This is a genomic window from Mesorhizobium sp. B2-4-17 (assembly GCF_006441275.1).
Lineage (GTDB): Bacteria > Pseudomonadota > Alphaproteobacteria > Rhizobiales > Rhizobiaceae > Mesorhizobium.
On the sequence record NZ_VFUX01000044.1, the window covers coordinates 1 to 48,754 of the forward strand.

The 48,754-nt window shown below is 59.4% G+C and carries 37 protein-coding genes and 3 pseudogenes; 21 read left to right on the plus strand and 19 right to left on the minus strand.

Annotated features, from left to right (window positions below; all coding sequences use genetic code 11):
* The 4 genes and pseudogenes from FJ548_RS26800 to FJ548_RS26815 form a co-directional block, all read left to right on the plus strand.
* Nucleotides 1–648 (plus strand): annotated as a pseudogene (locus tag FJ548_RS26800) (hypothetical protein); the annotation flags it as partial.
* Between the two features lie 230 nt (nt 649–878).
* Nucleotides 879–3,170, plus strand: a complete 2,292-nt coding sequence (locus FJ548_RS26805) for a peptidase domain-containing ABC transporter (protein ID WP_140779448.1) — start codon at nt 879–881, stop codon at nt 3,168–3,170.
* Nucleotides 3,171–3,254: 84 nt separating this feature from the next.
* Entirely contained in the window at nt 3,255–4,616 is a 1,362-nt protein-coding gene (locus tag FJ548_RS26810; protein WP_246671660.1) for an HlyD family type I secretion periplasmic adaptor subunit, read from the plus strand.
* A 158-nt stretch (nt 4,617–4,774) separates the two neighbouring features.
* The gene (locus FJ548_RS26815) at nt 4,775–6,379 is read left to right on the plus strand and encodes a tetratricopeptide repeat protein (protein ID WP_246678778.1); all 1,605 of its coding nucleotides are present in this window, start codon (nt 4,775–4,777) and stop codon (nt 6,377–6,379) included.
* A 223-nt stretch (nt 6,380–6,602) separates the two neighbouring features.
* On the opposite strand, the gene FJ548_RS26820 is transcribed toward FJ548_RS26815, so the two are convergent.
* Together FJ548_RS26820 and FJ548_RS26825 are read right to left on the minus strand one after the other, a co-directional pair.
* On the minus strand, nt 6,603–6,923 hold the full coding sequence (locus FJ548_RS26820) for a DUF982 domain-containing protein (RefSeq protein ID WP_140613509.1): 321 nt from the start codon (nt 6,921–6,923) through the stop codon (nt 6,603–6,605).
* An 893-nt stretch (nt 6,924–7,816) separates the two neighbouring features.
* Nucleotides 7,817–9,325 carry a phosphomannomutase/phosphoglucomutase gene (locus FJ548_RS26825; protein WP_140779450.1) on the minus strand — a complete coding sequence of 503 codons (1,509 nt, stop codon included), beginning with the start codon at nt 9,323–9,325 and terminating at the stop codon, nt 7,817–7,819.
* A gap of 386 nt (nt 9,326–9,711) precedes the next feature.
* Between FJ548_RS26825 and FJ548_RS26830 the strand changes: the two genes are divergently transcribed.
* Nucleotides 9,712–9,945, plus strand: a complete 234-nt coding sequence (locus FJ548_RS26830; protein WP_140779451.1) for a hypothetical protein — start codon at nt 9,712–9,714, stop codon at nt 9,943–9,945.
* A 216-nt stretch (nt 9,946–10,161) separates the two neighbouring features.
* Here the strand turns inward: FJ548_RS26830 and FJ548_RS26835 are convergent, their stop codons facing one another.
* On the minus strand, nt 10,162–11,619 hold the full coding sequence (locus FJ548_RS26835; RefSeq protein WP_246678779.1) for a hypothetical protein: 1,458 nt from the start codon (nt 11,617–11,619) through the stop codon (nt 10,162–10,164).
* A 558-nt stretch (nt 11,620–12,177) separates the two neighbouring features.
* Here FJ548_RS26835 and FJ548_RS26840 point away from each other — a divergent pair.
* From FJ548_RS26840 to FJ548_RS26850, 3 genes are all read left to right on the plus strand, one after another.
* Entirely contained in the window at nt 12,178–12,402 is a 225-nt protein-coding gene (locus FJ548_RS26840) for a hypothetical protein (protein ID WP_023774751.1), read from the plus strand.
* A 765-nt stretch (nt 12,403–13,167) separates the two neighbouring features.
* The gene (locus FJ548_RS26845) at nt 13,168–13,842 is read left to right on the plus strand and encodes a response regulator transcription factor (protein WP_023774752.1); all 675 of its coding nucleotides are present in this window, start codon (nt 13,168–13,170) and stop codon (nt 13,840–13,842) included.
* Between the two features lie 559 nt (nt 13,843–14,401).
* A complete protein-coding gene (locus FJ548_RS26850) occupies nt 14,402–15,829 on the plus strand; it encodes a glutamate-1-semialdehyde 2,1-aminomutase (RefSeq protein ID WP_140779452.1) in 1,428 nt (475 codons plus the stop codon).
* A gap of 168 nt (nt 15,830–15,997) precedes the next feature.
* On the opposite strand, the gene FJ548_RS26855 is transcribed toward FJ548_RS26850, so the two are convergent.
* The 3 genes from FJ548_RS26855 to FJ548_RS26865 are packed head-to-tail and all read right to left on the minus strand — an operon-like array spanning nt 15,998 to nt 18,755.
* Nucleotides 15,998–16,651, minus strand: coding sequence for a PIG-L deacetylase family protein (locus FJ548_RS26855; RefSeq protein WP_140779453.1), 654 nt, complete (start codon nt 16,649–16,651; stop codon nt 15,998–16,000).
* Complete coding sequence (locus FJ548_RS26860) at nt 16,648–17,463, minus strand: sugar phosphate nucleotidyltransferase (RefSeq protein WP_140612764.1); 816 nt, start codon at nt 17,461–17,463, stop codon at nt 16,648–16,650. The genes FJ548_RS26855 and FJ548_RS26860 overlap by 4 nt, the downstream gene beginning before the upstream one ends.
* On the minus strand, nt 17,460–18,755 hold the full coding sequence (locus tag FJ548_RS26865; RefSeq protein WP_140779454.1) for a class I SAM-dependent methyltransferase: 1,296 nt from the start codon (nt 18,753–18,755) through the stop codon (nt 17,460–17,462). Before FJ548_RS26865 ends, FJ548_RS26860 begins: the two co-directional genes overlap by 4 nt.
* Nucleotides 18,756–19,070: 315 nt before the next feature.
* Here FJ548_RS26865 and rfbC point away from each other — a divergent pair, with 315 nt between their 5' ends.
* Nucleotides 19,071–19,619, plus strand: a complete 549-nt coding sequence (rfbC, locus tag FJ548_RS26870; protein ID WP_140612766.1) for a dTDP-4-dehydrorhamnose 3,5-epimerase — start codon at nt 19,071–19,073, stop codon at nt 19,617–19,619.
* On the opposite strand, the gene FJ548_RS26875 is transcribed toward rfbC, so the two are convergent.
* The 4 genes from FJ548_RS26875 to FJ548_RS26890 all read right to left on the minus strand — a co-directional run bounded on the left by FJ548_RS26875 (nt 19,614) and on the right by FJ548_RS26890 (nt 25,018).
* Nucleotides 19,614–20,927, minus strand: coding sequence for a DUF4910 domain-containing protein (locus FJ548_RS26875; protein WP_140779455.1), 1,314 nt, complete (start codon nt 20,925–20,927; stop codon nt 19,614–19,616). The two genes, rfbC and FJ548_RS26875, sit on opposite strands and share 6 nt — an antisense overlap.
* A 4-nt stretch (nt 20,928–20,931) precedes the next feature.
* Entirely contained in the window at nt 20,932–21,993 is a 1,062-nt protein-coding gene (locus tag FJ548_RS26880; protein ID WP_140779456.1) for an NAD(P)-dependent oxidoreductase, read from the minus strand.
* Nucleotides 21,994–22,199: 206 nt separating this feature from the next.
* Nucleotides 22,200–23,552: a DUF4038 domain-containing protein gene (locus FJ548_RS26885; RefSeq protein WP_140779457.1), complete on the minus strand. Its 1,353-nt coding sequence runs from the start codon at nt 23,550–23,552 to the stop codon at nt 22,200–22,202.
* Between the two features lie 32 nt (nt 23,553–23,584).
* Nucleotides 23,585–25,018, minus strand: a complete 1,434-nt coding sequence (locus FJ548_RS26890; RefSeq protein WP_140779458.1) for a DUF4214 domain-containing protein — start codon at nt 25,016–25,018, stop codon at nt 23,585–23,587.
* 358 nt (nt 25,019–25,376) lie between these two features.
* On the opposite strand from FJ548_RS26890, the gene FJ548_RS26895 reads away from it, so the two are divergent.
* Nucleotides 25,377–26,810, plus strand: coding sequence for an oligosaccharide flippase family protein (locus tag FJ548_RS26895; RefSeq protein WP_246678780.1), 1,434 nt, complete (start codon nt 25,377–25,379; stop codon nt 26,808–26,810).
* Between the two features lie 277 nt (nt 26,811–27,087).
* The gene (locus tag FJ548_RS26900; protein WP_140779460.1) at nt 27,088–28,362 is read left to right on the plus strand and encodes a polysaccharide pyruvyl transferase family protein; all 1,275 of its coding nucleotides are present in this window, start codon (nt 27,088–27,090) and stop codon (nt 28,360–28,362) included.
* A gap of 112 nt (nt 28,363–28,474) precedes the next feature.
* Here the strand turns inward: FJ548_RS26900 and FJ548_RS26905 are convergent, their stop codons facing one another.
* From FJ548_RS26905 to FJ548_RS26915, 3 genes are all read right to left on the minus strand, one after another.
* Complete coding sequence (locus FJ548_RS26905) at nt 28,475–29,485, minus strand: glycosyltransferase family A protein (RefSeq protein WP_140779461.1); 1,011 nt, start codon at nt 29,483–29,485, stop codon at nt 28,475–28,477.
* 119 nt (nt 29,486–29,604) lie between these two features.
* Nucleotides 29,605–30,909 (minus strand): acyltransferase, encoded by a 1,305-nt coding sequence (locus FJ548_RS26910; RefSeq protein WP_140779462.1) that lies wholly within the window; start codon nt 30,907–30,909, stop codon nt 29,605–29,607.
* Between the two features lie 88 nt (nt 30,910–30,997).
* Entirely contained in the window at nt 30,998–32,329 is a 1,332-nt protein-coding gene (locus FJ548_RS26915; RefSeq protein WP_140779463.1) for a glycosyltransferase family 1 protein, read from the minus strand.
* Between the two features lie 191 nt (nt 32,330–32,520).
* Here FJ548_RS26915 and FJ548_RS26920 point away from each other — a divergent pair, with 191 nt between their 5' ends.
* A complete protein-coding gene (locus tag FJ548_RS26920; RefSeq protein ID WP_140779464.1) occupies nt 32,521–33,666 on the plus strand; it encodes a glycosyltransferase family 1 protein in 1,146 nt (381 codons plus the stop codon).
* On the opposite strand, the gene FJ548_RS26925 is transcribed toward FJ548_RS26920, so the two are convergent.
* Nucleotides 33,646–34,875 (minus strand): glycosyltransferase, encoded by a 1,230-nt coding sequence (locus tag FJ548_RS26925; RefSeq protein ID WP_140779465.1) that lies wholly within the window; start codon nt 34,873–34,875, stop codon nt 33,646–33,648. The genes FJ548_RS26920 and FJ548_RS26925 overlap by 21 nt on opposite strands.
* Before the next feature lie 258 nt (nt 34,876–35,133).
* Here FJ548_RS26925 and FJ548_RS26930 point away from each other — a divergent pair, with 258 nt between their 5' ends.
* From FJ548_RS26930 to FJ548_RS26940, 3 genes are all read left to right on the plus strand, one after another.
* Nucleotides 35,134–36,006, plus strand: a complete 873-nt coding sequence (locus FJ548_RS26930; protein ID WP_140779466.1) for a glycosyltransferase — start codon at nt 35,134–35,136, stop codon at nt 36,004–36,006.
* A 14-nt stretch (nt 36,007–36,020) separates the two neighbouring features.
* The gene (locus tag FJ548_RS26935) at nt 36,021–37,331 is read left to right on the plus strand and encodes a polysaccharide biosynthesis/export family protein (RefSeq protein ID WP_140779467.1); all 1,311 of its coding nucleotides are present in this window, start codon (nt 36,021–36,023) and stop codon (nt 37,329–37,331) included.
* A 305-nt stretch (nt 37,332–37,636) separates the two neighbouring features.
* Nucleotides 37,637–37,879 (plus strand): hypothetical protein, encoded by a 243-nt coding sequence (locus FJ548_RS26940; protein WP_181168920.1) that lies wholly within the window; start codon nt 37,637–37,639, stop codon nt 37,877–37,879.
* 12 nt (nt 37,880–37,891) lie between these two features.
* On the opposite strand, the gene FJ548_RS26945 is transcribed toward FJ548_RS26940, so the two are convergent.
* The 3 genes from FJ548_RS26945 to FJ548_RS26955 all read right to left on the minus strand — a co-directional run bounded on the left by FJ548_RS26945 (nt 37,892) and on the right by FJ548_RS26955 (nt 41,214).
* On the minus strand, nt 37,892–38,515 hold the full coding sequence (locus FJ548_RS26945) for a sugar transferase (protein WP_140612791.1): 624 nt from the start codon (nt 38,513–38,515) through the stop codon (nt 37,892–37,894).
* Between the two features lie 332 nt (nt 38,516–38,847).
* Nucleotides 38,848–40,704, minus strand: a complete 1,857-nt coding sequence (locus FJ548_RS26950; RefSeq protein ID WP_140779468.1) for a GNVR domain-containing protein — start codon at nt 40,702–40,704, stop codon at nt 38,848–38,850.
* A gap of 174 nt (nt 40,705–40,878) precedes the next feature.
* The gene (locus FJ548_RS26955; RefSeq protein WP_140779469.1) at nt 40,879–41,214 is read right to left on the minus strand and encodes a hypothetical protein; all 336 of its coding nucleotides are present in this window, start codon (nt 41,212–41,214) and stop codon (nt 40,879–40,881) included.
* A gap of 586 nt (nt 41,215–41,800) precedes the next feature.
* Between FJ548_RS26955 and FJ548_RS26960 the strand changes: the two genes are divergently transcribed.
* The 6 genes and pseudogenes from FJ548_RS26960 (at nt 41,801) to FJ548_RS26980 (ending at nt 47,017) form a co-directional block, all read left to right on the plus strand.
* The gene (locus FJ548_RS26960; protein ID WP_140779470.1) at nt 41,801–44,101 is read left to right on the plus strand and encodes a mannose-1-phosphate guanylyltransferase/mannose-6-phosphate isomerase; all 2,301 of its coding nucleotides are present in this window, start codon (nt 41,801–41,803) and stop codon (nt 44,099–44,101) included.
* 438 nt (nt 44,102–44,539) lie between these two features.
* Nucleotides 44,540–44,821 (plus strand): hypothetical protein, encoded by a 282-nt coding sequence (locus tag FJ548_RS26965; RefSeq protein ID WP_023781606.1) that lies wholly within the window; start codon nt 44,540–44,542, stop codon nt 44,819–44,821.
* 215 nt (nt 44,822–45,036) lie between these two features.
* Nucleotides 45,037–45,672: a Crp/Fnr family transcriptional regulator gene (locus FJ548_RS26970; RefSeq protein WP_246678782.1), complete on the plus strand. Its 636-nt coding sequence runs from the start codon at nt 45,037–45,039 to the stop codon at nt 45,670–45,672.
* Between the two features lie 82 nt (nt 45,673–45,754).
* Nucleotides 45,755–45,880, plus strand: a pseudogene (locus FJ548_RS30595) (IS630 family transposase); the annotation flags it as partial.
* Between the two features lie 646 nt (nt 45,881–46,526).
* Nucleotides 46,527–46,649, plus strand: a pseudogene (locus tag FJ548_RS26975) (DUF779 domain-containing protein); the annotation flags it as partial.
* Nucleotides 46,650–46,801: 152 nt separating this feature from the next.
* Nucleotides 46,802–47,017 (plus strand): DUF1858 domain-containing protein, encoded by a 216-nt coding sequence (locus tag FJ548_RS26980; RefSeq protein ID WP_140779472.1) that lies wholly within the window; start codon nt 46,802–46,804, stop codon nt 47,015–47,017.
* Here FJ548_RS26980 and FJ548_RS26985 read toward each other — a convergent pair.
* The gene (locus tag FJ548_RS26985) at nt 47,014–47,718 is read right to left on the minus strand and encodes a Crp/Fnr family transcriptional regulator (RefSeq protein ID WP_140779473.1); all 705 of its coding nucleotides are present in this window, start codon (nt 47,716–47,718) and stop codon (nt 47,014–47,016) included. The genes FJ548_RS26980 and FJ548_RS26985 overlap by 4 nt on opposite strands.
* A 53-nt stretch (nt 47,719–47,771) precedes the next feature.
* Entirely contained in the window at nt 47,772–48,329 is a 558-nt protein-coding gene (locus tag FJ548_RS26990; protein WP_140779474.1) for a DUF3644 domain-containing protein, read from the minus strand.
* Nucleotides 48,330–48,754: the final 425 nt, after the last annotated feature.

The window sequence follows — 48,754 nt, forward strand, 5'->3', positions numbered from 1 at the left end:
GGAGCAACCGGCTCGACCGGTGCAACTGGGGCCACAGGTGCAACAGGCTCAACCGGTGCCACAGGCTCGACCGGTGCAACCGGTTCGACCGGAGCTACCGGGTCGACCGGTGCCACCGGTTCGACTGGCTCGACCGGAGCAACCGGTCCGACCGGCTCGCCTGGTCCGACAGGACCGACTGGCCCGACCGGTTCGGGTGGTGGTGAGACTGGTAGTCATGGCAACAACGGCCACGGCAACGGAGAACAGCCCGCGCCGGGCAATTCCGGGGACCACAACAATGCCGACAACAGCTCACACCAGGGACAGGGCAACTCCGGCAACGGAAACGGCGGCCCCAAAGCCAACGTCACGCCCAGCACGCTGGGCCTCAAGGACACGACGCAATTCCTGCCGTCGAGCTCGGCCGGCAGTGACCCCGGCGGCCAAGCGTCGTTCCGCAACCTGATCGGCCTTGCCGCGACGTCGGTAACGACAGACCTGTTGAATGTCCTCAAGACGATCAGCGGATCTGGTCACAACCAGAACAAGCCGTCCGGGGCGAGCACGGATCTCACGTCGGACCAGACCAAGCCTGGCGCTGGCTACGCCAGCAACGACCACACCGTCAAGACGTCCCTGAAGGATCTCTTAAAGCCGCATGAGTGAGCAGGACTGTTGAACGGACGAACGGGAACTCGTCCAAGTTTGAAAAAAAGGACGCGCGGGCTAACCTGGAAATCGGCACCCGCGCGTTCATCATCTCGAGAGAGGAAATGCCATGAGAGGCGCGCTCCCGATCAGTTCGGAGTACAGTGCGGCATTGCCAGGAACCTCGGCAGAAACGCCTCGGCCTGGGCATTGTGGATCGTTGGCGCTGCGTACCGGATGAGAAGCCTGTGGTAAACGTTCCCGTAAATGCCGAGAATCAGCCGCTCCGGATCCGCGCCGCCACCGAAGTCGAGGCTGCGGCGGACCAGACCGACGGCCAGAATGCGCCCGGCGGTCCCGCCGAGCTCGACCAGCTCGGGGCGCGCCTCAAGGCCGTACTGCGGGCCGCCCGCTATCACGGCGTCGAACTCGACCCCTCGGAATTCAGGACGGCGAACCCGGTCCCGAGCGCCGCCGATCTCTCCGAGTGGGCGCAGAACGCCGGCATGTGGTCGCGCGCCATACGCATCCGCTGGGCCCACCTCTTGCGCTTCCAGGACACCGGACCGGTCGTCCTGTTGTTCAACGATGGCGGCGCGGGTCTCCTTACCGGCGCGAGTGCCGAGCGCAAAGTCGTCTTCCTCAAAAGTGCTGACGCGCCAGACGACGGCGAGGTCACCGCCGTCGACGAGCTGCGGCTGTCCCAGGTGTGGACGGGCGAGGCCGTGCTGCTGCGCCCTACACGGTCGCAGGTGGCGGCGGACGCGCCTTTCACCCTGCACTGGCTGGCCGAACTGGTGCGGCTGGAAAGCCGCTCCCTGCGCGACATCGCCATTGCCTCGTTCACGCTCAGTGTCCTTACCATCTTGCCGCCGCTGATGGTCATGACGTTGGTCAACAAGGTGCTGCAGTTCAACAGCCTGTCCACTCTGGTGCTCTTGTCCGCGGTGATTGCCGTGGTTTTCGTCTACGAGACCCTGCTTGGCCATGCGCGGCGAATGATCATCAACGTTGTCGGCGCCCGTCTCGACACCAAGCTGCATCTGCACGTCTTTAGCCGGCTCCTGCGCCTGCCGCTCGACTATTTCGAGCGCCATCCAGCCGGCGAGACGATGTATCATCTCGCCCAGGTCTATCGTATCCGCGAATTCCTGACCGGAAAGCTCCTCAGCACGTTCCTGGATCTGATCACGCTGTGCGTGCTGGTGCCCGTAATGTTCTATATCAACGCCACGCTGGCCTGGATCGTGGTGGCCTGCGCGGTCGTGATCATGTTGATCATCCTTGCCTATCTCAAGCCGCTGCGCCGCAGGTACCAACGGGTGGTCGAAGCCGAGACCTGGAAGTCGGCGGCGCTCGGCGAAACTGTCGTCGGCATCAAGACGGTGAAGGCGCTCGGCCTTGAGCCGCAGCGCAAGGCGCTCTGGGATGAACGGGTGGCTGAAGCGGGAAAGGCCCGTCTCTCCTTCGGCCAGCTCGCCAGTTGGCCGCAGACCTTGGTCACGCCGATCGAACGCGTGATGGTGCTCGGCACCATGCTGATCGGCGCCTACCTCGCCATGAACGACCGCTCCGGCTACATGGTCGGCAGCCTGTTCGCCTTCATGATGATCTCCCAGCGCGTGGCGCAGCCGCTGGTCGGCCTGGCGCGACTGGTTGAAGACTATGAGGAGGTCGGTGCGGCGATCGGCGAGGCAGCGTCGGTTCTCAACCGGCCCCTGGAGAGCAGCTCGAATTCCACCGGCCTGAGACCCAAGCTCGTCGGCGAGGTCGCGTTCAGCGACCTGACCTTCAGCTATATCGCTACAAAGACGCCCGCGCTCGACCGGGTCAGCTTCCACATCCCTGCCGGCACCATGTTCGGCATTGTCGGGCGCAGTGGGTCGGGAAAATCGACCATCGCGCGCCTCCTGCAGGGGATCAACCGTGACTACAGCGGCTTCCTCAAGCTTGACGGCGTTGACCTCAAGGAGATCAACCTGCGCCATCTTCGCCAAGGGCTCGGCGTGGTGCTCCAGGACAATTTTCTGTTCCGCGGCTCGATCCGTGACAACATCATCGCCGGGCGCCCAGGGCTGACGCTTTCGGACGCCATGCGTGCCGCTCATCTCGCCGGCGCCCAGGAATTCATCGAGCGGATGCCCAATGGTTACGACACCTACATCGAGGAAGGTTCGCCCAATCTTTCAGGCGGTCAAAAGCAGCGGCTGGCGATCGCGCGCGCCCTCATCCACGATCCGACAATCCTCATCCTCGACGAAGCGACCAGCGCGCTCGACCCCGAGAGCGAGGCAGTGGTCAGCGCCAACCTCATGCGCATCGCCAGCGGGCGCACCATGATCATCGTTTCGCACCGGCTGTCCTCGCTGACAGAATGCGACAACATCCTGGTCATGGATCAGGGTAAGGTGCTCGACGTCGCGCCGCACGCGACGCTGCTCGAGCGATGCACGCTCTATCGCCAGCTGTGGTCGCAGCAAAACCGGCACCTCGATGGCCGCCAAGGCCGTCCGGTCGCCATACCGCCGCGGTTGGTTTGACGATGCCAAGACAATCTACGCTTTCAGGTCCGGTAACCCATGAGTAGCACCTCGCTCATCGCCCTCCCCGCCCGGCGGCAGCGGATGGAAACGAGGGATCCGACAACCCCGGCCATACTGGAGTTCCAGTGGCCGTCGAGCGCCGTCACCAATGCACCCATTCCGCGCACGGCGCGCGGCATCGTCTGGATCATTGCGAGCCTCGTCATGGCGCTGATCGCCCTGGCAGGACTAATACCGGTCGATCAGGTTGTGACGGCAAGGGGGCTGGTGGTGTCAAACGCGCCCAACATCCTCGTGCAGCCGCTGGAGACGGCGATCGTGCGTTCGATCGACGTTCGTGAGGGACAGCACGTTCAGGCCGGTCAAGTGCTTGCTCGCCTCGATGCGACCTTTGCTTCAGCCGACCTGGCGGCGCTTGCGATGCAGGTTTCGACGCTTGAAGCCGAAGTGGCGCGCCTGAAGGCGGAAGCAGACGGCAAGGTCTTCAACTATGACGGTCTGGACCCAAGCTGGACCCTGCAGGCATCGATCTTTGAGCGCCGCAAGGCGGTTTACGACGCCAAGGTCGAAAACTTCGACCGCCAGCGCGACGAACTCGGTTCCGTGATCTCGCGTTCGCTGTCGGATGCCGACGGCTACCGCCAGCGGCTCGCTGTGGCGGCGTCGATCGAACAGATGCGCAAGCAGCTCGAAGCACGGCAGGTGGGCAGCCGCCTCAACACACTGCTGGCCGAAGACAATCGCGCCGAAATGTCCCGGTCGCTTGGTAATGCCGAGCAGACGGCCCAAGCCGCAAGGCTCAAGCAGCAGGCCGTGGCCGCCGAGCGCGACGGCTACATTCAGGGATGGCGAGCCGATGTCTCGCAAAGTCTCTCGGAGGCGAGTTCGCGGATATCCGACGCGCGCGAACTTCTCAACAAGGCAAAGCTGCGCAAGCAGTTGGTTGAATTGAAGAGTGAAGCCGACGCCACCGTCCAATCGGTGGCCAAGGTCTCGGTCGGTTCGGTACTGCAGTCCGGAGAGCGCTTGATCACCCTCGTACCGGCTAACGCGCCGCTCGAGATCGAGACAAACATCGTCGGCCGCAGCAGCGGCTTCGTCCATGTCGGCGACCAGGTGGTCATCAAGTTCGACACTTTCCCCTATTCGCAATACGGGCTCGCGCATGGCACCGTGCGGACGCTCAGCCCGGATTCCTTTTCTGCCCAGGAGCAAGCGCGCGATCCGAACAGCTCGCTGGCTATGCTGCCTTCCGACGCCGAGCCGTTCTATCGCGTGCGCATTTCCATCGATCAGGTCGCTCTTCACGGCGTGCCTGCCGGTTTCACCGTCAGCCCCGGAATGCCGGTGACCGCCGACGTCAAGGTCGGTCGGCGTACGGTGCTCAAGTACATTCTCGCAGTGATGCTCCCGGTCAGCCAAGAAGCGATGCGGGAGCCATAGAGTATTGGAGCAATCTGAGGTTCGGATCGATGACAATTCTGGATCGGCTGGCTGGTCTCGTCTCCCCGGCGGCAGCGTTGCGCCGGTCTATCCAGCTTTTCGACGCCGGCAAACCAGCTGAAGCCTTTCCGCTGATGGCGGTAGCGGCGCGCGCGGGAATGGTCGATGCCGAATACCGGGTCGCGCGTTGCTATCTCGAGGGATCGGGTGTGCCGCCCAGCCGTGTGGAAGGCACGCGTTGGCTGCTGCGGGCAGTCAATCAAGGCAGCGTCGATGCGCAGGCGCTCCTTGCCGCTCTCTACGTCGCCGGGCTGGTCCCGGCGGAAGCCGGCGGCAAAGGCGCCGGATCGGAGCAATTGTTCAAACGGGACCGGCCAGGCGAACCGGACTTCACGGCAGCGTTCGAACTGGCCACCAAGGCGGCCGAGGCGGGCTCGGCAACCGGACAGGCGATCCTTGGCTATATCCTCACCAGCGGCCCCAAGCCGATGCGCAATGCAGATGCGGCGCATCACTGGTACGAGAAGTCAGCTTCCGCCGGCTGTGCCGAAGGATGTCTTGGCCTTGCCCTGTCGCTCGCCCGGCGTGGCAATCGCGAAAACAGGGTCCGGATTGCGGAAGAGGTAAGGCGTGCGGCCGACGCCGACCTGCCGACCGCGACCTATCTACTTGCGGTCCTTACCGAGCACGGGCTCGGCGTGCCAAGCGACATGGCTGCAGCCGCCCAACTGTATCAGGCTGCTGCAGACAAGGGCCTGCCCTCTGCCCAGTTCCGGTTGGGACTGGCACTGATTGACGGTGCACTCGCCGGCCAAGATGTCGCTGCCGGGGAGGCATGGATGCGGCGTGCTGCCTTGGCCGGAAATGTCGAGGCAGCCTATCTCCTGGGCGATCGCTATGTGAAGACACAGCGGCCCGATTTTGCAGAAGCCGCAAACTGGTATCGGCGGGCAGCCGAAGCGGGTCACCAGGCCGCCGCCCGCGCCCTGGCCTCTCTCTACCTAACGGGGAACGGCGTGGCTGAGGATGTCGAAGAGGGAGCACGCTGGCTGCGCGCCTCCGCCAATGCCGGCAATCAGGACGCACAGATCGACCTCGCCAATCTCGTCCTCGGAGGAGCCGGCGAGCCAGACGATCGTGCAAGTGTTGCCGGTTGGTTCGAGGCCGCCGCATCATCGGGCGACCTGATTGCGGCATTCAATCTCGGGCTCTGCTTCGCCAACGGCGTTGGCGTGCGCCAGGACGAGGGACAAGCGGCGCAGTGGCTGAGGCGGGCCGCCGAAGGTGTCGGGGAGGCGCAATATATGTATGCCCGCCTCCTCCAGGATGGACGTGGCGTGGCGACGGACCCAAGGCAGGCCCGCCTCTGGTTTGCCCGGGCGGGCAAAGCCGGCGTCCTCGATGCACAGGTCGCGCTTGCCGAGATGCTGCTCAACGGGCGCGGTGGCGCCCGCGAGCCAGAGGTCGCCACGCAGTTGTTCAAGCAGGCCGCTCTCGACGGCCACGCTGGGGCGATGTTTGCGCTAGGTGCGCTGTACGGTGCTGGCCAGGCCCTGCCGGTGGACCACAAGGCGGCGCAGAAATGGTTCGCCGCCGCTGCCGGGCGTGGTCATGGCCAAGCCCAACTCATGCTCGGGCGTTACCTCGTCAATGGCCTGGCCGGGGAGTGCGACCCTGAGGCCGGCCGGGTCTGGCTCGAGCGCGCGGCTGCCTGCGGCGTCAGTGAAGCGGCCGACGAACTCGCGGAGCCCATATCTGGTTGAGCTTTGCCGATTTTGCAAAGAAACCGTCAGGCTCGTGGCGCGATCGCCCGCTGAGGTGGCTTCATGCGGACACGTCCAGAGCTTTGCAAGCCACCGGGGTGACCGCTGCGGTCATCACCTAAAGCGCTTCGCGTCGAGACGGATTTCAGGCGACGCGCCTTAGGCCGTTGGTTCTACGCAAGTCGTCTTCCCCAAAACCGAGGTCACTGTTGGGCAACGTGCATTAGCCATCAACCACGACTTCTGACCGTCTGTCATAGGCTGTCATCCACTCTTCTGCAGCACCACCAGAGGACTCGATTTCCTCCGCGGCTAGAATTCCCCGAGATCGAGCAAATGCCTCAAAGGCAAGGCGAGCCGTTTCAGCGTTTTTGTCGTCTGCAAGGGCAGACCGGAAAAGCGCAAGTGTGGCCGCATGTGTTGGGCTGCGGAACCCGACCCATTCGTCGAGAAGCTGATAGGCGTCCATGACAGATGACACCTCATGCGCAAAGCCAAGTCCCACAATTACCTGAACCGGGCGGGTGAAGCGCTTGGGCGTCATTGTTGAGCTCCGTTAACGGCGACCGGTAGTCCGAGTGCCACTAGCTAAGCACTGAGGTGGCCGGGCCAAGGACCATCTGTGACCTCAAGGATGCATCATGGTCTAGCAAATATTCAAGTAGGCCTTATGGACTAAGACCCTCCGACGAATTCTGAAGCCGCGCGTACTTCCGGCAGCTGCCATTGATCGCGGTGCGGGCCGTTACCTTCATTGCTCTGTACAGATGGCTCCCATACCGCTTGCATACTGCCCGCAAATCGTTCCCATAAAGAACGGTCTGGCAGACAATTGACGTTCGAGGAGTACAGGTTGCCATTACGGCTCCCGACCAGGTCACCAGAAGCACCTGATCATGGCGTTTGCTGTCGGCGTGGCAAGGGCCGACCGCCGGCGCGATGCTACTGCCGGTCTTTGACGTCGGCACGCACGAGCCGCCCTGCCCCAAACAGAAGCGCGAAACGGTACACTTTTGGCCGACCCGTTCTTACCCCCCGCATTTCTGGGCGGCAAAGGGCGCGCGAAAGTGCCTCGGCTCGCCTTTCGTCAATCTCAAGCATCACATTCTCGCACGTGTCTGAAGCCCCACACCCAGGGCATCTCAGGACATTCGATGGTCGTGTCTCATCGCCGACAAGAGCAAGTTTGCACCTGTTGCAGCCGACCCGCGGTGTGTTTGCGATCATGATGGTTATCCCAGCGCTCGCCAAAGGTTCACCCCTGACGCCGGATGGGAGATGCAATTGAGGGACCATTTGCGGGTGACCCATTACGGCACACCTTTGACGCTGCGAACCCCGGCAGAGCCTGCCCTGGAGCGTGACGATGCAAGAGCCCGTCGTCCCACTTTGCAATAATCAGTTGCACCAAGCCGCCATTCTCGCCGCTTGGCCCTGTCAAAAAGTCTGGTTGTAGGCGCCGACTTCCGGACTGCGGCGCAGCACGGCATCGACGGCATCAAACATCTGGCGGCGACGCTCGGACGAGACCGGACTTTCGACGACCACGACCAGTTCCGGCTTGTTCGACGAGGCGCGCACCAGACCCCAGGTGCCGTCCTCGGCAACGACGCGCACGCCATTGACTGTGACAAGGTCGACGATCTTCTGGCCGGCAAAACTGGAGCCGTCACGCTTCATAGCCTGAAAATCGGAGACCACCCGCTCGACCACGCCGTACTTCACATCGTCCTCGCAGTGCGGGGACATGGTGGGCGTGCCGAAGGTCAGCGGCAGTGCCCCGTAGAGATCGGCCATCGAACTGGCCGGGTTACGGTCCAGCATCTGACAGATGGCGATTGCCGTGACCAGTCCGTCGTCATAGCCGCGCCCGATCGGGGGGTTGAAGAAGAAGTGGCCTGATTTTTCGAAACCGGCGACCGCGCCGAGTTCGGCAACCCGGCGCTTGATGTAGGAATGGCCGGTCTTCCAATAGTCGGTGACGGCGCCATTGGCGCGCAGCACCGCGTCGGTGTTGAACAGTCCGGTCGACTTGACGTCGACGACGAAGGTCGAACCCGGATGGAGCCGCGAAATATCCCGCGCAAGCATGACGCCGACCTTGTCGGCGAAGATCTCGTTGCCTTCATTGTCGACGACACCGCAGCGGTCGCCGTCGCCATCGAAGCCCAGACCGACATCGGCGCCGGTCTTAAGCACCTTGTCTCGGATCGCATGCAGCATCTGCATGTCTTCCGGATTGGGATTGTAGTTTGGAAACGTATGATCAAGCTCGACATCAAGCGGGATCACCTCGCAGCCAATGCGTTCCAGCGCTTCCGGTGCGAAGGCACCAGCAGTGCCGTTGCCGCAGGCGGCGACCACTTTGAGCTTTCGTGTGATGCGCTTGTCTCGGGTCAGATCGTCGAGATAGGTCTCTCGAAAGTCGGAAACGAAATCATAAGAGCCGCCGCCAACAAGGTCGAAATCGCCGGCCAGCACGATCGCCTTGAGCGCGCTCATCTCCTCGGGCCCGAATGTCAGCGGCCGCGCCGCTCCCATCTTGACGCCGGTCCAGCCATTCTCGTTGTGCGATGCGGTGACCATGGCCACCGACGGCGTATCGAGCGCGAACTGCGCGAAATAGGCCATCGGCGACAGCGCCAGACCGATATCCTTCACCCGTGCGCCGGCCGCCATCAGTCCGGAAACCAATGCCAGCTTGATGCCGAGCGAATAGGAACGGAAATCATGTCCGGTGACGATGTCGGGCCCAACGCCGAGACGGCGGATCATCGTACCGAGCCCCATACCCAACGCCTGGACGCCGATCAGGTTGAGTTCGGGCGCGACCTGGCCAAACCACCAGCGCGCGTCATATTCCCTAAAGCCGCACGCCTTGATCAGCGCAGAGGTTTCAAACGCGAAGGTGTTGGGCCGGGCTTCGGCAATGAAATCCAGAGGCACGAAAGGAACTCCGCACGATGAAAACGACACGAATGCGCTTGTCGAGGCGGTAGCTTACCGGAACCATTCCTCAGGCCTATCTATCAGTTTGGTTGAGCCTACTCAGGCTCGACGCCTGCTGCGCCCTTAGCGGGCCGACACTGCCTTTGAAATGGCGATGGCTGTCGCCTTCCCGATAGTGCAGAAGGCGAAGTCTCGGGAACGGTTTTGTCGGCCAATCGAACCTTTTTAATATTTTGTGATCAACCGAATTTGAGTTCTCCACAACCGTCTCCGGTTGACCATCTGCGGTTGCTAGAATCTTGTGGGCGAATGCCCTAAGCAGCCGTGAGCAAGATGCCAAACCCCGCTTTGACGAGCGGTTTGTTGTTAAGCGCGGATGCAAAATGCCACTGTTTTTTTTCGATGTCCGGGACGGCAAATCCCATTTTCCCGACACCGAGGGCACCCATTACGTCGGTGCGCTTGAGGCCCGAGTAGACGCAGTCAGAATGCTGGTCGCCATGGCACAGGACGAAATTCAGGGCGAGTTGCAAAGCAAGCTTTCGGTAATTGTATCCGACGAAAGCCGTAGGCCCGTGATGGAAGCAAATATTGATTGCAATATAAAAGTCTTCTGAAAATCCGCAAAACCGGCATCAGCTTCGCACGGATGAGTTGCCCCGCAACGATATAGCCGTCGGATGCGCAGGTGAGGTCAGGCAGGCTTGTGGCGCCAGCGTGTTGCACTTGTTCGGCACAGCCTGCAGGCTGCGACCAGCTTTTGGCGGCAACCTTCCTTTCCTTGCCAGACGACCGGCGCCCCAGCCAAGGGCGTTCGAGCCCAGGGTCGACGGTTAGTCAACATCCCCGTCCATTTTGAACATGACCGGGCCCTGACACATTGCCAGCAACCTTTGCCGTCGCAAAGCCAACTCGGCGGAACCGGAGTACACGCCGTTGGCCGCGCCGTCGCCGGACGCCGGGCTAGATCGCTCGAATGCGGCAACGCCGCGCCGAGCACTGACTCTCGTGGCGCAAACGACTGCAAGTGCAATGAAAAAGAGGATGCCTGGATCAGCGCTGCCGCCCGACACCGACATGGCAATTATGCTTGCAAGGGCAGCATTCCTGACGCTAGCCACGACGGCGTCTGTTTCTGGATCCACCCATTGCCGAACCGCCCCCAGCCCCCTAGCCAGGACACACAGCAGGCCCCCCATCATCAGCGACCCGAACAAGCCCAACTGGGACAGGACAGCAATGGGCCAACTCGATGCTCTTGAGCTGCCGAACCCCACACCCAGTCCGCTGGTATCGAGAAAAGACTGCAGGCTCTTTACATTCCAATAGGTGCGTTCATGGGCTGAGCCGGAATCCGCTTTGTTGATGATAGTGCTGTTGATCAGCTTGACGAACGGGTCAAACGCCTCGGCCTTGTAAAGACTTATGCCCAATATGGCAGTCCCGCCCAACACCATGAGTGCCATTATGAGGATCTCTTCGCCCTCGACTTTTCCCCTCAGGACCGAGGCCAGCATCGACAAAGCAACCGGGATGCATAGCAGTATCAGCCCGACATAGGCGGTCGATGAAGTCGACAGAATGGACAGGAAGAGCAGGATGGCAGACAGCCATTTGGCCAGCGGTGATTTCGTCTTTCTCCAGTAGCTGTAGCAGAATGCCAGGCAGGCGAGGGAAACGCTGGCGAATGAAGATGCCTCCGAAAAAGGTCCGGTGATCCGCACGAATCCGGCCTCCGTCGCGTTCGATATGATCGCGTAGTTGGCGGTTCTGATGGGGGCCAGCAGGTCTCCCGCGCCCACGTTCTTGCTGATGAAATCGAAGACTCCCATCCCCGTGTGGAGGCCGCACCACAAGAAGAAGCCGCGCCGGACCTGGTCGATCCGGTCGGAGTGCAGCAGCAGGGCGCAAAGCGCTATAGCGGCGAGTCCACCAAGGACGAAATAGCCGGTCTGAGAAATGTTGCCGGAAACCGGCGCCAAGGAATCTTCTATGACTATGCCGCGGGTCTTGGACTGCACGAATACGGCGGTCTGTCCCGCAAAGAATCTCGGAAACAACCATGATCCGATGATTGCGTACAGCATGAGGCTTGTCAGGATCCAGACCGGCCGGATGCTTCCGAACACGAGTCCAAGATCAAGCCATATACGGCGTCTTGCAGCGACGGTCGTGACAAGCAAGGCCGCGAACATGGTATAGATCAACGGAGATGACCCCCCCAGAAAGGTCAGTGTCATGACGGCCGTCGCGCCGAAAGCCTGGGAAGCGATCAAGCCGATGATCAGCATTCCCCTTGAATAGTAGGACGTGACCAAAATAGCCGCGCATATTAGCAGTCCCGGCAGAGACACCTGCATGCCGACGAGTTCCCGCTTGGTTTGGCGCTGTGACGCGGATACAGCGAGCTGTCCGATCGCTAATCTTTCGACAGCTGGATGTCCTGAGCAAGTGAGTCAAAGGGGGTAGCCTTCCACCGGCGATGGTAGAGCGCGCCAATGCTCGTCCCCACGCCACTTCCGTGGCCTTGATAATCAAGGTGATGGTGCGCTCAAAAGCGCTTGGGGTTGAGTGATCGAATGTCCCCATCAAAGTCGCGCCAAAACATGCACCTGAGCACAATTTCGAGAACAAACAGGTCTACGAACGAGGCGCGAAGCGGGTCGTACCCTCCCGCGAATGGCTAAGCCCTGGTTCCGGCGGGCCCCCTAAAGAACGCCTCGACCCGGGAAGCCGACGATCTTACTAAAGTCGCACGCAGTTTTTGGTTCAGCCAGGAAACCCTCTGTCAATGCAGACGCATAGTAGGCCGGGCAGCGGAGAATTCCACTACAGGGAGGAGAGGCGATATGACCAGCCAGGGAGTATATCGCGCGTTAGGGCTCAAGCAAGTTAGGAAACTCAAGGAAGTTTACGAGTGTGCACGGGCCGTGAAGGCCACCTACCCTGAGAGTCATATCGCCAGCAAAGCCGCCAAAAGGTTGATCGACGCCTTCGAAGCCGATGTCCAGAATGCCGGACCTGTTCTGGACGCATCTTGGCTGACCGAGAATGATCCCCAGGGAACTGCCTGAGCCCGAGCTATACATAGCGTAGCTCTGTCGGTGTAAGTGCGGCGGCACCGTGTGCTGCTTCGGACCCTCATGTCCGCAAGGGATGCTGGCGGATTTGCCTTGCCCTTCTCAACCAAACGAGCTGGCATTTGCCACAGCGTCCAAGGAGCGCCAGGGAGCTGCCCTATGCGGTCCTTTCGTTGAGCGTTGCGCGAAGCAGGCGCTTAGATGACAGTGCCGGCGCCTATGCAGTCAACCGATGCTTTGGAGATACATGGCTTTTGACTGTCGGAGGGTAGTCCTCGGCTACGCCCATGGGATGAGGACCGCCGAGGCCAGCCGTCTTCGGATGGGTTCACCTTCAGAGCGTTGCGATGTCCTGCGGTATTCAGACGCTCCAGAACATCCATCGACTGGCCAGCTCGCATGTTTACCTAAAACGGTAGCGCCCGCGGCGGGGCTAGCCGTTAGTGTTTTTCGCAGATTCAAAAATTTAACCAAATGTTAATCTAAGTTAGCGCTGGCTCATAAATAGCCCATAAGCTCAGGTTGTTCTGGTTGGGATAGGGAACAGCAGTGGGTGCAAGGCTGGGCAAATTCCAGCTGAAGCTCCCAAAACGGTGGGCGCTATTTTTCAATTTCTGAAGGAACTGAAGAGTGAGGGGCTAATTGGCCGCCGCAGGGCGGATCGCGTGGAAAAGGGTGGGTAAAAGTATGGGCTCCACAGTAGGACTGCATAAATATACTTCGGCAGATCAGGCAGAAATCCCGTCGGGCGGAGCGGGAATGGTGCAACGAGCAGGCAGGGAATGTCTGCTCATCCTGGACGGAAGGGCGCTCGACCGCGAATGTCTCGCATCGGCTCTGGAAGACCACGATCTCGGCATGGCCGTCGAGGCCATGGGATCGATTGCCGAATGGCGCGCGAAAGAGGGGATGACTCTTGCAGCCATTCTCTTCAACCTAGGTGGCCGGAAAGTCACCGACCAGGGTATCGCGGACCAGATCAGGCGAATTTCGTGCGAATTCAAGTCGGTGCCCGTAGTGATTTTGGCGGACACCGAAGACCTTGCACAGATACTGACGGCTCTCGAATGTGGCGCGCGTGGCTACATTCCAACCTCTGTAGGGATCGATGTCTGTGTCGAGGCAATCAATCTTGCGGCAGCGGGAGGCATCTTCGTTCCGGCAAGTAGCGTTCTGTCTATGCGGCACCTGATAGATTCAGGCAGCCGTGATGCGCCCTTGACCGGCATGTTCACGCTCAGGCAGGCTGAGGTCGCGCAGGCGCTCCGACGCGGCAAGGCCAACAAGATCATCGCCTTTGAACTGAACCTGCGCGAAAGCACGGTGAAGGTGCACATCCGCAACATCATGAAAAAGCTCAAGGCGACCAACCGCACGGAAGTCGCATACAAGGTCAATGATCTCTTCGCGGAAGGAACTGCGGCTGAACGGTGATCGCAATCACAAGCCGCCTTCCCTCAATGTACGATCGCGGTCTTATGTAGCGAACGCACCAAGCGGGTCGCGGTCAACGAAAAGCCCGCCACGGTAGCGACCCGGGCGGGCTTCATTCTGAGCGGCTACATCCCGGGGGAATCGACCGCTGCTAGCTGTTTACCATACGATTCTTTCCCGTGAATGGCGTGATCACGTAGGGGACGGCTATTTGGCAGGATCGCCGGGAATTCCCGGGATGTCCGCGGGTCAGTGGTCGTAGTTCGCGGCAGCCGCGGCGCAAATGCTCATCAGCATTTTGGACACGCCGGACTGTTCCCCAGGGTCCCAGTGTTGAGCCTACTTCAACCAACCTACGCTCGATTAGCTGCTCCCGGCATGGGGAAACGCTGCGCGAGTCGCTTGCGCCTTGATGCTGCTTGTCAGTTGGCGCGTTTGCTGCACAAGACCGCACAATCGCGCCAACCATCCACCATAAGTGCTAAACCGGTGACCTTATGGAGAACGCGAAAATCCAGGCTCAGACATCTAGACTTTCTGTCGAACTGGAGCAGTCCGCATGCCTGAGCAAAGCCTCTGTTTTCGCAAATCGGGACGCCTTCAAGAACGTGGCCGTGAGCTGATCCCAGGCGGCAGCCACACCTACGCGAAGGGCGAGGATCAGTATCCCGTTCTCGCGCCGGGCTTTATCGAACGTGGTCTGGGGTGCCACGTCTGGGATGTCGATGGAAACCAATACATCGAATACGGCATGGGCAACCGTTCCGTCGGGCTGGGGCATGCATACCCAACGGTGCTCAGGGCGGTGGAGGCGGCGCTTGCAGGCGGAGCCAACTTCACGCGCCCCGCAAGGATCGAAGTTGACTGCGCCGAAACCTTCCTTGAACTCGTCGGCGCGCAGATGGTAAAATTCTGCAAGGACGGATCGGACGCCACGTCAGGCGCCGTCCGCCTGGCCCGCGCCTACACGGGTCGCGATCTCGTCGCGTGCTGCGCCGACCACCCTTTCTTTTCGACAGACGATTGGTTCATCGGGACCACACCGATGAATGCGGGAATTCCAGAAGCGGTTCAAAACCTGACCCTCACTTTCCGGTACAACGACATCGCTAGTGTCAAGGATTTGTTCGACAGGCACCCGGGTAAGGTAGCCGCTCTGATCCTGGAACCTTCCCGTGGCGACGATCCGGCCGACGGCTTCCTGCATAATGTCCAGCGTCTTTGCCGGGAAAATGGCGCGCTGTTCATTCTCGACGAAATGATCACCGGGTTCAGGTGGCATGCAGCGGGAGCACAAAGGCTCTATGGCATCGAACCGGACTTGTCGACATTCGGCAAGGCTCTTGGCAATGGTTTTTCGGTCTCCGCCCTGGCAGGCAAACGCGAATATATGCGGCTGGGTGGGCTCGAGCATACGGATCGCCCCCGTGTCTTTCTGCTGTCGACCACGCATGGTGCGGAAACCCACGCGCTTGCCGCGGCCATCGCGACCATACGGGTTTATCAGGACCAGTCCGTCATTGAACACCTGCACCGTCAGGGAACGAAATTGAAGCAAGGTATCACGGAGGTTTCTAGACGCCATCGACTGGATCGGCACTTCAAAGTTGTCGGCCGTCCTAGTTGTCTCGCCTACGTCACGCTTGACCAGGACGGCAAGCCCTCGCAGACATACCGTTCCCTGTTCCTGCAGGAGACGATCAAGCGTGGTGTCCTCATGCCATCTCTCGTCGTCAGCTACACGCACGACGACACGGCCGTCATGAAAACCATAGACGCCGTCGATGGTGCTCTGGGCGTGTACGCGAAGGCCCTGGATTCGGGAGCAAGCCAATTTTTGGTCGGCCGCCCCTCGCAGATCGTGTTTCGTCGCTTCAACAATGACGATCCACAGGCCCAGATACCGGCGGTCTCACAGAACTCTCGGCCAGCGAGCAGTGAGACCAAACGGCAATCAGAAACCCACCGGCTCGTACCCACTTCATGAGCCGGTAACCCCGATCTGGCAGAGCGTGGTGTCCCAAAAGTGTCGTGCGAAGATCGCCAACAACGTCGAGGATGGCTCCTGAAGGCAAAGCCCGACCCGAAGTCTTCCCAGGAACCATGTGCCCTCTTGGCTCAGACAAGCCCTCAAGCAAATCGGGACGGAAATCCGCTAAAGAAGTCTGGCTTTTCTGAGTGTAAACGCCTCGGCGAAATGTTCCGGCGCCCTGCACTCCATCCCGCGCAATCTCGCCAGCCCCGCGAATGTGTCGCGGTCGAACCAGTCCTTGGAGCGCTGCGTGCCGAAGTGCTGTTGCAGGAGCTCGATCTTGCGTTCCAGCACTGCGGCAGCGAGCGGCACGTAGGCATTTGGCTGGCAAAGATCGCCATCCCATTTGGGAATCTCGTATTCGATCACAAGGTGATCGCGAAAGACATTCCAGGTCAGTTGATTGACCTCCCGGTGGTCTTGATGGGCATCGAACCTAGCATGGGTCAGCACCAGGTCGGGATGGACGCGAGATCTTAGATCTATCAACCGCTGCTTTATCGCCCGGCTATGGGCCGGGAAATAGCTGTCTTCGAAATCCGCGATGTCGATTACCGACGACTTCGATCCTTTCAGGAACGCTTCGGCCGAGGCGCGGGCCTCGGCCGACCGCTGGCCGCCGGCGCTCAGCACACACCAGTGGACGTCCAGTTTCACCCCCGACGCGATCAAACCAAGGATAGTGCCGCCGGCGCCGATCTCGATGTCATCGGAATGGGCGCCAAGGCAGAGGATCGAGAGTTCCTCCCCGCCACGTGCGAGGCCAAGCCCTCTCACGAAGCGGCCACTACCAGACCGCGTCTGGTTTTTTCGGCGGTAACTTTTCTATTCCAGGGCATGTCGCCCCGTTCGACCATGTCTTCGAGCGATTGCCAATCGCGCAGCGTATCCATCGATCGCCAGAAGCCATCATGTTTGTACGCCATGAGCATGTTGTCGTCGATCAGTCGTCTGAAAGGTTCCAGAACGAGCTCCTCGCCATCGCGCATATAGTCGAAGATTTGCGGGCGGAACAGGAAGTAGCCGCCGTTGATCCAGATCTCCGAGGTATCGGTTGTGCGGAACTCACGCACGCGACCGTCTTCCGCGATATCGGCCAAATGGTATGTCAGTGGTGCGCGCACCGCGAGAAAACAACCGATCTTGCCGCTGGCTTCGAATTTCGCCACCACGTCGTCGAGATCGACGTTGGTCAGACCATCGGAGTAGTTGGCCAGGAACATCTTCTCGTTCTTAACCTGGTCCCTTGCCGCCCAGAGGCGTTCGCCGATATTGCGCCAGACTCCGGTATCAAGCAGGGTAATGCTCCAGTCCTTGGCCTGGTCTCCGAGCAGTTTCACGTCTTGACCTCCCTGCGTGACCACGCAATCGGAAAAGGTCTGCGGCCGTGTGTTGAGGAAGAAATCCTTGATGACATTGGCTTTGTAGCCCAGGCACAAGACGAATTCGTCATGTCCATAATCGCTGTACCACTGCATCACGTGGCGCAGGATCGGCTGGTGGCCAAGCGGGATCATCGGCTTGGGTATACTGTCGGAATAGTCGCGGATCCGGGTTCCGCGACCGCCGCAGAAGAGGACAACTTTCATCTGCCTAACTCCGATGGATCGATCACCGCCACAAAAGGAATTGGGACCACAAACTTTGCACCCCAGGAGGCGACATGGCGCATCTGTTCGATGATCTCGTCCTTCAGGTTCCACGGAAGGATCAGGATGTAATCTGGCCGGACTTCGTCGATGGCCTCGACGGATTTGATCGGGATATGCATCCCCGGCGTGAAGCGACCATGCTTGTAAGGATTACGGTCGACCGTGAAGTCAAGGAAGTCGGTGCCGATAGCGCAGTAATTGAGCAACGTGTTGCCCTTGCCTGGAGCGCCGTAGCCACAAATCTTCCTCCCTTCGTTTTTGGCCGAGATAAGGAACGCCAACAGGTCGCGCTTGGCGCGCTGCGCCTTGTGACCGAAGGAGGCATAGGTAATCATCTCCGTTAGCCCGTGCCGCTTTTCTCGGGCGAGAAGTTTGCCCACCCTGTCATCCACGCCCCAGCGACTGCCATCATGGGCGAGATAGACGCGCAGCGAGCCGCCATGGGTGGGCAACTCCTCGACGTCGATCAGCCGCAATCCGTGGCGCGCCGCCATCAGCTCGACCGTCAGCAGCGAGAAATATGAAAAGTGCTCATGATAAATGGTGTCGAACTGGTTCTCCGCCATCAGCCGCTCGATATGCGGAAATTCGAGCGTGACCACGCCCTCAGGCTTGAGCAGGATTCTTATCCCGGCGACGAAGTCATTGAGGTCTGGGACCTGTGCCAGGACGTTGTTGCCAATGATCAGGTCGGCGCGACGTCCTTCCCCGACCAGTTGATTTGCCAGCCGGACCCCGAAGAAGTCGACCCTGGTGGACACGCCTTTCTCGATCGCGGCGCGCGCAACATTGGCTGCCGGTTCGACGCCCAATACAGGAACGCCCAGTGGCAGGAAGTGCTGCAGCAGGTAGCCATCGTTGCTTGCGAGCTCGACCGCAAGACTGTCACGGCCAAGCCCAAGCCGTCTGGTGATGGCCTCGCAATACACTTTCGAATGAGCCACCCAGCTGGACGAGAACGAAGAGAAGTAGGCATATTCGCCGAAAATGGTCTCGGGGCTCAGATACTCCTTGAGCTGCACCAGGTAGCAAGTGTCGCAGACAAGCACGTTGAGCGGATAGTAAGCTTCCATTTGATCAAGCTGCTCGGCCTGAAGGAAGCTTTCGCAAGGCGGGGACATGCCTAGATCCACCAAGGTGTGGCGCAGGCGCGACCCGCAGAGCCTGCAACCGACGTCGCGGCTTGCCGCACTGTGACCGCGAACGGTTTCGATAGCCTGAATATTCATTCCCCGCTCCTGTCTTCTACCTAACCCGCGGGTACGCTCCGCAGAACCCATGCCTGCCGCGGCTGAGTAGGCAGATGACGGCAGGTTAGGATCCGGCCCTCTCCGCTTCGATTTGCCAATCCGTCGGGCGCGTTAATCCTTATAGCGAGCCGGCGGCGGCGATCCCGACGCCAGGCTCGCCGAACGGGTAGTCAGCTTTCATCCGCACATACCGCTATCGGAGAGGCCACCTAAGGCTTAGGTAGCCCTTACAGCGTGGGCTGGCGACGCTGACAATTGATGCGGCAGTCTCGCTCGGCGCCGGGGAGTCAAGGCATGCAGTTCACCGAAACGGAGCTTCAAGGGGTCTGGGTGATCGAGCCTACTCCCATGCTTGACGACCGTGGTTCTTTCACCCGACTTTTCTGTGAGAAGGAGATGGCCGATTGTGGTCTGGCGACGCGCTTTGTCCAGCACAGCCGGGCTCATTCGATCAAAAAGGGAACTCTCAGGGGGCTGCACTACCAGGAGGAGCCTTACGCAGAGGTCAAGCTGGTCTCCTGTGTCCGCGGCGCGATTTTTGACGTCGTCGTGGACCTGCGTCCGAATTCGCCGACACTCTACAAGTGGCTTGGTTTCGAGCTGACTTCCGAAAACATGAAGCAGCTCTATATCCCTGCCGGCTTCGCCCACGGCCTCCAGACCCTAACCGACGGCACCGAGGTCTCGTATCTCATATCACAGTTCTATACGCCCAACGCGTCGACCGGCGTCCTCTACAATGACCCCACCTTTTCCATCGGATGGCCCTTGATGCCGACGGCCATGTCGGAAAGGGACAAAAGTTGGCCCCTTGTCAGACGGCGAACCGTAACGGCCTCATAAGGCTACCAGGAGCTCATATTCCAACAGCAGTTTCGCAGCGGCGGCCAGTTCCTTGAAGGGCAGTTTCGAGCGCTCAGCCATGGCCAGGAGCGAATGCTGCCCATCGGCGAGGTTCAGCACCCAAAGCAGGGACATCGACGTCGCCCCCGACGACTTCTGCCCTCCCACGGCTGTATAAAGGCCGCGTTTGCCGAGCTGCGGCTCGCCCTTGGGCAAGCGGTTCAACGGCGTCCAGTCCTCTTCGACAATGTCGATCACCTCCATCAAGATGCGGAAGGAATCCTCGAGATGCTCTGGGCTGATGAAGTCAAGATTGTCGGCCGATGTGTGGTATTCGGGAAATGTGCCGTGGACGCTTCGCTGGAACATGCCGACCGGAAGATTGAAGCCCGGCGAACAATATTGCCTCTCGTCATACCCATATGGGGAGAAATCCATCAGCTTTGCCCCGGCGCGATGCCCCAGCACGTGGGACATGGCTCGGTCGATGAAGGCGTCGCCGCGGCGGCTGCGCTTGTATGCCGGGCCTCCTGAATCGCCAACGCATGACAGCACCAGACCGTGGTCGATGAGACATGTACGGTCCTCATTGCGCGACAGCCACGCGAGCGCGCCGATCGTGCCGGGAGCGAATAGAAAGCGGTAACTGTACCGTGTGTTCCTTGCCTTGAGACTTCTCGCCAGCATCGCCAGCAGCGCCAAGCCCGAACAGTTGTCGTTGGCAAGCGAGGGATGGCAAATGTGCGCCGAGAGGAGGAACTCCCGCTCGGTCCGACCGCGGTGCAGGTATTCGCCGTATGTGAGAGTGCCATCCTCGAGCTCGGCGTCGATCTCCACATGGTAGAAACCGTCGGGCAGGTCAGCCACACGGACGTGGGCTGCGCAGAAGCCCCAGGTCGGGGCGTAATAGCTGGTCCGGTAGGGGATCAGCTGCGGCTGATCGGGCAGAGTATGAATGTGCGGCCTCAGTTCGGCGAGCGTCAGGATCCCCTTGAACGGCAAGCTGTAGTTGACGACGTGCAGGTTGGAGTCCGCAAAATCGAGGACTGATTGTCCGTCCGGGCCCGTGATGGTTGCCGAGCGTATGTTCCATTCCTTTGGAACGGTCCAGTCGAACAGCTGCGTCCCGGTGGGCACTTCGTGCCGTTCCAACTCGATATGCTGTGACAAGACATCCAGCGTTGCTCGCACGCCATTTCCCGTGATGCTCCGGCAGATGGGAAACAGACGTTCGGCCAGGGCATAAATCTCGTGACCGACTCCGGTTGCCGGCGGCGGGCCGATCCCGGCGGGGTTCAGGTGTTCCATCCAGCTATCCGAGCGCCTCCTCCAATGGCTTGGATACTCCAGCGACCCGCATCCGCTCGTCCAGAAGTCCGCTGGTCAACAGATGCCTGATATGGCCGATACGCTGGAAGCGCGGGCCCTCGAATTCCTCCAGCGTGACATTCGACTTCCGGTATGCCTGGTAGAGTTGCTCGGCACCCTTGCGCGCATCCCATTGCGGCCTGAAGGCAGGAAGGGCAAGCGCGATCTTGTCGAAGTTGACCCGATAGGAGCGTTTGTCGGGTCCGGCGTCGGGCGCGAGTTCAAGCCGGCAATCGGGCACGATCTCGGCGACGATCTCGGCGATGTCCCGGATCCTATAATTGTGGTCGGTTCGTCCCACATTGAAGGCTTGATTGTGAATGGCCTCGCGGGGCGCCTCCAGCCCGGCAATGAATGCCCTGGAAATGTCCTCGATATGGACAATCGGCCGCCACGGTGTTCCATCGGACTTCAGGAGGATGACGCCTTTGGTGACCGCCCACGCGACCAGATTGTTCAACACGATGTCGAAACGGAGCCGCGGCGAGAGCCCATAGGCCGTGGCGGGGCGGAAATAGGTGGGAGAAAAGCTGCTGCTGGCCAGTTCGGAAATATCCCGTTCTGAAAGGACCTTCGACCAACCGTAGGGCGTGACCGGATTCAGTTCGCCGGTTTCATCGACCATCCCGTCGCCCGCCTGTCCGTAATTGCTGCACGACGAGGCGAACAGGAAGCGCGACACGCCGGCGTCCTTGGCTGCCTTGGCAAAGCGGACGCTGCCCTTATGGTTGATTTCATAGGTGATGTCCGGATCAAGGTCGGACAGCGGGTCATTGGAAAGGGCCGCAAGGTGGATGACGGCATCGAACCCTTCGAGGTCGCGCGCATGCACGTCCCTGACGTCCTTTTGGATGGATAGAATTGAAGCCCGCTCGCCCCCAGCGGCAAAGGTGCAGCGCCGGTAGAGATCGCTGTCATAGCCCGTCACCGAATGCCCGGCACGAAGCAGCATCGGCACCATCACCGATCCGATATAGCCTTGATGGCCGGTTACCATGACTTTCATCGCGCACCTCTTCTCAAGCCGATATTGATATCCGGGAGGCTACTTGGGCTTGAAGGAACGGGGGAGAACGCCAATGGACGCCCAGGATTCCCCGTTCGAGGAAGCGTTGCCAACGCTTACCTCTTTTGCGGTGGCGCACGTCTAATGCTTTCGGAGGAATCGGCGCACGTCTTGCCTTGCGTTGCCTGCTGCACGCAATCGCGCGTTCATTGACTTTGCGCTACGGGGCGGCCTTGAGCTATCAGCTCCAGGATCCAATCTTTGTATCCGCGGCTGTTTAGCTCTGGCGGCTGGAAAACCGTGCGCTCCGCCTTGAAGGGAGAACCTTCGACATCCGTCACCTCTCCGCTGGTCGGATCGCGCCAGCGGGCGCGGACGGAAGCCGCCGAAAGCCGCGCCAGGTCCACTGTAATGCGGCCGTTGCCGGGCAGGTAGACGACAGCATAGGATCCGTCCCCTGCGGTCGCGGCGACCGCCCTCCCCATGTCCTTGCCCGTGCCATCGACCAGCAGTCTGTTCTTGCTGTCGGGTTCGAGCAGCCACCACTTTGTCGATGACATGAACGCGAAAAGCACCTCCATGCTTTTTGCCCCCGGGCTGTTGAGAGCCTCTTTCCACCCCAATGTTTGCCGATGGAGACCGGGCCCCCCGAAATGCCATATCGGGTTATTGCCGTAGAGGTGGCCAAAGGCGCCCGAGAGGATCGCCTGGTAAGCCTGAATGCGGACCCGGTACTCGTCGGTACCACTTTCGAACTCATAGGCGCTCTCAATCAGGAAGAAAGGCATACCCCTGCCGTACTCCCTGATCGCGGCCGTGTAGACAGGTCCGTATGTGTAGATGTTGTTCACGTTCAGCCAGGATTCGTGAGTCCACAAATCAAGTGGTGGCGTTTCGGGAGCGCCATGGATGGTGCTAAGAGCGCCCGGGTCCTCGTCAACGATGCCTTTGGCAACAGCCCTCACCAGATCCTTGTCCGCTGGATCATCATCGCCACCGTTGACCCACATGATATTGTCGAAGTGCCGGTAGCGATGTCCGACGAAATGGCCGTACGAAGCAAGCCTTCCTGGCCCTGCAGCAGCCATTTTCTGATACCAACCGTCAATACCACCGCGATAGCCGAGATAGGCTGGGGCAAGCAGCACCAGGAAACCGAGGTCGCAAGCCTTCTGCAGGACACGGTCCGCATGGGCAAAATACGCCTCATTCGGAACGGCGAAATCGGCGTTGCCAGCGAATGGCCTCTCGCCATATGCGTTTGCGGGCGCGTTGCGGGAAAATCGGTGCTCTAGGAGGTTGACCAGCACCGTATTGAAACCACGAGCATTGCGGTCCTCAAGATAGAGGTATGCTTCGTCATCCTTCAGATCTGCGATGAGGGACCAGGCCGAGTCGCCATGCATCAAGAATGGATGGCCGTCCTTGTCGACCGGAAAGCTCTTTCCAGATTCGATCCGTAAGGGGAAACGCGTCCCCTTGTCGCGTTCGCAGGCTAAGCTTCCAGTCTCCATAGCCACCAAAAAGACGCAGGTCATGAGAACAGACATCAAGCGCATTGCGCTCCCTCCCTACGGCCCGTCGTTCATGCTCACCCAGGGGTCGGCGCCCCGGAGACCTCATGGATGGCGGAGTGCCTGGAGTTGAACTCCGATGAGGTGACAATGCCGAAGGCTGCGTCCTTGCGGGTCATGGTGCCCGCGCGTAGCGGCCGCGTATAGGTGTCAAGGCCGTAGTTGTCTGCGGGACGGTCAAGAAGCAGCAGGTAGAGGAAACTGATATAGGCGCGGTCCGTCAGGCCGATCGTGGCATATCTGCTTTCGAAATCGTCGGTGTCCATCATGTCCAAGATCATGTCAGCAAGCTTGCTATTCCCGCTTTCAAGAGCTGCCGACCAACGATCCACGCTGGCCGTGTCGCCATCGTGACCAAGGATGAGGCAATAGACGAAACTTGCCTGCCTCACATATACGGGTTTGTTTGCAGCCAGGGTCTCTGGATCGCATTCCCGGTAAGGTCTAGGCGCCGGCTGCGGGCCGCGGGTGAAGTCACGCACCGTCTTATAGGCAGGCTTAGGCTCGCCGACCCTCCATTTACCGTAGGGCGCCGGGATCAGCCTCACCAATCCCATATTGGCTTCCATGCTAGGAGCCCAGTAGGCCTCATCGACGAGTTCGTAGATGTGCGCGGCCTCGACCTTGTACTTCTTGTTGAGGTCTTGAAGTCTCGTCATTGTCTGCTTGATGCCGTCGGCCTGCTGCTTCTCGCCGCGCTGGCTTCCGTAAGGGTTGTCGAATTCGGTAACCCATATCGGCTTGCCGTAGGCCGAGATTTCCCGGAAAGCCCATTCCGGATCGTCGCCGTACATATGCCACACTGAGATATCCCAAGCGATGCCGTCCTGCTTCATCCGTGCGAACGCGCCGACGTGGCCCCATCCGGCGGTGCCGATCGCCTTGCTGATGGTCGGATCGGCCGCAATCATCCCTTCGGACAGCCCCTTGAGGACGGCACTCACTTTCACCCAGCGCGGGCCGTAGTAATCGAGCGTTCCCGTTCCACCTGCAGGTCCCCAACCACATGGATATTGCGCGCCATCATCGCGCTTCTCACAAGGCTTGATGATGGCGTAGTTCTCCATCTCGTTGCCGAGTTCCCAGACACGGATGTCGCCCTTGAACCTTGAGCCAAGTGCGATCGCAAGTTTCCGGGTCCTGGCGTAAAGTTCTTCCGGACTATCCTTGTCCACATCGATGCCGGCGGGCGTGAGGACGGGCAGGATCTCGATGCCTCTCACCTTTCCGGCGGAGACAAGGTTGGCAAGCATATCCACGTCGCCCTCGCCCCTAACATTGACCCTGTATGACTTCAGGCCAAGATCCTTAACGAAGTCGAGTTGCCTTTCGATCGGGATACCCGGATAAGCAACTATTGGATGACCGTTAATGCCCCAAAGGAAATTGGCGGAGGCAGACGAGACAAACGCCAGCAGGCAAGCCAAAGCGACTGCGAAACGAAACGACATGGCGACAGTTCTCCCGGTCGGGGCGGCCTCGATAGTCGGGACTGCGAGCGCCGGTAGCAATCTACCCATACGGGTGACCGACGCGTCTGCGATACCCCTTTCGGAGGTCGCCACCAACTCAAGCCCTGTCTTGAACCTCTTACGCCCTATTTTACCCAAATCTGATCAGCCCTTAGCTGATCTGGAACAAGGCCCGACAACTCCGGCTGCCATGCCCGTTACCCCTTTCGTCTGTGATTAGTCCTTACTTTGAAGGTACTGACCTTTAACCGGGTTTGTTGGACTATTCAGCGTGACGAAGGCGGCCCCGCCGCTACCGGGAAAGGGCACTATGCCTTCTGTTAAACGCGCACTTCTGATGAGCACGGGCGAACGTTATGTCCTGCTCGTATCGAATTTCGCCACGACCGCAGTGGTTTCGCGCATATTGACACCACAGGAAATCGGCGTGTCGGTGATCGGGATGGCGATCCTGGCGATAGCCCTGTCTGTCAGGGAATTCTCCAGTTCAAGCTTCCTGATCCAGCGCGGGGAACTCAGCCGCGAGGATATTCGGGGGGCCTTTACAGTGATGTTCGTCCTTACCGGGATTGCCGTCACCGTTCTCCTAGCCGCGTCCCCTATTCTGGCCTCAGTCTACGCGGAGCCGAACCTCGTTCCCTATTTTCGAGTTATTTCAGCCTGCCTCTTCCTCGACGCCTTGGTCATCCTAGTCAACGCTCTCCTGCGCCGGGAAATGGCCTTCGGCAAGGTAGCTGCCATTAGCATCACTAACGGCGCGACAGGGGCTGTGGCAACAATCGCTTTGGCGTTCGCGGGCTTCAGCTATATGAGCTTCGCTTGGGCGTGGCTAATCGGCAGCGGGCTTGCTGGATGCCTTGCACTTGCCCTGTGCCCGCATTTCTGGATGTTCAAGCCAACCCTCGCCAATTGGCGCGCAATGGTCTCGTTCGGTGGATACAACGGCTCCATCGCCATACTCTTCCGCATATTTGACGCCCTGCCCTTGCTCTTGTTGGGCCGACTGGTGTCACCGAATGCCGCAGCCTTGTTCAGCAGGACCCTCTTGATCAGCCAGATACCCGACAGACTCCTCCTCGGAGGGGCCGTGGCTGTCGTATTGCCGGCGTTTTCGGCAGAGGTCAGACAAGGCAGCGATTTGAAGCGCCCGTATCTCGCGGCCCTTTCTATTGTCACGGCTTTCTACTGGCCCGCTCTCCTTGTGCTCTCAGTGCTGGCCTATCCGGTCGTGGACGTCGTGCTCGGTCGACAATGGATCGAGGCTGCGCCGCTTGTTCAGGTCGTCGCGATTGCTCTTCTCTTCTCCTTCAGTTTTGAGCTCAATTACCCGGTATTGGTTGCAGTCGGTGCGATCCGCGACTTGTTCATCCGTGCCCTCATCGTCTTCCCGCTTTCTGGCATTCTCTTGTCAATGGCTGGCGTCTTCGGCGGATTGCAGGCGGCCGCCTGGTGTATGCTGGTGACGATTCCTTTCCAGGCATACGTTGCCCTGAGCTTCGTTCGGCGACGGTTGGGATTGAAACTGAAGGATATCGCCGCAGCGCTATGGAGAAGCGCCGTCATGGCCATAGCGAGCGCGGCTGGTCCGCTGTGCGTGGCTTTCTTGTCGGGCACAGGCTTCGCTCTTTCGCATGGGCAGGCACTCGCAGCAGGGGTGTTGGCGTTGGGTGGATGGGGAGCGGCATTGGTCCTTACCCGACATCCATTGGTTGACGAGATAATCAAGTCCATCCCCGGTTTCGGGCGTGCCTCGCTCCGCCCGGCCGAGTGAGGCGAGCACCAGTGAACACGATGGCCGACGAAAAAGTCGCATAGCCAGTGGTTATCCAAACGAGCCTGGAAGGACGCGAATGTTCATGGACGAGAACAAGCGGGACAAGAAGCAGGGCCTCACCCTGCCGAGAGGCTTGGACTGCGAGGCATGCCGAAGCCCCCGCATTTGCCATTCGAACCTCCTGACCTCTGTCGCCCCTTCCAATCAGAGCGTGCACGGCCGCGGTATCATGCTGCCGCCGCTCGCATGCATGCACCAATAGCGAGCACACACCATGGTCCTTTCGCGCAGGAATGGGTTCTCGCAGGTCATCGGCGCAAAGCCACAGAAAATATGCCTTTTCGGAATGTTTGGCGGGGGTAATTTCGGTAATGACGCGTCGTTGGAAGCGTTCTTGCTTTTCTTGCGGGAAGCTCGGCCGGAGGCGGCTATCGCGTGCGTCTGTGTTGATCCAGATGCCATTGGTAAAGCGCATCAGATTGTCACAACACCAATCAGCGCCCCAGAGTTTTCCAATATCCTCCTCAGGTTCTGCAATAAAGTCAGCATGAGAATAATTGGAAGGCTAGCGAACTGGGGCCGGGCAATCAAATATGTCAGGCAATTCGACATCATAATTGTGCCAGGAACGTCAACGTTAAACGACTACGGCTCAGGTCCATTTGGAACATCCTACGGTCTGTTCCGCTGGGCTGCATCTGCGCGACTGTCGGGGGTGAAGTTCTGCTTTATTGGAACCGGCGCAGGTCCGATACTAAATTCTACCAGCCGCCGAATGTTGAGGTCTGCAGCGGCCTGGGCCTACTTCCGTTCGTTCCGCGATCAGGTCTCCAAGGATTTCTTATCGTCGCTCGGCATCGATACAAGTAGAGATCAAGTCTACCCAGATCTGGTGTTCAGACTGCCTACGCTATTGCCCGTGCGAGACAACACCGGAGGAAAACTGACGACAGTTGGGGTTGGGCTCATGAACTACAACGGCTGGCGCGCAGGCGCGCGCTCAGGGTCGGATACCGCTCTCTATGAAACCTATATCGAGAAGATGGGCCGTTTCGTCAACTCATTGCTGGATCAAGGCTACCGAGTGCGCCTTATTATCGGCGAAACCGTGGATATGCGGGCAGTCAGGGATATCGGCCGAATTGCTAAGGCGAGCGGATATGACCTGATCGACGGCACCCGCTTCACTCGGCGGGCTCGTCAGCTTGTCGCCGAGCCAATCAACTCCCTGCATGACGTCATGCGGCAGATTGGCGACACTGACGTCGTTGTTGCCACCCGTTTTCATAACGTGGTTTGCGCTTTGAAGCTTGCTCTACCGACAATCTCCATAGGATACGAGGCCAAGAACGATGCGGTGATGACTGATTTCGGCCTCGGCGATTTTTGTCAATCCATAGAAAGTCTCGACCTGGAGCTGTTGGAGACGCACCTCACGGAACTGTTAAAAAACAAGGAGCACTATCGCGCAGTCGTTCGGCGGCATCTCGATCATGTACTGTTTCGTGTAAAGGAGCACGAGCAGGAGTTGTTGTCCAAGATCCTTTGAAATTAAGCCGGGGCGCCAATTATTGCCTACTGAAATTTTGTGATCGCGCATTAAGTCGCGGCTTCAACCGCTCAGCAACTCCTGTGGATGCATTCGGTCAGCGGCCTCCGCCTTAAAAAATCTCCGAGCAGAACTGGGCTTCGTCAATCTCAGGGCCCGTTGAAAGACGCCAGCTTCGTTTCCAATTCGAATAGGGCAGCCATTCAACTAACGATTTGGCCCAATCCGCGGCGCTCGGAGCGACCTGCCGCTCTTTCAGGCCCTTCAAGAGTTCCCGAGCGGCGTCCAGCCTTCCCATCACTGTCCATTTTATGGCCAAGCGCATCATTCTGGCACGCATACATTCCTTTTTACTTCGGAAAGTCGGCTCGTCCCAACACTGAACCCCAAAGGCACATAAAATGTCAAAACGCTCAAGTAAGGTTCTTAACTGGTTCGCACCGAGCTGCTGGCTGGTAAGCGAATTCGCGTGCCAACGTGTGTAGACGAGTGGCGCGTGCAAATAGGCGAGCTTGCCACGCAGGACACTGTGCACGACTGCAGAAAAATCAAAATGGATCGGGGCATCGTTGAAGAAAACCGGGCTTTGCGCGCTGCCAGGAAAACGAACGAATAAATGATGATATGGAAACCAATTAATGCTTTCGTCTAGCATCTTTGCCGCGATCTCAATGCCTCCAAAAATACCTTGGTTCAGCGGCAAATTCGCGCGATGGACCCTGTCCATGAAGATATCATGGCAAAGAACGACTTCGATTTTTTCGTCGCGTTGAGCAATCTCCACGAAGCGCGAGATGCAATCGCTACGCATCAGGTCATCTGCGCATAGAATCTTCACGTAAAGGGCCTCGGTGGGAACCGCACAAAGCGCCTTAGTCCAGTTTTCTCGCAGCGGAAGGAGGCTGTCATTGCGAATGGTAATCAGCTCAACACGCTCCGACCGAAAGCGATCGATGATTTGCGGCGTGTTGTCCGAGCTGCAATTGTCAACGATAACGTGTATAATGTTGTCATAGCTTTGCCGCTGAACAGATCTCATCGTAGCCTCGAGATACGCACCTCCGTTGTATACGGGCGTTACCACCGCAACGAGAGGTAGAGCTGACGCCGAACGGTGTGTCATAACGTTATCTTTTTCGTTTCGGACGGCGATATTGAATTGACCTACTCAGAAGCGAGAAGCCGACCTCAGCTTCTGTCGGTGGCTTCGTTTAAGATGAGGCGTTCAGCCCAGGACCTTTCTCATGGCAAACGGCTCCGATGCTCCGATCCGGGCTGCGCGCCACCTTGATGCCCTGTCGTCGATCTAGGCGCTGCCGATGACGGTGATATTCCCGGTGCGACGAACCAATCGGACAGGTATCGAGTCATAGGCACTTCAACATAAAGATAAACGAAAACTGAAACGCAGGTTACGGCCATGGGGGTCACGAACAACAGCACCGTGGCCAGCCGTGCCGAATTTCCGCTTTCGACAACGAGCTTTTCGGAGATGAGATCCACGAACCAGTGTGTCAGATAGATCGAGTAGGTGCATTTGGCGAGAAAGTTCAAAAATTTCGATTCGTTGTAGATGCCAAGCTGCTCCAGAGTAACAACCCCCAGCAACAGAAGCGACATCGGCACGCCGAGGGCGAGGACGCGAGGCAGCGCCGGCCAGAAGAACGGACGCAAGACTGCAGCCACAGCTCCGAAGGTGACTGCCGCCGCTGCGAGAACAACGACGCGGCGCTGCGGCATTTTGAAAAGGAACGGCCCAGAGCTGACAAGCGTGAAGATGAGGATGCCGAGCGCAAAATCGATCAGTATGGGATTGGTATAAAATACGAAAATCGGGTTTTCAAATCTCGTTATTTTGCCAGCGCCTGCAAGGAGTACCGCAAATGCGGCGGAATAGAACACACCGTTTTTGGCGCTGGCAGTCTGAAAAGCCGCGATAATCAAGCTGAACTCGACGATGACCAGCAAGGTCCAGGTCGGATACAGGATCGGGTAGGGACCGTAGGGGACGAAGGCAAGCGACATGAAGAGTGCTGACAAGGGCGTCGAATGGTTATTCATCGCGTAGTTTTCGACAAGAAATGCGAGAACCGTGAAGCCCCAGTATAAAGGCACAATGCGAATGAGCCTCGTCCGCAAATAAGCACCTGCGGACGTGCCGTTGTTCCCTAGCACATGCGCGGTTAGAAAGCCGGCCAGAACCACGAACAGATCCGTTCCGAAACGGAAAATCTCCAAGACAGCCGGATGAATGTGGGCGGCGCCAACCACCGCGGCCATGTGGATGTAGGCGATGGCATAGGCGGATACGAGCCTCAAAAGCTGAGGATTGTGCCAGAACTTCCTTGCCTGAGCAGACCGGGCCGCGGCCGGAGAGTACTCAGCGTTGACCCTGGCCGTTATCGATGCCAGGCCGACCGTGCCGAGCGTTAAGAAGACCATCGCCCTATCCAATGAAGCCGCTACGGTGGCCTGTTTGCCCTCGATCGGCTTCGATCTCAATTTACCGGAGGCGAGCGGACCTGAGAATTGACCCAAACGGCGCATTGCTAATCCATTTGAGGAATATGGGGTCAATCGTTTCTGTTAGGCCGTCGAGCGCGGATTGGCACCCGGCCAGACACGAAGCCTTCAATCAGCGCGGCTTTGCGGCCGGTTTCGAGAAATCGGCAAGGTCGTTTCCTTCGGACGGTCTCCAGCCGCGGGACCGCTCCCCGAAATCGGCGTCAACCTGGACCATCAGTTCCAGGTATTTCCACGCGATCCACCGCCAGGAATAACTGCTTGCCCTGGCGTTGCCCTTGGTCACCAGGCACTCGCGCAAGGCTGGGGTGAGCATAAGGTGGCGGACCTTCTCGGCCCACGCATGGACATCGTCGGGATCGGCATAAAGAGCAGAGTCCCCACAGATTTCCGGGAGGCACGGCGAGCTCGATGCAATGACGGGACAGCCAGACGCCATCGCCTCGACCGCCGGGAGCCCGAAACCCTCGATGCGTGAGGGGAACAGGAAGCACAAAGCGCCCTCGAGCGCCTTCTTGAAGTCGTCATCGCCTATGCGGCCAAGCAAGACGATGTTGTCGGGCAGTTTCGCAACGTATCGCAGGATCGTGGCTTCGTCGACGTCGCCAGGCATCCACAGATCCAGACCCATGTCATCGAGGAGCGGGGCCAGCCGGGCGAGAAGCTCCAGGTTCTTGTATTCTTGGTCCCCCCGGCCAAGGCAAAGGACATATGGCCTACGCCTATCCACGGCCAGGGACGATTTCTTGGCATCCCATCTCCTGGCATGGTCGCTGCCGTTGTAGGTGACGACGATATTTTCCTCCGGTGCTATTCCGAACTTGATCAGGTGACTTCGCGCCAGCTGCGAGACCGTCGTGATACGAGCAGCCCGCCTGCCGAGCGCTGGGAGGATGAGGCGGTGCGCCCACCGGAAGCCTCTCGCATAGCTCAACGGCATCAGCCTCGTGTGCATGTCGTGGATGCAAGCGATTTGACGGCTAAGCATGACGGGAGCGAGGTTGCAGAAACTCAGCAATCCGCCAGGCACATGCCAGGGCAACTGCGCCTGAACCCAAAATTGAGGAAGTCGTGGTCTGTTGAATTCCGGAATGATGCGGACGGCGATGGCCTTGAGGGGCAAGGGTTCGGTTAGCGGGCGTGGGATCACCAGATCCATTTCCAAGTCGCGACCAAGGGGATGACCTTCCGAAATGAGAGCGTCGAGAGCCATGGTCACTTCGCGAGCATAACGGGCTACTCCATTACGGCGAAGCGTCGTGAAGTCTCCGTTTATCGTCCAGCGTCGCCTCGCCGCCCCTTGGTCCCGTGACTTTCGCTCGGGTATACCAATCAGATATTTGGCGTCTTCGACAAGGGTTCCCGCCAGCTGTGTGCCGCTGTCGCGGCCATTCAACCGCCTTGATGACGGCGACTGCGTCGCATCGAATTCGGAATTACCCATAACCCTCTCCGGTCCGGCCGCACCTGTGGTCAATTTAGCATTCTCGGTCGCGCACGGCCCTCCAACGTTCGAGGTAGGTACAACACCGCCCTCGCCCGGCCGGATGAGGCTCCGCGCCAACAGGTGACCGAATGGCCGTAGTGACTGCGCCCCTATGGCCGCTCCACAGTGAAAGTCTCGGGGGTAAGGGCATGCCACGACGTTGGACGATCAATGGGCGCTTTCTTTCCCAGGCGACAACGGGCGTGCAACGTTATGCCTGTGAAATCGCCCGTTCGCTGGACTCGTTGATTGAGGAGCGGGTACCACTTGCTAGCGATCTCCAGCTCCGCCTGCTCTGTCCACCCGGATCAGGGGACATCCCCCTCACGTCCATCGAACGCCGCGAGATCGGCGGCGCGCGCGGGCATGTTTGGGAGCAAGCGCGACTTCCCGTCGCTCTCGACGGCGGCGGTCTGCTCAGCCTCTGCAATACCGGGCCGCTGCTTGCCCACAAACATATCGTTTGTATTCATGACGCAAATGTCTGGAACGCGCCGCAGAGCTATTCCCTCGCCTTCAGAAGCCTTTACAGAACGCTGTTGCCTTGCCTCGGCAAGACTGCGTGGGGTATTTCGACTGTCTCCGATTTCTCGCTCGGTGAACTCATCCGCCAAGGCGTGATCCAGGCCCACCAGGCCCTCGTGGCCCCTAACGGCCATGAGCATGTCTTGCGTTGGAAGCCTGAACACTCGGCGCCGACACGGTTGGCGGCCTCCCGGGACACCATAGTCATGATCGGAAGTGCCGCACCCCACAAGAACATAGACCTCGTCCTGAACATGGCTGACCGCCTTGGAGCAGTCGGGCTCAGGATAGCCATCGTCGGCATGTCGGAATCACGCGTTTACCGGTCAGGTTCTGCGCGCACGCAAGCGCGAAACATCCACTGGCTTGGCCGCGTTTCCGATGGCGAGTTGGCTGCTCTCCTTGAGGACTCGCTGTGCCTGGCCTTCCCATCGCTTACCGAAGGCTTCGGCCTCCCTGCGCTCGAGGCGATGGCTGTCGGCTGCCCCGTGGTGGTTTCCGACCGCGCAAGCCTGCCTGAGGTCTGCGCGAGCGCGGCCCTATACGCCTCTCCCGACAATCCGGAGGCATGGTTCGACAGCTTCATGCGACTTCATCGTTCTCAGGCGTTGCGAACGGAGATGGTGGCGAAGGGAAGGGCAAGAGCCTCAGCATACAGATGGAGGGCGACGGCGTTGCTTTATCTCAAGGCCATGGCGGCCGCCGACGGCCTCGACGCACAAACCAAGGGCGTCAGGGTGCGCGCGAACTCATATGATGTCGTGAAGTGACTGGACTGCCCCGATCGATTCCAGAATCGCGCGATCGAAGTTCTCTTCGGAAAAGCGCGCTGCATTGGCGGTGCAGGCACGGGGGGTGATAGCGTGGCTGTTTTCTTCGAAGCGCACGACCGCCGCCTTGAGAGACTCGATAGTCTGCGCCTTGAACAGCACCCCCGTCGGCTCGGCCGATGACCCCAGGCGCCGCACGATGTCAACCGCGCCGCCGCGGCCGAAGGCGATCAGCGGGGTCCCGCAGGCTTGCGCCTCGGCCAACGCGATGCCGAAGTCCTCGCAGCCCGCGAAGACCATCGCCTTGGCCCGCGCCAGCGTCTCTACATACTCCTGGCGGGGTAGAAAACCCGAAAACGAGATGTTGGGCCCAGCCAGCGATCGCAAGCTGGCGGATTGCTGTCCTTCGCCAACGACGACCAGCCGTCGCGACGGCATTTCGTTGAAGGCCCTGATGACCAGGTCGGTGCGCTTGTATGGGGCTAGGAAGGATGCCGAGACGTAGTAGTCATCCTTGTCCTCCACACACGGCAGTTCTCCTACGCAAACCGGCGGGAAGACAACACGCGCGTCGCGCCCGTAAATGTGCTGGATTCGGGAACGGACATAGTTCGAGTTCGCCAACATCAGGTCCGGACCATGCGCGGTCCTGGTATCCCACGTCCTCAGCCGGTGCAGCATGTATCGATAGAGAATTCCCTTGGGACCAAAGCCCAACCTTCCCTGCTGAAGATAGGAGAACTGCTCATCCCACGCATAGCGGACGGGGCTATGCACGTAACATAAATGCGGTTGATCCGGCCTGGTGATTACGCCGCGCGAAAACGCGGCCGAAGAGGAGATCACCGCATCGTAGCCTGTCACGTCGAACTGCTCGATCAGGAAAGGGCAAAAGAAGAAAAGAGATCGGTAGAACTTCCGCACCATGGGAATCCGGTTGGCTGCCGACGTATGGAATTCCACATCCCGGAAATATTGCTCTTTGACGTCGGCCGGCAGAAAATCGAAAAGCGTGAAGACTTCGGCATTCGGAAACTGCTTGCAGATTTGCGCAAGAACCCGCTCCCCTCCCCGGAAGTTGGGGCACCAGTCGTGAACCACCGCTATTCTCGCGTATCTGTCGACACTTCCCGGCGCGGTCGGCGGTTTCTCGATTGGCACCGCGAGCTTGGCGGCGATTGCCAGGTCGGAAGAACGTTCGTGGAGCATGGTTCCCCCCTGCCGCAGCCAGCAATCGCAATGCCGGCAGTCTCCCTTTCATGCCATGGCTCTTGCAAGTCCTCCGATCGGTTACAGGACGCTGCGGGGGCGGGCCGGGCCTAATACTTTTGGTTGGAGACCGTCCGCCCGGAATACGCCAAAAGCCTATGCTCCGAGGTAACCTGGGGCTGTCCTTACCCTTTTATGCAGGCTGTCCAGGTGTGTTCGCCGTCCTAGGGTCGGCGGACACCAAAACATGGACCTGGCATGAGACTGGCAGTGATTATCCCAACCCTAGGCCGCAGCGCGCAGGTTGCGCGCCTGCTCGGCTATTTGGGTAGCCAGAAAAGACTTCCCGATGAAGTCATATTGTCCGCGCCCGACGCCACACATGTTGAATTGCCGGCCAGTTGCCCCTTTCCTGTAAAATGTGTTTTCGGGCCGAGGGGGCTGACCGCACAGCGGAACACGGCTCTTGCGCCGTCGCTGGCGCGCTTCGACATCATCACATTCTTCGACGACGATTTCGTCCCATCGGCCGAATACCTGAAGCAGATCGAACAAGCCTTTATCACAAATGACGAATGGGCGGTGGTGATGGGCAGGGTCATCAAGGACGGGGCCGCCAACGCTGGCCTCACCTGGGAAGATGCCGAAGCCGCGCTGCGGGCAGCAGAGGGCACCCGCAGTGCCGGACCTTCGGCAATCGACCATGTGGGTGCATACGGATGTAACATGTCGGTCCGTTCCTCGCTTGTGGGCGATTTGCGTTTCGACGAGCGCCTCGTCCTGTATGGTTGGCAGGAGGACATCGACTTCACCAGCCAACTGAGATCCAAAGGCCGGGTGGTCTGCGTATCCTCGATCAGGGGAGTCCATCTGGGCATCAAGACAGGTCGCGTCAGCGGAGAGCGATTCGGCTACTCCCAGGTTGCTAATGCGATCTATCTGATCAGAAAGGGGTCCGTGCCGGCCTCTTTCGCGCTTCCCCTGATGCTCAGGAATATTGCAGCCAATCTGGCAAAGAGCCTGTGGCCCGAGCCGTATGTCGACCGTAGGGGCAGGCTCAGGGGTAACCTGCTCGCTATCCTGCACGTCGCGATTGGCCGAATCGAACCTGAGTACATCTTGAAAATCTGACGAAGGGGAAGACAATGCGCAAATGGGTTTTGACGATCGCTTCTGCGTCACTGGCCGCGGCGGTCGCCGGCGCCTTGCCTTCGGCGGCTGCCGAGTATCTGCTCGGACCCCAAGATAAGGTCAGGCTCAAGGTTTATGAATGGCGCGCATCACGTGATGTGATTTTCGAATGGACGGCTCTGAACGACGCTTTCGTCGTCGGTGCCGACGGCACGCTCTTCCTTCCGTTTGTCGGCCAGATACGCGCGCAGGGCACCGCTCCCGGCGACCTCGCCCGGGCCATCGGCGATCGCTTGATGCGGAACATGGGGCTCGGCCGCCAGCCCGATGTCGCTGTAGAAATTGTGCAGTACAGACCTTTTTACATCGTCGGCAACGTCAAGCAGCCCGGGGAGTTTCCTTATCGGCCCGGACTGACCGTGCTGCAGGCGGTGGGGATCGCGGGCGGCTTGCCTATACGCCAGGACGACATATCGCGGCTCGGGCGGGAAGTCATCTCAGGCCAGGGCGATGTGGGTTTACTGGCGCTGAACAATGTCAGCCTTCTTGCCCGCAAGGCGCGCCTTGAAGCTGAACTGGCCGGCAGCGAGGAGATCTCATTTCCTGCGGAATTGAACGACAGGGCTTCCAACCAAACCGTTGCATCGACAATGGACCAGGAGCGCAAGATCTTTGCGATCGGCAAGGACGCGCTGACGACGCAACTGCGTTCACTCCATGAACTCAGGGACTTCCTAGAAAAGGAACTGGACTCGCTGGGACAGCAACTGACATTCCACGACAAGCAGATCGAGCTTGTCCAGAAGGAGCTCGCGAGTGTTTCGACGCTTGTCGAGAAGGGACTGGCGGTTGCACCACGCGAGCTATCGCTTGAGGGGACGGTCGCGCAGATGCAAGGGGACAGGCTCGCTGCCGAGACCTCGCTGCTGCGCGTGAGGCAGGAGATCAGCAAGACCGACATCGAGATTCTCAACATCAGCAACCGGCACGCCAGCGAAGTCGCTGAAGGTTTGCGCGAAACCCAGCTGCAGCTCAACGAAGTCACCAGCAAGGCCGATACCGCGGTGCAGTTGCTGCACGAAACCGAGATTGCAGTCCCCGCCCTGCTCGCTCTGAGGCAACGCTCCGAAAGTGCCAAGCCAATCTTCAAGATCGTCCGGACAACGGATAGCAGCACAGCCGAACTTCCCGCCGAGGAGACGACAGCATTAGAACCCGGCGACACAGTGAAGGTCGAGATCCCGGCGCCGGACGCAGGTCTGGCTAGCATACCTACAGGCGGTAGCCTTCAGGCCGGGACGGTTCCGGTTCAGGGCATCAATTGATCAAGTCCGCGATCCGCCAGGGCAACTGACGTAGTTGGCTGATCGGTCCCCACCGCATCAGATCCTGTGACGCTCTCGATCGCCTCCATATGATCGGCTTGGCTTGTGCCCTGAAACCACGGCCGCCGAAGCCATTCAGGAAGATCAGGAAGATGAAGCAAGACTCGGCACTCAAGCCGACCGTCTAGGCAATGCTCGCAGCACTTGCCTTGCTCTTTGAGGCCGCATATCAGTGAGCACCGTGGGCTCTCAGGCCCCGGACGGAACCTTGTGCCGCAGTGAGTTGATCCGTCCTGCCACTGGAGATGTCGGTGCTCATGACACTAATCGCCCTGGCGGCTGCGGGCGCTCTGATAGGCCTGCGGTTCAAGGTTTCCGCCCTTCTCGCAGCCACCGCCCTGCTTGCGATTGGAAGCTTGGCCTGGAACGGCTTTGGATTTCCGGGCCATGTGAGCGTCCTCAAATTCCTGATCCTGGCATTCGTGTTGGCAGGCGCGTACATCATCGGGGTGCTTCTGTCCGTCCGCTGGAGGCAAACCGCAGAGTGACGCGTCAGGGGGTTAGGAGGTCCTGTCGAAGCGCATCACCGCGAAGACGGTCCTGAACAGGATCGCGATGTCGGACCAGACAGACCAGTTCCGAACATAGTGGCTGTCCAGCGCCACGCGCGTGGCATAGTCCACGCTGCTTCTTCCGCTCACCTGCCAAAGACCGGTCAGTCCCGGCCTGGCGCGGAGATAGTCCGCTACGTGGTCGCCGTAAAGCTGGAGCTCTTCCTTCACGACCGGCCTCGGCCCCACGCAACTCATGTCGCCACGGACAATGTTGTAGAGCTGGGGGAGTTCATCGAGGCTTGACCTTCGCAGCATTCGCCCGAGGAACGTCACGCGCGGGTCGTTCCTGATCTTGTGGGTCTTCTCCCACTCCATTCTGATGTCGGGATTGGCTTCGAGGCAGGCTGTCAGAACGGCTTCCGAATTGGCGACCATCGAACGGAACTTATAGCAGTTGAACGGTCTTCCGCCGAGGCCGACCCGGCTGTGCGGGAACACCGCCGGGCCGCCTGTCGTGATCCTGATGAGCAGGGCAACAGCAACCATTACCGGCGCGGCCATGACAAGCGCCGTGACCGCTATGATCAAATCCAGGATTCGCTTCAGAAGACCTCCCACGGGAGGATTCATAGAGCCTGCCCTGATGGCGGGCGACAAGTCGATCAACAACACCCCGCCACTGTCGTGGTCGGGAGCCGAAACAACATGCAGGACCGCTCGGTTGTCGACTGCCACCGGAACGGATGGCTGGCCCCAACTCGAGGGTGCGAGATGTGACTGCTTCTCGAAGGCGTTTGTCATGACGATCATTGTTTCGAATTGTTTGACTATGACACTTTCCCAATCTGGGGGACGCTCGGCAAGAAAGGCAAAGGAGGTAGCGCTGCGCGCCCCACCCTAAACTTAATGCCGAGGCATGATCCCGAACGTCCTCCAGGCTTTCGAGGACGCATCTGCCCTTTTCATGTCGTGCGGTGTTTGGATGTCATCGCCCGAGCGTTCGCCAAAAGGGCTCCAAGCACATGCGCCCTGCTGGCCTGCAACGCTCTGACAAGGTCCCGCAGCGTTTCGGAATGCGTCTTGCCCCATTCCGCAACGATGACGACACCGTCCAGAACGGACCCGATCATCAGTTCGTCGGCTCCCGAGGCCAGTGTCGGCAGGTCAACGATGACAACGTCGTAGGCGCCAAGTTCGCGATCGGCGAGACCAAAAGCGGTAACCTCCGAGAGGAACGCCTCCATGTTGCGTGGCGTCAACAAGTCGGTGCCCTCCACCACGGAACTGCGAAGCAGGTCGAACGGCCGGCCTGGTGCGCGCACGATGCTTAGCCGGATCGGGTCCTGGCACAGTCTGTCGTAGACAACCGAGCGGCCGAGCAGCCGCATGGTGGTAACCGATCGCCGGACATCGGCGTCGATCACCAGCGTCTTTAGACCGGACATCGAGTAAAGCGTGGCGAGATTGCTGATGACGGAACTCTTGGGACTGCCGTTGGATACGGCGGTCAACCCGAGGAATTTGACCTGATGATTGGTTTCCGCAAGGCTGATCTCGGCCCGTGCCTTCCTGAGGCACTGGCTGTATCGCGAGTAGGGACGTCTCTTGACCTCGTCAATGTGGCCGGATTCCATTCGCTTGCTCGTCAAAGGCAACTCTCCGAGGCACTCGATGCCGAGGTTCTCCCTGATGTGCCGCGGCGACCTGACGGTCCAATCGAGCGTGTGCCTCACAAACGAAATCCCGATGCCGACAATGAGCCCGGCAATCGCGGCGAAGGCAAGGACTAGTTTCGGCCTTGGAGCGCTCGGATAAAGCGGCGCTGTCGCGGCCGTGATCACCCTCGCGTCGGCCACCGGATACGATTGCTGGCTCACCGAGTTGGTGTAGGCCTGGAGGAAGCTTTCGTACATCTTCTGATAGGTTTCGGCGGTCACCTCGAGCTCTTCGAGCGTCGGCACGGCGTTGACGCCGTCCGTGGCATTGGCCTCTTCATTGTTGGCCTCCTTGCCGACGCTGTAGTCGTGCCGAGAACGGAACTCCTGAGCCTTCGCCATGGCCGCGTTCATTTGCGCACGAAGCTGCTGAAGACGCTTCTCGAGCCACGCGCCACCTTCCCGTGCCGCGTCGGCCTTGGTTTCGATCTGTTCATGCACAAAGGCATCGGCCGTGGCGTTGGCAATGTTGGATGCGCCCTCGGGATCAACGGAGGTGAAGGAAATGTCTATCGCGTAGGAAACACCGACCCTGCGGATATCGAGGCCGTCGCGGAAACTCGACATTGTGTGGCGGAATTTTTGATAGTCGCTCAGTGATGCGGCGGGTTCTGGCATGCCCAAGCCGAAATACTCCCACAGCGAGGTCAGCCTGGCGCTTTTTTGGGCTCCCAAAGCGTCAGCCAGGACCATTTTTATTTTTCTGAATGCCTCCGGTAAAATCGGCGTGTGTGGACGATTGAACTTAGGGTCTTCGACGAGTTTCAGCTGCTCAATGACTATCGCCGCGATTTTTTCCGACTGCATCACTGCGATCTGGCTTTCCACCTGCGCGGTGTCCAATGACAGGTTTACTTCTCCGCCCTCCTGTAGATGTTGCGGCACTTTCGGCTCGATCAGGATCTGCGCACTGGCGGTAAACACTGGGTCGGTGGTCGAGTTGTAGAACCAGGCCACCAAGAGGGCGGCGCCAAGGCAGGCAATGATCGTTCTGAGGTAACGCCGCAAAAATCCGGTTATATCAGCGAGGCCGATAAACTCCTGGCTGATGGCACCCTGCTTGTTCGTTGTCGCAGGCCAATGATGAGGCAACATGCGGTCCATTCAACTTCTCCTGCAGGCGTGCGGGAAACTCCGGCGCACGCGCCATCCTGACGCAGGCGAAACATGGTGTCCGGCCGATGTCTGGTGGAAAGTTGCGGCCCCGCGATCCCAGATTGCCCCAAAAAGACTATCCCGGCGGTGCGGAAGGTAAACGCCGCCAATTGGCGTATGCGGCTACGTCCTATGGGAGGGAAGAAGGCGCTGCAACTCTGCTTGAGTCCTGCGCACGAATGAGAGCTGCCGCTGCAGCGAGACCTGCCGTGTGTGATTCAATATCATATTATGTGTGAGCGTATCGATCCTCACGGAGATAACTTCGAGGGTCTCGCCGTTCTCGAGCGCCTGCACAGAAAACGCGGCGCAGTCCGCCATCGCGTTTTCAGACGGATAAAGTTGCGTCGCCTCCTTCTCGATTTCGACTTGCGTGGCCTGAAGAAGGCGAACCAGCCGGCCAAGGCGCCTTTCATCGACATGTTCGCGCGACGGGGACCTCAATGCGGGAAACGGCATTTTGCGGCCCAATCCTTAACGTGAGCGCCCGAATGGAACGCATGTGCCAGAATACAAAACACTCTCGCCTCTACGAGACATCCTTTCGGCGGCCGATTGGCATCTCCTATTGGATGAGGGGAGCGTATCTGGGTGTCAGGACTGCCCGAATTCCTGACGAGGCCGGCGCCCCACAGCATGCTAATACCCTCCCTCGTGAGCGATTTCGGAGCGGAAGGTGTCCTTTACAAACTCAATTACATCACGAGGCGGTGTCGGGCCCGCCGCCGCGCTGGATGGTAGTGGACGTGACTTGGGCAGCCATTTGATCGCCGCCAAGATGGAGCCCGATCGCCGGGCTGTTCCTTGGCGGCCTTCGTCCAGGACGTCGGCATGGCTTTTCGCAGTCTGCCTGCCTCACGCCGCTGCTGCCAGCTCCTCGCCGGGGCCACAGTGACAGCCTCGACGGAGAAGCCTATAATCCGGCTCTGGTGCGCTGCTCCGTCCAAAGGGCGCCACGACATGGCCGATGCTCTCGACCTGCAGTTGCGCCAAGATCCATAGGTCGGAGCCAGTAGTTAGAGATTTCTTGAGAAGGGACTCGAGTATGGCATCCGAGCTGGTGTGTTTTGTCATGAGCGGGGGCGTGGGCTCGCGCCTGTGGCCACTTTCGCGCGAAGACAATCCAAAGCAATTCCACGACCTTTCGGGCGACGGTTCAATGCTCGCAAAGACTGTCCGGCGGCTCAAGGCGCGGCCCGACAATCAGACCCCAATCTACCTGATCGCTTCCGAACGACATGCCGATCGCGTTATCTCTGACATTGCTTCGCTCGGCCTGAACGGCGGTAAACCGATCTTCGAGCCTGTCGGTCGCAATACCGCCGCAGCCGTGGCCATAGCCACCCTGCAGACAATCTCGGAACATGGCAGCGATGCACTTGTGCTCGTGGTTCCCTCCGATCATGAAATATCGACCGACGCGCAATTCTGGGAGACCGTCGAGTCGGGCGTTCCTGCCGCCGAGTCAGGGAGCATCATCGTGTTCGGCATCAAGCCAACGCATGCGGAAACTGGATACGGCTACATCGAAGTTGCAGGAACTGATGACCGCGTGGCTGCAGTTTCGCGCTTCGTCGAAAAGCCCAACGCCGAGACAGCGCGCAAATACGTATCGTCAGGGCGATTCTACTGGAATGCCGGCATTTTCCTGTTTCGTGCCGACACCATGCGTCGGGCGTTTCTCGAGTTCCAGCCGGACATCTGGGAAACTGCAGAACGGGCCCACAAGACTGCACGCACGGACCTCTCGGGTATCTGTCTCCCCCAGGGCTTCTACTCGGCCGTCCCCTCCACCTCGATCGACTATGCCGTCATGGAGCATGCACGCGATATTGCAATGGTTACAGCTTCCTTCCGCTGGAACGACCTTGGGTCGTGGCAATCGCTGCTCGAAGCGAGCCCGACAGACGGCAATGGCAATGTCGTTATGGGCGACATCGTCGCCATGGACTGCGACAGCTCCTACCTTAGAAGTCAAGGCAGGCTGCTGACCGTCATCGGCATGAAGGGGGTGGCGGTAGTAGCGACACCGGACGCGGTGTTCGTCGCCCCTGTCAGCCACAGTCAGAACGTGAAGAAGGTCGTCGAGCAGTTGGAAAAGAGCGGACGGCTTGAGACGAAGTACACGCCCTCGGGAGACCGGGTCATCATCAACGGCTCCTGGCGCAAGCGCGTCGAACATTGGCTCTTCAACGAAACCCTGCCGCTTTGGTCCACCGTAGGGGTCGATGATGTGAACGGCGGCTTTCACGAGGCGCTCGGTTTCGACACAAGGCCGCTGGGGAAGCCCAAGCGCATGCGCACCATGGCTCGCCAGATCTACGCCTTCGCGGTGGCCAAGGAACGCGGCTGGGCGGGACCAGCCAACAAGCTGATCGACCACGGCATCGACTTCATTGCCAAACATGGCCGTACCACCCGGGGCGGCTGGGTGCGCACCCTTAATGTCAATGGCAGCGTGGCTGACCCTGCGGAGGACGCATACGATCATTCCTGCGTACTCCTGGCACTTTGCCATGCTCATCGATGCGGCCATCGCGAGGCCTTGCGACTGGCGCAAGAGACATTTCATTTCATCGACGCGCATCTCGAAGACGACCGTCTGAACGGCTTCCTGGATACCTCCGGCTCCAACGGGATGCGGTTTTCGAACCCGCACATGCACATGCTGGAGGCTTTCCTTGCGTGGCATGGCGTTACTGGCGACCGCACCTATCTGCGCCGGGCGGCTCGCGTGGTCGATCTCTTCAGATGCCATTTCTTCGACCAGGAGAGCTGGACGGTAGGGGAAAATTTCGACGTCGACTGGCTACCTTTGCCTGGAGAAAAAGGCCTGTCGACCGAACCCGGCCACCATTTCGAATGGGCTTCGCTTCTCATCGATTTCGCTCAAAAAAGCGGACAAAAGGACTTGGCCAGTTATGCACGGAAGCTCTATTCGTCCGCGATCGCCAGCGGATTGAATCGGGCTACGGGTCTGGCTTACGCGGCTGTGTCGCGGCAGGGAATGCCCATCGACCGGCTCTCCCGCAGTTGGCCGCAATGCGAGGCTATCAAGGCAGCCATAGCCTTGGACGGCATAGGCGGGCCTGATTTGAAACCAGAGATAGAGGCCCGTGTCGCCCGCCTCTTTCGATGGCATATCGATCCCGCCCCCCTTGGCTTGTGGATCGACAGAATTGACGAGCGCGGAAGATCACAGGCAACGGAGGTTCCCGCCAGCATTTTCTACCACTTGGTGACGGCCTTGATGCAGTATTTGGACAAGACCGAAGGGCAGATCGAATCTTTCCCGATGCCGGCTTTGGGCCTGGGCAAGAGCTTCGCCGCGCGGGCTCTGGGCTAAGCCTCACGGTCTGCCCCACACTATTCATCCGGCTGGGTACGGAAGAAGATTCGACGGCGTGGCAGGCCAGCGATGTACGCGCCCGTCCAATCAAAGGTGGCGAGACCCGTCGCTGACGGCAAGCGGCGACCCCGTTAGCTGGGTAAGTGACCATGGTTTCTCTGATAAAAGACTTGTCGCCGTTCTCCGATGCGACGTCTTAGCGGCGACGGCGGTGTCGTGGTGTCCCAAGGTGGAAGGGCAAGCTACGGCTAATTCGGTACGCCTGCCTCTGTGTCGTCGCTCCAAACCGGGATAGCATGCTTACAATATGTCTAAAGGGACGCACAGATTGAGCTTTTCCAATCTCGTTGCCGCCGCGGATCGCGATTAAATCGCTCAAGGCGAGGTGATGTGAGTCCAAACACCCTTCTTGTCCGGACAGTTGAGAAGCATACTATGGCAAAAAAGAAATCGCGTACTAGGCCCAGCAGTGATCTCTTGAAATTGCTGGCCACCAGGCCTCGAGCTGTTGCCCTTGCCGCGTTGCACGTAAGTGAATCGGTGCTGCTTGAACTTGAGGCATCGGAATTGTTGTCGGCAAGACAGATAAGAGGGTTGCTCAAGGACGCATCAAAGACCTTGCGGAATGCCGCCGGCCAAGTGGACAATCGCAGCAGCTTCATCGCCGCCGAAATAGTCGATTCCATGCAAGAAACTTTCACAAGAAATAAAAGCTAGCTGCGGGGTTGCGACGCACAACGCTTGCTTTCGCATGCTGGTAGCTGCGACGTCGCACGGGTACCCATCACGCCAAATTTAATGTACATTCGATCCGTTGGGGATAGAAAGGAAGACATCGGGCGGGCTTATAGATGTTGTACGCTTCACAGTCTTTGGGCGGGAATGAAAAGCGGTCATCGTATATCAGGCTTGCCGACGAAGATTCGGCGCTCATGAAGACGCTGGGGTTCACATCGAAGCGTTATCCACCCGAGACAGTCATTTTCAGCCAGGGTGAGGACAACGATCGCGTATTCATAGTCGAGTCGGGCTGGGGTTGTCTGTCGCACGAACTTGCAGGGGGGCAGCGACAGATCCTGGATTTTGCCTTGAAAGGCGATCTCGTCCTGTCCCGGTCGAGCGGGGGTGGCGCGCTTGAAACGTTTGTTGCTCAAACCGAACTGAACGTCTTGGTAGCCTCGACCAAGACATTTACGCTCGCAGCCATGAAATCCCCCCATCTTTTCTCTCTGATCGTCGAGGCTCTTGGGCACAAGGGTGCCGTCATCGCAGAACATCTCACCAATGTTGGACGTCGCAGTGCCTTGGCGCGGACCGCACATCTGTTTCTCGAATTGAGGGCGCGCCTGGAACACATAGGCTCCGTCACCCGCGATAGCTATGAATGCCCTTTGACCCAGTACGATCTCGCGGACGCCCTCGGCCTCACTCCGATTCATGTCAACAGGATGCTGCGCGAACTGCGCGAGCGTAAATTTCTCGAATTCCGGCAAGGCCGTGTTCGCGTGCTCGATCTACGAGGCATGACGGAATATGCGGGTTTCGAATGCAGCTATATCGACAGTTGACATCTGGCTGTAGGAGCAACTTGGCATCCAGATGCGTCCTGAGCGAGGTGCGCATTGCCGTCCTGCGGCAAGGCGGGCAAAAGGGCAAGTGGTTGCGGGTTTGGCTCCGCACGGCCATTGGCGCAGGCTGACCCTTCCCGGCGCATTGCGCCGGGGCCGGCTCGAAGCCTTGCGTGTTCGACCGCCCATCTACGGGCAGTGCTTCCGCGGCGCCGGCTTGGTGATTTCCATCTCCCTTTAGCTGCTGGCCAGCAAAGCCCTCGTCGTAGCCTTTTGGGGCAAATATTGGTGTCCGCAACCAAACCTATGGCGCAGCGCCGATGCCGCCGGTGCGCCGTTCGCTCATCGCGGCGTTGTCAAATCCACATGCAAGCAGCTTTGCTAGCGCGAGCTACATCCCCTGATTGGACATGACCTGGAATGGCCGGTGCGGTCTGGAGTGTTGGGATGCGGGCCACACCGGCCATCGCGGTCGGGGGGCCTCCCGCAAGGATTGGTATATCTTATATTAGCTACAGTGCAATTAAGCCTATCGGACGACCACCACCATCGCCGCGAACGGGAAGGATTCGAGTGCAGACCGAGCATTGCGGACTTGCTGTTCAGACCGAGTTGGAGACCGTCGGGAATGCCGATTGCGGCGACTCGACACAGCGCGTTCCCTCCTCTGTACTGAGCCTCAGCCTGGGGAAGGCGAACGCTTTGCGGGCGCTTTGCCGCCTTGGTTCTGCTCAGGGGCAACCTTCAGCGGCGTTGGTTGACTGTTCTAGCACCTGCCGATGATTGCCATTGTTGGGATGCTCTGGACATCACCTCGGCTAACGCCCCGATGCTGGAACGTCGGCATGGAAACACACACCGATCTCATCATCGACGTCGTGCCCGGTCGCGGCGGAATGTTCTCGCTCGACAACGGGCGGGAGAAGCGGTTCCTGACGCGATCGATGGTCTGTAATGTTGAGCCAGGAGCCAGCTGATCTGCCGGCCTGCGGGTTTTTCCGGAGCGCCGGCCCCCTGAGGCGACATGTGCCTCCTCCCAGCCAAGCAGGCTGCTCCCTGTTTGTTTCAGCGCAACGAGCAGTCCGGAAGGACGGCGCAAGATGTCCGCTTTCAAACGCGGGCGAGCGGCATGGAACGCAAATTCGGCGACGATGCGACGATGGACGAAATCATGCGGAAGGCGCCGGCGGCGATCCGCATCGTGTTGCAGCACGGCATGCTTTGTGTCGGCTGCCCTATTGCCTCGTTTCACACCATTTCCGATGCAGCTCGGGAGCACGACCTGAATGAAGAAGAACTACGCTGCGATCTGCTCGCGGCGATAGATGGCGGCGACCCGGACTAGCCCTTTTCCACGCGGCCTTCCGCGACCAAGAGGAGCCGGTGCGGTTCGACCACCGTCACCTTCTGACGCCCGCTTTCGACCAGTCCCTGGTCTTCCCAGGCCGAGAGCAGCCGGCTCACCGTATGCAGCGTCGTTCCAGTCATCTCGGCTATGTCCTGGCGTGAAATCGGGAAGTCGATCAAGATCCCCTCCTCCGTCTTTCTGCCTGACTGCTTGACCAGCTTGAGCAACGCATGCGCGATGCGCTGTTCCACCTGTTCGGTGGACATTTCGACGACGCGCGTGTGTGCGTCCTGCAGCCTTGTCCCTACGCTCTTGTAGGTGTTGGCAGTGAAACTGGGGAAGTTGGCCGCGAATGTCGGCCAGAGCTGGCTCGGCCAGGCCAGAACCACGCAATCGACGGCGGCAATCGCATTTGCCGGATAGGTGGCGCGGCCCAGCGCATGGGCGATGCCCAGCAATTCGCCTGGACTTATGTAGCGGACAGTCACGTCCTGACCATCCGGCGTCGATTTCACCACGCGCACATGTCCGTCGAGCAGCAGGAAAAAGGAATGGGCGTCCTGCTCCTGTTCGAACACCAGCTGATCCTTCGCGATCCTCGTGGATCTTGCCTGTCCGACGATGCGGTCGAGATCTGCGGCGGCCATGCCCTCGAAGATGGAGAGCCCGGCAATCAGCGAGCGATCGAGGCTGGCCAACCGTATTACTCCTTCATCGCCACAACGCGTCCAGATCATTTGGCCGGACTGTGTCATGGGCGACCGACTGGCGGCAAGTGATGCACAGTCGAGCGATGCTCAATCTCATGCCGTATCTCTAGCAATAGCTCGAGATTCTGCCGTACCGCCTTGGCGACGGGCAGCTGGTCGTTGCGCAAGCATTTGCCGAGTTCCCAATAGGCTTCCGCGCCGCTTGCCAATACCTTGGGTGCGCCGTTGATTTTGTAGCGATAGTCGATCTCTTCGCGTTTGCACCAAGCATGGCAGAGGTAGGTCCATGCGACCATGGCTGTGGTGATGAAGATCTCTGCGCGGAAATGGAGGCCCGCTGAGTTGAAGTTATGGACTGCGGCGATCATTCTCTCGCGGGCCTTCACGAGCAGCTCGTCGCCCCTTAGGCTGAGGCCCGTCTCACCGTCCACATCCGGCCAACAGTTTAGGAATTCGGCAAGTTGCTCCGAATTGGCTGGCTTGATCGCCTTGTGCTTTGCTTCCGACCGGATTTCCGAAATCTGCCGATGATTGATCGAGCGCGTCGGCCGGGTGAAATAGGCAAGGACCTGGTCGTTATTATTCTTGGTCGCGAGCATTGCCTTGACCAGTGCTACTTCCCAGCGTTCAAGATGACGCCCCTTTTCCAGTTTGGCATGGCTTGAAGATCCTGCTTTTAGTTACCCAAGAGGGCGCGCCGAGTTGGTCCCGGTCGAAGCGGCAAGTCACCTCATCGGCCAGCGACTGGAGCCTGCCGTCTAGGCAATCGTAGGGGCAGCAGTCACGAACGTGCGATACTATCGACGCGGCCTTCACTGTTGTGCGTGCGCAACCATGACAGCAAGGCCTTCGTTGTTTCTGCGCCCTGCGGAGAAGGTGTCGGAGTGATTTCGAGCAATCGGATCATGCGTGTCGTTTGCTCGTTGTCTAAGCGCACGGTTGTCCTCTCACTAGAGCATCGGGCGATTAACATGCAACGTAGCCTGCCTGTTTGAGATAGTTCCAGCATTCGGTTGGATCGAAC

Coding starts and splice junctions, on each gene's coding strand:
- FJ548_RS26810 (WP_246671660.1), top strand. CDS start 3,255: ATGGAAACGAGGGATCCGACAACCCCGGCCATACTGGAGTTCCAGTGG.
- FJ548_RS26815 (WP_246678778.1), top strand. CDS start 4,775: ATGGTCGATGCCGAATACCGGGTCGCGCGTTGCTATCTCGAGGGATCG.
- FJ548_RS26820 (WP_140613509.1), bottom strand. CDS start 6,923: ATGACGCCCAAGCGCTTCACCCGCCCGGTTCAGGTAATTGTGGGACTT.
- FJ548_RS26830 (WP_140779451.1), top strand. CDS start 9,712: ATGCCACTGTTTTTTTTCGATGTCCGGGACGGCAAATCCCATTTTCCC.
- FJ548_RS26835 (WP_246678779.1), bottom strand. CDS start 11,619: ATGCTGATCATCGGCTTGATCGCTTCCCAGGCTTTCGGCGCGACGGCC.
- FJ548_RS26840 (WP_023774751.1), top strand. CDS start 12,178: ATGACCAGCCAGGGAGTATATCGCGCGTTAGGGCTCAAGCAAGTTAGG.
- FJ548_RS26845 (WP_023774752.1), top strand. CDS start 13,168: ATGGTGCAACGAGCAGGCAGGGAATGTCTGCTCATCCTGGACGGAAGG.
- FJ548_RS26850 (WP_140779452.1), top strand. CDS start 14,402: ATGCCTGAGCAAAGCCTCTGTTTTCGCAAATCGGGACGCCTTCAAGAA.
- FJ548_RS26860 (WP_140612764.1), bottom strand. CDS start 17,463: ATGAAAGTTGTCCTCTTCTGCGGCGGTCGCGGAACCCGGATCCGCGAC.
- FJ548_RS26865 (WP_140779454.1), bottom strand. CDS start 18,755: ATGAATATTCAGGCTATCGAAACCGTTCGCGGTCACAGTGCGGCAAGC.
- rfbC (WP_140612766.1), top strand. CDS start 19,071: ATGCAGTTCACCGAAACGGAGCTTCAAGGGGTCTGGGTGATCGAGCCT.
- FJ548_RS26875 (WP_140779455.1), bottom strand. CDS start 20,927: ATGGAACACCTGAACCCCGCCGGGATCGGCCCGCCGCCGGCAACCGGA.
- FJ548_RS26880 (WP_140779456.1), bottom strand. CDS start 21,993: ATGAAAGTCATGGTAACCGGCCATCAAGGCTATATCGGATCGGTGATG.
- FJ548_RS26885 (WP_140779457.1), bottom strand. CDS start 23,552: ATGCGCTTGATGTCTGTTCTCATGACCTGCGTCTTTTTGGTGGCTATG.
- FJ548_RS26890 (WP_140779458.1), bottom strand. CDS start 25,018: ATGTCGTTTCGTTTCGCAGTCGCTTTGGCTTGCCTGCTGGCGTTTGTC.
- FJ548_RS26895 (WP_246678780.1), top strand. CDS start 25,377: ATGAGCACGGGCGAACGTTATGTCCTGCTCGTATCGAATTTCGCCACG.
- FJ548_RS26900 (WP_140779460.1), top strand. CDS start 27,088: ATGGTCCTTTCGCGCAGGAATGGGTTCTCGCAGGTCATCGGCGCAAAG.
- FJ548_RS26905 (WP_140779461.1), bottom strand. CDS start 29,485: ATGACACACCGTTCGGCGTCAGCTCTACCTCTCGTTGCGGTGGTAACG.
- FJ548_RS26910 (WP_140779462.1), bottom strand. CDS start 30,909: ATGCGCCGTTTGGGTCAATTCTCAGGTCCGCTCGCCTCCGGTAAATTG.
- FJ548_RS26915 (WP_140779463.1), bottom strand. CDS start 32,329: ATGGGTAATTCCGAATTCGATGCGACGCAGTCGCCGTCATCAAGGCGG.
- FJ548_RS26920 (WP_140779464.1), top strand. CDS start 32,521: ATGCCACGACGTTGGACGATCAATGGGCGCTTTCTTTCCCAGGCGACA.
- FJ548_RS26925 (WP_140779465.1), bottom strand. CDS start 34,875: ATGCTCCACGAACGTTCTTCCGACCTGGCAATCGCCGCCAAGCTCGCG.
- FJ548_RS26930 (WP_140779466.1), top strand. CDS start 35,134: ATGAGACTGGCAGTGATTATCCCAACCCTAGGCCGCAGCGCGCAGGTT.
- FJ548_RS26935 (WP_140779467.1), top strand. CDS start 36,021: ATGCGCAAATGGGTTTTGACGATCGCTTCTGCGTCACTGGCCGCGGCG.
- FJ548_RS26940 (WP_181168920.1), top strand. CDS start 37,637: ATGTCGGTGCTCATGACACTAATCGCCCTGGCGGCTGCGGGCGCTCTG.
- FJ548_RS26945 (WP_140612791.1), bottom strand. CDS start 38,515: ATGAATCCTCCCGTGGGAGGTCTTCTGAAGCGAATCCTGGATTTGATC.
- FJ548_RS26950 (WP_140779468.1), bottom strand. CDS start 40,704: ATGGACCGCATGTTGCCTCATCATTGGCCTGCGACAACGAACAAGCAG.
- FJ548_RS26955 (WP_140779469.1), bottom strand. CDS start 41,214: ATGCCGTTTCCCGCATTGAGGTCCCCGTCGCGCGAACATGTCGATGAA.
- FJ548_RS26960 (WP_140779470.1), top strand. CDS start 41,801: ATGGCATCCGAGCTGGTGTGTTTTGTCATGAGCGGGGGCGTGGGCTCG.
- FJ548_RS26965 (WP_023781606.1), top strand. CDS start 44,540: ATGGCAAAAAAGAAATCGCGTACTAGGCCCAGCAGTGATCTCTTGAAA.
- FJ548_RS26970 (WP_246678782.1), top strand. CDS start 45,037: ATGAAGACGCTGGGGTTCACATCGAAGCGTTATCCACCCGAGACAGTC.
- FJ548_RS26980 (WP_140779472.1), top strand. CDS start 46,802: ATGGAACGCAAATTCGGCGACGATGCGACGATGGACGAAATCATGCGG.
- FJ548_RS26990 (WP_140779474.1), bottom strand. CDS start 48,329: ATGCTCGCGACCAAGAATAATAACGACCAGGTCCTTGCCTATTTCACC.